The organism is Paenarthrobacter sp. NPDC090517, assembly GCF_044769165.1.
Taxonomy (GTDB): domain Bacteria; phylum Actinomycetota; class Actinomycetes; order Actinomycetales; family Micrococcaceae; genus Arthrobacter.
In genome coordinates this window covers 110,436-153,661 of the sequence record NZ_JBIVXN010000008.1, presented here as the reverse complement: position 1 = coordinate 153,661, position 43,226 = coordinate 110,436, and the positions used below count along the sequence as shown (strand labels likewise).

Genomic DNA, 43,226 nt, shown 5'->3' with positions numbered 1-43,226 from the left:
TCGGGGCAGTTGAATGAGTGGCGGGCCACGCTGCTGGTCAAGGAGACCGCGTGTTTGTCTGTTGAGGACCGGGGCGCGGTGGATGAGGAGCTCGCCGCCGATACCGGGACCTTTGATGGTGCCGGGGATAAGGCGATCATCGCGGCGGTGAAGGCTGCCGCGTATCGACGTGACCCGCGGTCCGTGACGGGGCGTGCCAGCCGTGCCGCCGCTGAGAGGATGGTGAGCCTGCGCCCGGCACCGGACACGATGACGTACCTGACCGCGTTGCTTCCCGTGGCCCAAGGGGTGGCTGTTTACGCAGCTCTGTGCCGCGCGGCTGATTCGGCCCGTTCCAGCGGTGACGCGGTGTCTGGTGTTGTCCGGACCCGTGGTCAGGTCATGGCCGACACCCTGGTTGAACGCGTCACCGGCACACCCGGCGGGATTTCAGGGATCAACCTGGACCTCGTCATGACCGACCGCACCCTTTTCCAAGGCGACAGCGAACCAGCACGGCTAAAGGGCTACGGAATCGTCCCGGCCGAATGGGCAAGGGAACTTCTCCGTTCGGGACAAGCCAAACCGTCGACGCACGGCAGCACACCCTCCGGCTCCAGACACACGGACGCCGCGCGCGTACCCCAAGACGAAGACCCTGCCCAGGCCCAAGCCCAAGCCCAACACCAACCGGCGCCAGGCCACGAGCAATCAGCCCAGGACCAAGAGTTCACCGTCTGGCTCCGCCGGCTCTACACCGCGCCGGCCAGTGGAGAACTCCTGACCACGGACTCCAAAGCCCGCCTCTTCCCACCACAACTGAGACGTTTTATAGAAACCCGCGACGACATCTGCCGCACCCCCTACTGCGACGCGCCCATAAGACACATCGATCACATCGTCCCCTGGCACTCACACGGAACCACCACGCTCACTAACGCAGCAGGACTATGCGAAGCCTGCAACCACACCAAAGAAAACCCGGGATGGAAGAGTAAGCCGCTAGTCGAAGACGTGCACACTCTGGAACTCCGCACGCCCACAGGGCACACCTACCGCTCCAGACCCCCGCCCCTTCCGGGACATCGGGCCGGGGCAACAAAACAGCCGGCCGCAAGCGTGACCCTGCCCCGGTCAGCCTTCACTTAGCACCTGTGAGCGTTGCACCTGCACACGCAAACGGGCGGACCACCCAGCTGTCCGCCCGTTTGGTGTCATTGGGCCCCTAGGAGCGCATCGGATTACCTTCCGGTCACCGACCCCGTGCGTGTGTTGGTGGTCCGTCGGCCGAGCGCCAGGCCGAGTGCCAGCATGCCCACTCCCAAGATGAGGTGAAGCCAGTTGTCGGCGTTGTTGACCGGCACGAAATTCGCACTGGACTCTTGGTCGATGACCAGGCCATAGATCCAAAGGACGAGGTACACAGCGCCACCACCAATGAGGTAGTTGCGTGCCTGTCCTGGCGTACGGGCCATCAGTATGCCTGCCACACCAAAGAGCAGGTGCACGATGTTATGCAGGATCGAAACTTGGAAAATTCCCAACAACAGTGCGTCGGAATCGTGTCCCGCGAACGACAATGACTCGTAATTCGAAGTGATTCCAGGGATGAATCCCAGCACTCCAACGAGGAGGAATACCGCTCCGACGATTTGTGCTGCTCGTTGAATGGTTGATCGGGTTCCGGTTGGGCTATGGGTGGATGTCATGAGTTCTCCTCTATTGGCAAACGGCTCAAGATCCTGGTTGTCGCGACCGGAACCGCCTGCTCAATCCCAGTCAATCCGAAAATATCATAAGGCTACTTATTATCAGAAGAGTTTCAAACTAATACACTCGTGATATTTTGGAATGATGGTGAGGACAATCGACGGCGTGGAACGACGCCGAGTGCTTTCGAAGGCAGTGTGGAGCATCATCCGACGCGAGGGTTTCGAGGCAGCCTCCGTCAGGGCCGTAGCAGCAGAGACCGGACTTTCAACCGGCTCAGTACGCCACTTTTTCGCCACGCAGGATGAACTGCATGTTTTCGCGATGGAGCAACTCATTGAGGAGATGACCACGCGGGTGCGGGTCGCCTTGGAAACGTCACGGTCAAAGGCAGGAAATGCTCAAGCCTGGGATGCCCGCAGCACCCGCAAAGGTGCCCTTGCTGTCATGCTCGAGCTGCTTCCGCTGACCAAAGACCGCGAAGAACTATTTCTCGCCTATCTGCAATTCATCGTCAAGGCAACGGTCCATCCCGTGCTCCGACCTATGACCGTTCGGCTTGCGGATGAAACACAGCAGCTGGTGGAGCACTTGGTGCAGTCGTTGGTAGATACGGGCGCCGCCCGCCACGAACTCGATGTCCGGGCATCCGCTGCGGCAATGAACATGCTGCTGGACGGGATCACCCTCAGGCTTCTCACTGCCCCGGGGATGCTATCCGCCGAAGAAGCGATTGAGCTTGTCGAAAGCCTCCTGGATTCGTGGGAGATGCCGTCATGATTCTGGCTATCGTCGCAGCCGAAGTGCTCTTCTGGGTTTTCTTGCTCGGAGGGCTGGCCCTCCGCTACATTGTCCGGGCTCAGCGCGCGAGCACTATCGCTTTAACCGCCGTACCGCTCGTGGATGCGGCCTTGTTGACCTTCGTCATGATCGATGTTGCCAGCGGAGCCCCGCCGACGCAGGCCCATGCGTTGGCTGCAATCTATCTGGGGTTTACCATCGCCTTTGGCCACTCGATGGTCGCTTGGGCTGACGCGCGTTTTCGTCACCGTTTCGCGGATGGTCCGAAACCGAAGAAACCGCGGAAAGGGTCACGAGCAGAAGTTAAGGCCCTTTGGCTGGAATGGTTCCGCGCGATGCTTGCTTCGGGTATCGCTGTAGCCATGCTCGGACTGATGTTGGCCATCGAAGGGAGCGGAATACCTCAAAGTATTGATGCCGCGGCGGAGCACCCCTATTGGGCGACCATGGTCCTGCTGGGCACGGTTGTGGGTATCTGGTTCCTCGCAGGTCCGGCTTTTGCCGGCCGCGGCAAAGACCATAGCCAGGACGCCCGGCAACCCGAACGTCAGCTGTAGCCGGACGCCTGGCCTATGCTACGGTGCGCAGGCGTCCTTGAGGGCCTGAACCGACTCGGCCGGCACCTCGTCTCCGGCTTCCGCAATCTGGTTCAACGGCGTCGTAATTTCAGCGGGAACGCCGGCAGCACCAGCGGCCGAGACCAACCCGGCAAGCAACTGCTTGTCCTGAACGCTGACCAAGCCGTCCTGGACCACGGCGCAGACCTGTTTGGTCACTTCATCAGCGGCGGCCGTAGCCACCTTCGATGCGGCGTCGCTGGCTGCGCTTGTAGCTGCTTCCTCCACGGCTCCGCAGCCGACGAGCAGCAACATCAGGGGGACGGCGGTCAGGGCAGCAAGGCGACGGGTCATGAGTCAAGCCTAGCAACCGGGCCCCAGTCATCAGGTCGCCCTGGACCGCTGATCACTTCGCGATGAGCTCCTTGACGGGACCTTCGTGCAAAGCCAGATAGACGTCGTCACGGATCTGGTTAGCTTCAGGATCAGTCATTGTGCGGCCAAGAGGGCGCAGCACCAACCGAATCAGGGCGTTGGCCTGACCGGCAAGAATCTGAAGCCTTTTTCGAGCCGCTGGCGGCAGCTGGTTGTAGGGAGTTAGGGCCAGCAACTCAACACTTTCCAAATCCTCGACTCGACCAGCCAAGGCTGACCGGACCTTGTCGCCAAGCAGTTCAGCGTCTGCATCCTCCCCGATCACAATGGAGAGATCCCTTCTGATAGGAGGCATTTGGGACACAGGTTTCCACGGGGAAAGGTCAAGCATTTGCTGTGCAACGCGCGGGTCGGCGGACCTGAGCAACCTGATGTCCGGGATGCCCTTGCGAAGCATCAGGGCACGATCCAGTCCCATCCCTAGAGCCAGACCGGACCAGGTTCCGGGATCCAAACCTGCATCAAGGAAAAGTTGAGGCGCCATGAGCCCGCATTCGGCGAGCTCAAGCCAGTCACCGTTCATGAGGACGTCTATCTGCAAGCCCTTTTGCGTGTAAGGATGGACGGCCGGAACAGCGCGCCACTCTGCGCCCGGAAGCACGGCATCCACCAGCGAGCTGATCGTCTCCTGCAGATGGTCGGAATCCAGCGACTTGATGGAGGACAGGCGCCACAAGTCCACCTGATGGGGCGTCCCCACGTGGGTGCGGTCGATGGCGTCGCGCCGATAGACCAGACCCGGGATGGCCCAAAGCTCGTCCAACAACGCCTCCGGATCAAGCGAGCGCAATAGCGACGGGATGGACGCAGACGTGTGGCTGCGCAGCATGACGGTGGGGCTGACATACCGGGAATACCTTTTGTCACGTGTGACGCCTGCGGGACTGAAACCCAATCGATCGTAATTGTCGGCAACGCTGACCAATGGACTATTGCGAACTATTCGTTCGGACACATCCCATCGCTTGCGCAGAGCGTAAATCACGTCATGGAGTAAGGATTGCATGGCGTGTGGGCCATTGTCGGGATTCGAGAGGTCCCTGATGCGGAGGGCATCGTGAAGCTCTAAGGGGCTGAGATATGTGGTCATTGCTGGTCCTTGGATTGGATTGGGTGGAGGTTTCCTCCCCCGACTCACTCCGATGCCAGGACCTAGGCGCGCGCCAAGCAGCCCTCGCGACCGGAGGCCGGTCGGGGGCAAGTAAATCGACGCAATGAGAGCATGGGCCCGACTATACCGCCGCTCAGGGCACCGGCACAGAGACGACTACCTGTTGATTGGCTTGTCCAGGGCAAGACTGATGGTTTGCCCGGCTGCCAACTCTCCGGAGGGGGCATCCGTCAAGTCGTACCAGGATCCCTTGCCGGCGGTCAGCGGCCGGTTCGCTGCACGAATGTCAACCACGCTGAAACGGAAGGCAACCCGGCTCTCCCTGTCTCCCGCCGCCGTCGTGTACGTCAGGGGAATTCCGTCCGTGTCCGCCGTGAAGGTTCCACGGGCGCCGTCGATCGGCAGTTCGCCGGGGAACAAGCGCATCTTGGTGCCGGCGGGAATGGACTCTCCGGCGGAAAGGGCAGGGTTATACCTCAACAGCTGCTCGGTGGTGGATCTGAATTTGTAGCCGAGACTGTCGAAGGAATCGCCGTCGACAGTGGTGTAAAAGATCGGCTGGCCGAAGGAGTTACTGACTGTGGCGCCTGTACCGGACCTGCTGTCCACAGGGTTCTTCTGCAACTGGATAAGGTGCCCGGAGCGGATGAAGTAGGTGTTTCCTTGCTCGTGCACGTAAGGGACTTTGTTCGCTTCCGCCAACTGTTTTCCAGTGATTCCAAAGCGGTAGGTGATTCCGTCCAGCGTGTCGTCCGGTTCGATCATGTAGGTCAAGGGGATGCCCTGCGCATCTTCAGTCGCCGTCCCCATGGCACCGGGGGTTGGAGCCGCTGCGGGAATCAGTCGAAGCTTGGTCCCGGCCGGGACCGCCGCGCCGGCCGTTAGTCCATTGAATTCCGCAAGTTTTGCACTGGACAAGTCAAAGGACTCAGCCACTTTTGCAAGCGTGTCACCGTCGGCTGTGGTGTAAAAGTCCACATTTCCGAACGAATCGGTGACTGTTGCCCCTTTAAGGGCCGCGTCTTCGACGGCGGCAGGTGCCGCTGGCGCACTGGTCACCGGAGACTCCGGTTCGGGCGATTCTTTCGTGGGCATGCAGGCGACCAGTCCTGCGGACAGCACCACTGCGAAAAGGACGGATCCAACAGCAAATTTCATGACTTCCCCCAAAAGCACCCGCTTCACAACGGGTGAACTGCCAAATAAACGTTCATGACGACCCTAGCGCTCGGCCAGCCGATACACACCGCACCTATGCTTGACGGATGGGAAAAAAGCCAGTGGACCATGTGGCGTTGGCCGTCTGCATGATCGATATCTCGTCCGACATCCGGCGTAAGTCCCTCAACGAAACAGGCCTCCGCCCCATCTCCAACGGCGTACTGGAGATCCTTAGGGTCATAGAAAGCCACCCTGGAGTCACCGTTGCTGAGGTGGCCGCTCGCCTGGGCAGGCAACTGAGCAATGTAAGTGTCCAGTTGCGCGAGTTGGTGGCTGCCGGCCTGGTCACGCGGGTTAAGGATGAGGCGGACAAGCGGTACGTCTCCCTCCACCCCACGGACGAGTCCAAGCGCATCAAGTCACTCCTCGAGGGCGCATGGGCTGATGCACTGACGAAAGCCAGCGAACGGTTGCTCCCGGAAGAGCGTGAAAAGATCGCGGCCAGCCTGCCCGCCTTGGAGAAGTTGGCTTTGTTCCTTGCGGAACCCGAACAGGCACGAGAACAGGCACCGGAACCCGCATCGAAACCGGCCCGGACGCCACAACCAGAACGCCACTAGGACATAAGTCACGCCCTCGCGGCTTACACGAACCCCCAAAAGTACTTATACTTTCATAAGTATTACTACTTTCAAGAATGGGTGACGCGTGGCATCACAACTACTCGAGACGCCGGGCTCTTTGGGTCAAGGCAGCAAACAAGGCGAGCACAACAAGAAGGGGATCGGCTGGCGCGCCCTCCCCTTCCTGGCCTTGGCGCAGTTCATGGTTGTCCTGGACGGCACCATCGTGAACCTGGCACTCCCCCGACTCCAGATGGAGATGGGCATCAGCGACTCGACCCGGGCATGGGTGGTCACCGCCTACGCCCTGGTCTTCGGCGCTTTCCTGCTCCTCGGCGGGCGCATCGCGGACTTCTGGGGAAGGAAGCGGACCTTCATCACAGCCTCGGCAGGCTTCGCCATCGCGTCCCTGATCGGTGGACTTGCGCAGCAGCCGTGGGAACTGATTGGAGCCCGAGCGCTGCAGGGTATCTTCGCAGCACTACTCGCACCGGCGGCGCTGGCGCTCCTGACGGTTGCATTCCCGGGAGGCAAGGACCGCGGAACCGCGTTTGCCATCTTTGGCTCCATTAGCGGGGTAGGCGCGGCGGCCGGAGTCCTACTCGGCGGTTTCCTCACCGAGTTCGTCTCTTGGCGCTGGTGCTTCTTCGTCAACGTCCCCATCGCCGTCATCGCCCTCATAGGCGTCTGGACCTTGGTGAGTGAAAGCAAGGCCGGCGGCTCCACCAAATACGACTGGCCCGGCGTCGTTCTTGCCGCACTGGGGCTGGGCTCCCTGGTCTACGGCTTCGCCAACGCCGAGCATGGCTGGGGTGCTATCGAGTCTTGGGGCTTCATCGCCGCAGGTGCGGTGTTGCTGGGACTGTTCGTCGCCGTCGAAAGCAAAGTCAAGAATCCGCTGTTGCCATTGCGCGTAGCTACGGAACGCAACCGTGCAGCAGCATTCCTGGCATCATTCCTGGCAGGAGCGGTGCTGATTGGCGGCATCCTGTTCATCAATTTCTATCTGCAGATCGTTTTAGGCTTCGCGCCGTTTGCCGCAGGAATCGCGTCGCTGCCCATGACCGTGGTGCTGATCATCACCGCGGGCCTCGTTGCGAAGAACCTACCCAAGCTGGGCGCCAGGGTCCCCAGTGCACTTGGACCCGTCTTCATGGCGGCAGCCATGCTGTGGCTCACCCAGGTCACGCCCGAGGGCAGTTACACGGTGAACATGCTGCCCGCGCTGGTGCTGATGGGCATCGGTCTTGGAATGGTCTTCGTCCCCATGCAGAACCTTGCCCTGTTCGGAGTGAGCAAGGACGATGCAGGCGTCGCGAGCGCACTGGTTAATGCGTCACAGCAGATCGGCGGCTCGCTGGGCATCGCCCTGTTCAGTGCGATCGCGGCCGCAGCCACAGCCGCAGTCGGCGGCGGGACACTGGCCGCCCTAACCTCGGGCTACTCATTGGTGTTCCTATGGGCGGCAGGCGTGGCGATACTGATCGCCCCGGTTGCCTTGCTCCTCATCAGGATCGACCGCAAGACCTTCAGCGGCGCCGAGGACACTCCCCACATCCATCTTTGATGGACGCAGAGGCGCCGCCACCCCGTACGGGGCGGCGGCGCTTTTGCCATGGGTGGCGGTACTTTAAATTACGACGGCGGCTAACTCGCGTAATGATTGACATGACATAACTCACATTCTGTAAGCTAATTTCATAGTCACGCAGCCGGCTTCCTTCGCACTCATCAGGGAGGTCCGCTTTGGCCCCCAATTCCCTCAAGTCAGAGATTCTCCTGGCCCATGGGGTCGCACCTTCTGCGGCCAGCGTTGCTCGACGAAGAGCAGCCGCACACCATGGAAGCCATGGTGTGTCCAACAAACCCGACGCCCTTCTCGGAGCCATCGCCGTCAGGCAGCTGTTTCACCGCTGGCCGTTGGTGCCATCACGGGAACTGGAACGGATCCGCCATGTGCTCCTGCACTGCGACCAGCTAGGTTCCCCCGACACCCACCACCTGTCCGAGCCGGCCCAAGCGCTGCTGGATCTGATCAACAGCGAGTTGGAACGGCGTCGAAACGCCGCGGCTCCGCCGGGGACGCCAGGGGCAAAGGCGCCCGCAGACGTTCCGGAGCGGGGTGCCGCTTAGATGGCCGGACATTTTGAACTGTTCGAAGAATCCGGAGGTGATTGCCGCGTCCGGCTCGTCGATGGCGACGGGACGGAACTCGCTCTCTCCATCTGTTTCCACGACAAGGATTCGGCAGCCAAAGCCATCTACTCGTTACGGGAGATCGCGGCGAGTGGCCTGATCGAGGACCACACGTCGCGGGCATCCTGAAGAGCGCCGCGGCACCGGCGATTTACCGGATAATCGGCAGGCCTGCCGTCGGGAAGACGCTGGGAAAGATCGACGGCGGCGGGACGGGTACGGTGTCCAACGGCACCGTGACCGTTTCCGCGCTAACCGTGACGTCGTAACCCCGCACGTCAATCCGTAGCGGCTCGTCACTGTAATCCCCACCGGGTACGAGCGTCAGGGCGATGGAACCTTGGGAAAGGTCCACGGCCAGCAGGCGTCCCTGCACCTTGAGCCGGAAGGACAAGCCTTCCCACTCGGAGGGCAGGCGAGGATCAAAGCGCAGCACCTCGCCCTGGTCCCGCATGCCTGCGAAACCGCACACCAAGGAGCTCCAGATACCGCCGGTGGAGGCAATGTGGACGCCGTCGATGGTGTTGCCGTGGGAGTTGTCGAGGTCGATGAACAGTGCCTCGGTAAAGTGCTTCAGCGCGACGTCGCCGTATCCAACCTCGGCAGCCATGATGCCCTGAACGCAGGCAGACAGGGTGGAGTCGCCGGTGGTGATGGGATCGTAGAAGTCGAAAGCGCGCTGCTTTTCCTCGGCCGTGAAGTCCTGCCACTGCAGGAACATGGCCAGCACGGTGTCAGCCTGCTTGAGTACCTGGTGCCGGTAAATCACCAAGGGGTGGAAGTTCAGCAGCAACGGGTACTTGGACTTGGGTGTGTTCCAGTCCCACGGCTCCAGAGTCATGAAGTCGTTGTCCTGGCTGAAGACTTCCAGGTGGGGGTCGTACGGGAGCGACATCCGCTCGGCCGCCTGCCGCCACACCATGCGCTCGGTTTCGGCTATCCCCTCGTGTTCCAGCGCGGCGGCGGCTCGCAGATTGAAGCGCGCCATGACGTTGGTGTAGAGGTTGTCGTTGACCACGGCCGTGTACTCATCCGGGCCGGTGACGCCGTGGATGTGGAACATTCCGTCTTTGCCGAAGAAGCCCAGCGACGCCCACATGCGTGCTGTTTCAATCAGCAGGTCTGCGCCGAGTTCGCCGCGGAAGGTGTCATCGCCACTGGCCCACTGGTATCGGTTGGCTGCGAAGGCGATGGCCGCCGCAATGTGGAACTGGGCTGTGCCGGCGGCGTAGTAGGCACTCGCTTCGAGGCCGTTGATGGTCCGCCACGGGAACAGTGCGCCGTCCACGCTGAGCTCCTTGGCCCGGACGCGCGCATCAGGCAGCATCGCGTGGCGCGATTCCAGCACCTTCCGCGCACCGCAGGGGTTGGTGTAAGTCAGGTACGGCAGGAGGTAGACCTCTTGGTCCCAGAAGTAGTGGCCCTCGTAACCGGAACCGCTCACACCCTTGGCCGGGATACCCGCAACACCCGCCCGGGCAGTGGCCTGTGCCAACTGGAACAAACCCCAGCGCACCGCCTGCTGCATCTCCGGCTGGCCGCCGATTGAGATGTCCGCGGTGGTCCAGTATTCGGCGTAATGCGCCTTGCTCTGGGCCAGGATGTCGGAGAACGACACCAGGTTCGCTTCGGCCTCGGCCGCAAGGCTTTCCCCACGGTCTTCGGCGTCAGAGGAGCCGGCAACCACGTAACTGACCGACTTCTCCAAACGGAAAGTGTCGCCGTCGTGAATGGCCAAAACGTAGCGGACGGACGATTCGTCCTCCGCCACCAACGTCTCGAAGGGCTGGCCTTCGGCCGAAATCCAGTGATCAACGGCCATGGCGACGCGCTGGCGGGACTCGGACGTTTCCCATGCCAGGCGAAGCGAGCCGTCGGTGCCCTGGAGGTGCAGCGGAAGCAGGACCCGGCCAGCGTGCCGGCCCGAGCGGCGGGGGTCGTGGACCGAGTGGTCCTCCACAGGCTGATCCTGGCGATTCACGACACCTGAGGTGATGTCCGCGGACACGTCGCGGTCAGCTGTCAGCGACAACTCCAGGCCAAGACATCCGCGGGAATCGAAGCCTACGGCGCGACGCTCCACTGTGGTGACGGTAGCGCCCGAGCGGCAGGCCCAGGTGATGCTTTCCTCGTACACGCCTGTGGAAAAGTCGACGCTGCGGTGGTAGTCCGTCACCGTGGATTCGGCAAGGCTCAGGGCTTCGCCATCAATGGAGACGGTGAAGTTGTTGGCGTCAGGCACGTAGACGATCCGCTGGCCGGTCCGGGCAAAACCATAAGCATTTTCGGCGTGCTTGATGTCCCAAATCTCATGGAAGCCGTTGATGAACGTGCCGGGAAGTTCGCCGTCCCCGGCGGTCGAGTGCGAGCCTCGAATACCAAGGTGACCGTTGCCAAGCGCGAATAGCGTTTCCAGCGTTCCCTCTTCACCGGGGACGTGGATATTCTCCACGAGCTTCCAGGGCTCGCAGGGGAAGCGAAGCCGATCGGAGCTGATGAGTGCCATGGGCTGTTGAAATCCTTCGAAAAAAGTAGGGTCAGAGAAGATCGTTGAGGTCGTCTACTACCAGGGTGGCGCCGGCGTCGAGCAGCGTTTTCCGGCCTGCCCCGCGGTCCACGCCGATCACGGCGTAAAAGGCAGCGCCCGCGCCGGCCTGCACGCCGGACACTGCGTCCTCAACCACGATGCATTCCTCCACAGGCACGCCCAGCAGGCTTGCTCCATAGACGTAGGTGGCCGGGTCCGGCTTACCGGGAAGTCCGACGCCGGCAGCAACCTGGCCGTCGACGACCACCTCAAAGTGGTGGTCGAGCCCGGCAGCCTTCAGTACCGCAGGCGCGTTGCGCGAGGAAGACACCACAGCCACCTTGAGACCCAGCTCCACTGCAGCGTTGATGAACTTCACCGAGCCCTCATACGGCTCAACGCCGCGGGAGTTCACGATCTCGTTGAAAATCGCGTTCTTGCGGTTGCCCAATCCCTGCACGGTTTCGTTGTCCGGGTGGTCATGAACCGGCCCTTCGGGCAGCGTAATGCCGCGGGACGTCAGGAAGTCACGGACGCCGTCGAAGCGAGGCTTGCCATCGATGTGATCGAAGTAGTCGCTCTCCCGGTATCCCTGAGGGTGGCCTGTAGCGGCCAGGTAACCGTCGAAAAGTTCCTGCCACGCCTGCTCATGCACCACGGCAGTGGGCGTCAGCACGCCGTCGAGGTCGAACAACAACGCCGAAGCGCCAGTCCAGGCATTACGAAGATCAGTCATGTGCATTGTTCCGTTCAGCGCTTGTGGCGCGTGGTCTTGCGTTCGATGAGCTTGGTATCGAGCAGGTGGTTGGAGGGTTGATGGGGGGATTCAGTATTCAGCAGGCGTTCACACAGCAGGTTCGCTGCGAAGGCACCTTGGTCGGCAACGGGTTGCGCCACGGTGCTCAGGCCCAGGAACCAGCTCATGGGGTGATCGTCTATGCCGATCACGGAGACGTTCTTGGGCACGGAAAGGCCGTGTTCACGCAGCGCCATCAGGGCACCGAACCCGGCCTCGTCACAATGGGCGAACACCGCTGTGGGCCTCCCGCCGCGGGTCATGAGTTCAGTCATTGCCCGCCTGCCGTCGTCGATGCTTGGCCCGGTTCCCACCACAAGGTCCGGGTGGACGGTGAGGTGGTGATCATCCAGCGCACGTTTGAAGCCACGGAACCGTGGAGTCTCAGTCACAACGGGGTGTTCATTGCTCGAGAGAACGGCCAAGTCCCAATGGCCCAGCCCCAGCAGGTGTTGGGTAGCCTGCCAGGCTGCGTGTTCGTCATCGATACCTACATTGTCCCACGGAACATTTCGCATGCCCACGCTGGCTACTGCCAGGCCGCAGGCTTTCAACGCTTCCACCTCTTCGGGGGCGAGGTCAATATTGAGCAGCAGCACCCCGTCCACTCTTTGCGTCAGGTTTCCGAGGTCCGCAAAGAACTGCTGCCGTACGCTGGCCTTGTTGCGCAGGCTGATCAGGACTGTGTCGTAGCCGCTGTCGCCGAAGACTTCCTCTGCTGCCTCTACCGCCTGGGCGAAGAACCAGGCAGTGGCTGTCGGAGCCACGATTGCCACCGAACCCGTGCTCCCACCGGCCAGCCTTGATGCTGCGGCGGAGGCTTTGTAGCCAAGTTTGCTGGCGGCTTCGGCCACCTTTCGCTGGGCTTTTTCAGAAACGTTGGGGAGGTTCCTGAGGGCCCGTGACACCGTGCAAATAGACAACCCGGAAAGAACGGCTACGTCCTGGATTGTCACTCTGTGAGTCCTAACCATGCAACACGGCCTCAACCCTTTCCATCCTCGCCTGACGCCTTGGCGTGAGTCCCTAACCGGGACACCAGCCAAAAGTGTAAGCGCTTACAATTTTGTCATTCAATAGAGTGTGGCCGAATGCGATATTGTGACGCGAATCTCGCCGAAAGCTTGATTCCGAGGCCTTGATGCCTTCTAATCCTTAGGGCTTAACCCAAGACGTAGTACTTGAGGAACGCGCTCACATCCACCAGTTCCGGCGGCTCGATCCTGTGTCCCATCCCCGGATAGGTGCGCGCCGTAAGTGCGACGTTGGCGTTCAACCACTCCTCGGTGTGGGCAATGGCGTCCTCGTTGATGACCGGATCGGCCTTATCCCGTCCCCAGAAGAATGGTGGCGGGGCGTCAAATGACTCACTCAGGGCCAGGAGATCGTTGTCCAGGACGAACCCGGACAGGCCGACAGTTGCCTTGAACGCGTTGGGCCGCAGACGGAGGAGCGTGCTTGCCATAGCCATGCCCTGCGAGTAGCCCAGCAGGCTGATGCTGCTGTGGTTGTCCTTGACGGAGTTGATCCAGTTGAACACCGAGTTGGTGGACGCGATGACATCCGCGAAGTCGTTGGTCAGGAAGTAGTCCAGCAGGAACCAGCCGTAGTGGTCACCAATGATCTTGGGGCCGCGAAGTGCCGCGCAGGTGAACTCGCCCGGAAGGTGCGGGAAGAGGTCCACCATGCGCTGCTCGCTGGTGCCATACCCGTGCATCATCACCAGCAACGGCGTGCCCTTGCGCTGGTTTTCGGGCTTCGACCACACCACTGATTCCATGGGCACGAGCCTAGTAGACTGTGCCCATGACTCCGCAGGAACTGGCCAACCTGGCCCATCTGCGGCGCGCCCGCGACTTCATCGATCGCGCATACGCGCGTCCCTTGGACGTGCCCACAATGGCCGCCGGCGCTTTGATGTCCCCCGCGCATTTCTCCCGCCAGTTCAAGGCCGCCTACGGCGAATCGCCATACAACTACCTCATGACCAGGCGCATCGAGCGCGCCATGGCCCTGCTCCGAGCAGGAACAAGCGTGACAGATGCCTGCATGGAAGTCGGCTGTACCTCATTGGGCTCGTTCAGCACCCGTTTCACGGAGATTGTAGGAATCAACCCCAGCGAATACCGGGCCCGGGAGCACCACGCAGTGAAGGCGATGCCCAACTGCATCGCGAAACAGCACACTCGCCCTGAAAGAACCGGGAATAAGAACCTGAGCAGGATTGAAGAAGCGCCCGCGTCCTAGCTGCAATAGCGTGTGATTCATGAACATTTCATTGAAGTACGCACACGTCACTGTCAACGATGTCGATGAGTCGCTCGCCTTCTACCGGGACGCCCTGGGTTTTGACGTTCGGAACGATGTCGGCTCCGACGGCCAGCGCTGGGTCACCATCGGCAGCGATGCCCAGCCTGATCTTGAGCTGGTCCTTTCCCCGCCGCATGCAGGCCGCTCACAGGCCGACGGCGACGCCATCCAGGAACTCCTCACCAAGGGCGTCATGCCCATGCTCGTATTCACCACGGATGACCTCGACGCCACCTTCGAAAAGCTGCGCGCATCCGGCGCCGAGGTACTCCAGGAGCCCATCGACCAGCCGTGGGGCCCGCGCGACTGCGCCTTCCGCGACCCCTCGGGCAACATGATCCGCATCAACCAGGGCTAACCATCCTCGCCGGGTTCGCAGCCCGAAAGCACGACGGCGGGACGTCACCATGGGCACCCACGGCGACGTCCCGCCGTCGTCGTTCTTCTGTTGTCAGATACTAATCAGGCTGGCATCCGATCGCTCGCCGCCCTGATGCGTGGATGTGATTGCCGCAGTCACGACGTCGGACAGCCGCAGCCGCCGGCCATAAGCTTGACGCTGCAGCCGCTCGCCGGTTCCTCGCCGGAGGATGTTCGCCACCCCTGTCCGCGCGAGTGCCAAATCTCCGGATTCCGTCAGCGCCCGCCGGATGTGCCGGAGCAGCGCACCGGCCACATCAGCGGCAGCATATGGAGCCTGCTCCAGGGGGTGCAGCAGCTGGTTGTTGACGCCGAAACGGCTGGCCTTCCAGTTGGCCATGCGGATCACGGGCGTCAAAGTGCTCGACGGCGGTTCCCCCTTGCGCCACTCGCTTGCCGACGTTTCCACAAGGGCACGTGCGAGGACCGCAATGGTGAGGGCGTCTTCGGCGTAGAGGCAGACGTCCGCAATCCGAAGCTCCACCGTCGGGTGTCCCCTGGACAGGCGGGCGTCGAAGTAGATCATGCCTTCATCCAGTGGAACTCCAGTCCCCAGCAACTCTGAAAGCACCGCCCGGTATCCGTCCGCCGAGCCGAAAACATCCATTGGACCTGCCGTGGGCCATCTGTTCCAGATTTGCGTGCGGTAACTGGCGAACCCCGTGTCAGCGCCCATCCAGAACGGGGAATTCGCGCTCAGCGCCAAGAGGACCGGTAGCCAATGGCGCATCCGATCCAGCACTGCAACGCCCTCGTCCTGCGACTCGATGGATACATGCACATGGAACCCGCAGGTGAGTTGCTCACGGGAAATCAGGCCAAATTCCGTGCCCATGGCGGCATACCGCTGGTTGCCCGCAGTGGGCGTGGCATGGAAGACGGGCGGGGTGGCCAACGCGGCAACCCGTGCCCCGACTATCCGGGCAGCAGAGTCGGCCAACGCCCGCCCGGCGCGGATCTCGGCCTTCAGTTCCTTGGCGGTCCGGCAGGGCAGGGAGTTGACCTCAATCTGTTCCTGTTTGAACTCCGACTTCAGCGAAGGCCCGTCAGGGTTGGAGTCCTCACCTTCGGGGGAGGCCACATCCAGGATGTCGGCGGCCAATGCCAAGGGCATGCCGTCCACTGGATCGGCAATAAGCAGTTCCTCTTCGACGCCAAACGTACGCATAGCCGCCCCTCCCCGCGACGAGTTATTTAGAGACGGCGGTTATCCAACGTGGCGCGGAACCTCCATTTGGAAACCGCAACGGCAGTGGAGCACCTGCGTTTGCAAGTACACCTCAAGGAGGCTCGGACTGTCCGGATCGTCAGTGGTCCGGGGCGCCTCGATAACGCGTTCCGTGGGGCGTCCCAAGGTCATGGGATCACCGCAGTGCGTGCAGCTGAACCAGAGGCCCGCTGCGGACGTGGAAAGAAATTCACTCTGGATGGCGGGTATCAAGGCATCCAGGCGGACTGCATGGGCGTAAAACGTATCGCATTCGCTACAGGTGTAGCTGACTTCGACGATCTCCGACTGATTCGGCGTTGCTTCCACAACCGTCTCTACAAAAACGTAGGAATCAGTATTGCAAACGGTGCACCAAGGGCGTGCTCCGGTATCGGCAGTTGCAGGTGCCCGTCCACTTGCAGGCTTCGGGGCGGGAATCGGGGATCCAAGCGTCATTGCCATTCTCCTTTTACTCCTTCAAGGAGCCTGCATGGAGGCACACTGTGAGCCGGCCGAAAGGGGCCACGGCTAAAAAGGTGCAGTTCTTGGACCATCCGGGATGGTACAACTCATGAGGCTCCAAGGGCTATCTGCTTAACCCATGTATGAATGTAGTTCACTAGTGGCGCCCGTCACAAGTGATGGGGTTGCTGCCTACCCCTTATGCGCGCGCTTTTACGCTTCGAAGTGCGCCACGGGAGATTCGTTGGCCACGCTCTTGACGATAGTCTCTGCCACGTCCCGTAGCTTCTGGTTCCGGGTGCTCGATGCCTTCTTGAGGATTTGGAACGCTTCCTCCTGCGTACAGCGGTTTTGGCCCATGATGATTCCACTGGCGAGGTCGATCACCGTGCGGGTCTGCATGGCTTCCTGCAGATCGTCAGCGTGCTGCTGCTTCACGCCAATCCGTACAGCCAAGCGCAGTGAGCGCTCGGCTTGGCTTGCGTAAAGTTCACAATTACGGATGGTGGCGTCATCGAATGCGTGGGCTTGCGGGGCGAAGAAGTTGAGGGCGGCCGTGGCTCCTTCGTCCAGTTCCAGAGGCACGCACAGTGCCGAAAGATGCCCCCGCTCGGCAATGACGGTGCAGTACTCCGACCACCTTTCTTCGGTTGAGGTGTCGGGAACATGCTGCGTGCTGTGGCTTCGCATGGCTTCGAGGCAAGGACCGTCCCCGTAAGCCTGCTGAACTTCATCGATCAGTCGGGCTTCATGGGTGCTTCCAGCTACCGTGGCAGTACGGCGGCGCCGGCTGAGAGTGATGCCGCAGAGCACGTCCATGCCAACGGCCTGCGACACGGCAGAAGCCGAAAATACCGCGAGCTCATGTAGAAAACCGCCCACATCTTCGCTGTCTATCACCAGGTCCTGCAACTGCTCAGGCACCGAAACATCGTCGGGCGCGGAGACAGCATCAGGCGCCGCAAAATCAACGTTCATTTCGTCCATGCCTCATTTTACGGTCGCGCAGGCCCAACTCGTCACCCGATCGGCGATGGAATCAGAATCCTTGCATCTGGCGTGCACCTATGTGCACAATCGACCTATAGTCCACATCACAGGACTCAGGTTTTCCAGCTCATGCAGACGGGCACCCCGCATTTTTGATGCAGAGGTACAGACCCATGTCGGCTCAGCCAGCGTCCAGAGTCCCGGACGAAGCACATCAACCACCCGATGAACCGCTTTGGTGCTCTCGCTGCAATACGGACCAGCACCTTCTGGTGAACTCCATTCAGTCGCACTACCCACCCGCGCCCAACATGGTGGAAGTGGCGTACGAATGCCATGTTTGCAGGTACTCCTACGAGCACGTTGCTTCCGTGAGGCGCGTGGCTGCGGTACTGAACCGCCCTGGCACCCCTCAAGGCGTGCTGCAGTTCGGCGGTCAGTATCTCCACTGCGGCGAACCGATGAAAACCAAAAGTTGCGAGCTTCGCAGGGTCCAGGCGCCCCTGGTCCTGACTCCGGGAGCGCAGCTGCGGATGTACGAGGTACTTATCAACACACGCATCCTCGGGTGCCATTGCGGCTTCCGCATGGAAATCCCGGACTGAGATTGGGGCGACATGGGGAGCAGAGCCATGACGAGCAGTGCCAACAATTCTGAAGCTACCGGGAGGGATAGCATGCACGCAGAATCGCAACAAAAAGAGCCGTCGACCACAGGTGGAAAGCTGGGGAAGGTGGGCAAGCGCCGCCTCCCCGATCCGCCGGATCCGGACAACCTTCCCATCGATTACCCAGGCTCGGGGTGGGACTCCAGCGGGTATCCCTCAACCGTTCCCGGAAGCCTTCGGCCCCAACACTCCACCCACCGGCGGAGCGCCTGATCATGAGCGAATTCCCCCCGGACCCCTCGCATCCCGATCCCACCCGTGAGCCGGGTCCCACTCCTGAACCCGTTCCCTTGCCGGAACCAGGGCCGCCGCCCGTCCCGGACCCCACGCCGGGACCCACAGTGCCCTCGCCACCGACCCCGGGGCCATCAACACCGGGAGAACCCCCTGGCCTTTTGACCTAGCCCACGCCGGCAAGGAAACCAGACAGGTTCACTCCATAGACCGGATCCCGTATTTATCCCCCAGTCGGGGTCCGAACGAGGGCGTGCCGCGCTACAGGGAGCGCGGCACGCCCTTTTCGTGCGCCTGGAGTCTTGTGTCGACCAAACTTATCCACATCAGCATCTGTGTTTATGTTGGTTTCTATTGACTTCCCAACATAAACAAAGATAGAGTCAAGCAATTCCACATCGTTGTGACAGCAGTCACTGATGTGGCTGCACTGATAAGCAGATTGACCGCTATGGAGGGTAAGTGTTCGCCGAAGAACGCCAGCAACTGATCTCCGCACTCGTCGCAGAGCGCGGACGGGTGAGCGTCACTGACCTTGCCGACCGTTTCAGCATCACCACTGAGACAATCCGCCGCGACCTCGCGGCCCTTGAGGTTTCCGGGAACCTGAGGCGCGTTCATGGTGGCGCCGTCCCCTCTGACCTCCTAAGCACCCGAGAGGAGAGCATCCTCGAGCGCGCCGTTCAGCGTCAGGTGGAAAAACTTCGCATTGCTAACGCGGCACTCGCCCTGATCCCGCAACTCACCACGGGCAGTGTCCTCCTGGACGCGGGTTCCACCACCGAAACCCTCGCCGACCTGCTGGCCCAGCGCACGCCGCCGGCCAACGGAAATGATGAGCTCGTGGTCATCACGCACGCCATTCCCATCGCCGGCAAGCTCTCCTCCACGCAGGGCATAGCACTCCAGATCCTTGGCGGGCGTGTCCGCGGACTGACGCAGGCCGCCGTCGGGCAGTCAACTGTGGAGGCAGCTCACAAACTCCGCCCGGACATCGCCTTTGTTGGTGCCAACGGCATCCATGCAATCTTCGGGCTCAGCACCCCGGATCCCGAAGAAGCCGCGGTGAAAGCCGCTTTCGTCACGTCAGCCCGCCGTGTGGTGGCCCTGGCCGACTCCTCCAAACTGGACGCCGAAACCCTGGTCCAGTTCGCCACCCTGAAGGATGTTGACACTTTGATCACAGACAGCGAACCGTCCGCGGAACTCGCAGCAGCCTTGGCCGATGCCGGCGTCGACGTGGTGATCGCATGATCATCACTTTGACCGCCAACCCCAGCCTGGACCGCACCGTTGAGCTTCCCGGCGCCTTGGCCCGCGGCGAGGTTCAGCGCGCGGTGGCAGTCCACCAGGAATCCGGCGGAAAGGGTGTCAACGTTTCACGGGCGCTGGTTGCCTCCGGTCTGGACACTCTGGCAGTCCTTCCGGGCGCTGATTCGGATCCTGTACTTTCAGGGCTGCACGACGGCGGCGTACCGTTCGCGGCGCTGCCCATCGGTCAGGCGTTGCGCAGCAACGTCACGCTCACCGAACCGGACGGTGTCACCACCAAGATCAACGAACCCGGCCCGGAGTTGAGCGGAGAACAGCAGGAAGCCCTGATCGGGCTACTGCTGGAACGCTCCCGTGGCGCCAGCTGGGTGGTTCTCGCGGGTTCGCTCCCACCAGGAGTGCCCGCGGATTTCTACGCCACCATCGCTCGTCGACTCCGGTCGAACGCGGACGGAACGGCCGCCCCAAGCATCGCCATTGACTCCTCCGGGGCGCCGCTCGCGGCCGCCTTGGTAGGCGATGCCGCGGGAAAGCCCGACCTCCTCAAACCAAACGCGGAGGAGCTCGCAGAGCTTGCCGCCGCCGCCGGTTTTACCAACGTCTCCACTGCTGACGAACTGGAAGCGGATCCGGCCAAAGCCGCTGAAGCCGCAGCCGCCGTCGTCGCCAGCGGTGTAGGTGCCGTTCTCGCAACACTCGGGTCCAAAGGAGCAGTCCTGGTGACGGCGGACGGAGCATGGTTCGCCACGCATCCGCCCATCAAAGCCGTCAGCACGGTAGGCGCCGGGGACTCTTCATTGGCCGGCTATTTGCTGGCTGCAACCCAAGGCGGCTCTGCGCAGGACTGCCTTCGTCAAGCCGTGGCACATGGTGCCGCTGCTGCTTCGCTGCCGGGCTCCACTGTCCCGGCAGTCCACCAGACAACCCCCAATGCCGTAACCATCACGGCCCTCCAGAAGGACTCACAGTGACCCAGCTGATCACACCCCAATTGGTCACCCTCGACCAAAACCTGGGCGACTCCCCTGCCGACGTCATCCGCGTCCTGGCTGGCAAAGTTGCCGCCTCCGGCCGTGCTTCCGAGGTTGAAGGCCTCTTCGCCGACGCCTTCGCCCGCGAGCAAAAGACCGCAACCGGTGTCCCCGGCGGAATCGCTATTCCGCACTGCCGCTCCGCTGCCGTCCAGGAGCCTGCCTTGGCCATGGCGCGCCTGTCCCACAAAGTGGACTTTGGTGCCAAGGACGGCCCCGCTGACCTCATCTTCTTCATCGCAGCCCCGGACGGTGCGGACCAGGAGCACTTGAAGCTGCTCTCCAAGCTGGCCCGTTCGCTGATCAAAAAGGACTTCACTGCGGCTCTGCGTGCGGCAGCCACGGAGCAGGACATTGTGGACCTTGTTAACGGTGCACTGGCCGACAAGCCGGCCGCAGCACCTGCGGAGGCTGCGCCCGCGGCCGCTGCCACAAGCACGACGACGACTGCCGCGCCCAAGCGCATTGTGGCCGTGACCGCTTGCCCCACAGGTATTGCACACACGTACATGGCTGCCGACTCGTTGGTTGCCGCTGCAAAGGAAATGGGTGTTGACCTTCAGGTCGAGACCCAGGGATCCTCCGGCGCCAAGCCGCTTGACCCGGCCGTGATCGCAGCAGCCGACGCCGTGATCTTTGCCGTCGACGTGGATGTTCGCGGCAAGGAACGTTTCGCAGGCAAGCCCGTCATCAATGCACCGGTCAAGCGTGGCATCGATGAGCCCACCAAGATGGTCCAGGAAGCACTTGCAGCTGCTGACGACCCCCGGGCCCGCCGCGTTCCCCATGCCGGCCCTGAAGAGCAGGCTGAGCGCGATGCGGAGGAGAAGGGCGAGCACATCGGCCAGAAGCTGAAGCGAGCACTCCTCACCGGCGTGAGCTACATGATTCCGTTCGTAGCCGGCGGTGGCCTGCTGATTGCCCTGGGCTTCCTGCTGGGTGGTTACGACATCACCGAGGTGGCCGACAAGGTGGTGGTGGAGAACAACTTCGGCAACCTGCCCGAAGGTGGTTTGGCGATCTACCTGGGTGCCGTTGCCTTCAAGATCGGTAACCTGTCCATGGGCTTCCTTATCCCGGCCTTGGCTGGCTACATCGCCTACGCAATCGCTGATCGACCGGGTATTGCGCCCGGCTTCGTTGCGGGCGCCGTAGCCAGCTTTATGGACGCAGGATTCCTCGGCGGCATCATTGGCGGTCTTCTGGCGGGTTACATCGCTTACCTGATCGGGACGTGGCAGGTACCGCGCTGGCTCCGTGGCCTGATGCCCGTTGTCATCATTCCGCTGCTTGCCTCAATTGTTGCTTCCGGTGCGATGTTCCTTGTCCTGGGCGGCCCCATTGCGGGCCTCACCGCAGCTTTGAACGGCTGGCTCACGGGCATGAGCGGAGCCTCCGCCGTGGTTCTCGGCATCATCCTTGGCCTCATGATGTGTTTCGACCTTGGCGGTCCCGTCAACAAAGTTGCCTACGCCTTCGCGGTGGCCGGACTTACCGCCGGCAGCTCCGACAACCAGGCACCCTGGCTGATCATGGGTACCGTGATGGCTGCGGGCATGGTTCCGCCGCTCGCCATGGCTCTCGCCACGGTCCTGAACAAGAAGCTCTTTACCCTCAACGAACGCGAAAACGGCAAGGCAGCCTGGCTGCTGGGTGCCTCCTTCATCTCGGAAGGTGCCATCCCCTTCGCCGCAGCTGACCCGTTGCGCGTCATCCCGGCCAGCATGGTGGGCGGCGCCCTCACCGGTGCACTTTGCATGGCTACAGGAGTAACCTCCCAGGCACCACACGGCGGCTTCTTCGTCTTCTTCGCCATCGGTAACCTGCCGATGTTCATCATCGCCATCGTCGCCGGAATGGTGGTCAGCGCCCTGGCCGTCATCGCCCTCAAGCGCTTTGCAGTCAAGAAGGCGGTGGAAGCGGAACCCGTTCCTGCTACTGCCAGCGTCTAGGGCCACCACGGTCTAGACTTCCCACAAGCAACCCCCACCACAGCCACCCTTCACAAAGAGGAGCACCAATGCCAGAACGTACAGCCACCATCGCAAGCCGCGTCGGCCTCCACGCCCGCCCGGCAGCCATTTTTGCCGAAGCAGCCGGGGACCTGGAACTTGACGTCACCATCGCACGCCAGGGCGAGCCCGCGGATGACGCCATGGACGCCGCGAGCATCCTGTCACTGATGAGCCTGGGCGCTTCCCACGGCGACGTAGTAGTCCTGCGCGCCGAAGGTGAAGGTGCGGATGCGGCCTTGGACAGCTTGGTCAAGATCCTCGAAACGGACCACGACGCCTAAACAAGGGATACACAAACCCCTCGGCAACACTGAAAGAGCCTGTCAGCACCCGGATATGGGTAATGGCAGGCTCTTTCAGTGTCTGTTGCCGTCTCTCACCACCGGCTAGGCCTACTCTCCGTTCAGGAAGGCCGCAACAGACGCCTCAGTGGGCTTCACTTCCTTGAGCTTGCCCGAGAGGTAGGCCTCGATGATCCTTGGGTCGACGTACGATGAGCGGGCCACCGACGGGGTGTTGCCCAGCAACTCCGAAGCTTCCTTGATGGCCCGCACTATCGCTTGGCGTGGTGTGCCCTTATGTCCGGACTTGATCAGGCATAGGGCCGCAGCCGCAGTGCCCTTCCACGTCCGGAAATCCTTGGATGTGTAGGCTTCGCCGGCGATGCCACGCAAGTATTCATTGATCATGGACGCGTCAACGGAAACCCAGGACCCGTTGGCTTGGTAGGCCAACAACCGCTCTTTGCGGGGCCGTTGTGCGAGCGGTTCCAGGAAGGCTGCCAGCCCGGGGTCGTGGATGGATGTGTCCCACAACTGGCCGCTCTTACCGGGGAACTTCAGGAAAACATCCTGCCCTTCCACCCGGGCGTGGCGGCATCGGAGTGTGGTGAGCCCATAGGAGCCATTCTGTTTCATATAGATCTCGGAGCCGACGCGGAGCGCACCGAGATCCATGAGCCGTACCGCAGCGGCGAGGGTTTGTTGCCTGGGATCTTCGGTGTTCTGCAGCTGCACCGTGACGTTGCGCCGAATTGCGGGAAGGACAAGGCCCAACTTGGCTGCCCGAAGGAACTTCTCGGTGTCCTTCCGTTCCCGCCACCGGGGATGGTAGATGTACTGGCTGCGTCCTGCACCATCAACCCCGGTGGCCAGAATGTGGCCGTGCTCGTAGGGGCTGATCCAAACATCCGTCCACGCAGGCGGGATCGCCAGCGCATTAATGCGCTGGCGATCCTCTTTGCTGACCAGGCTTCCATCCGGATGCCTGTAACTGAAACCTTTTCCTACCTTGCGGCGGACGATGCCGGGCTTGGACAGGTCACTGCGCTTAAGCCTGGGCACGGTTCTTCCGCCCTACTCGTGATCGAACCGGTCCGGTAGGTCTAGGCCTCGTCCGGATCAGTCACGGCCGCGCCGGCGTTCATGATTTCGGCGTTAATCATCCACACCAGCTGCTCAAGGCGGGAGATGAACGCGTGAAGCAGGTCCGCCGTCGTGGGGTCTTCCTCGTCCACCTCGTCATGGACGTCGCGCATGGTCTGGACTGCACGCTCCACGCGGTCAGTCACCAGCTTGACGGCGTTCTTGGTGTTGACCAGGCCGGCCGGGAATTCCTCCAAACGAGTGCCCTTGGCGATGGTTGCACTGCGTCCGTCCGGCAGGGCGTGGAGCGCACGCATACGCTCAGCAGTGTCATCAGCGAACTGGCGGGTGGCGAGGACCAACTCGTCCAACTGGAGGTGGAGATCGCGGAAGTTCGGTCCCACAATGTTCCAGTGGGCCTGCTTCCCCTGGAGCTGCAACTCGATGAGGTCGGTCAGGACGATCTGAAGGTTGTCTGCAAGCTGCTGTGACGCTTTCATGTGTTCCTCTCATGGACGTTCATGTGAGCCAAAAACCCGCCGCATAATGTCTGCGACTACTGCCCAATCATCAGGTGACGACTGCAATAAGCCTTTCATAAGGTTGCTTAGTAGTACAATGAGGAGTGTTAGTGTTCACGACTGGCGAACTTCACCACATGGCGAAGACCGGTATGTGATACACGAAAAGGCACTTTGAGGCCGTGGAACGCCTCCAAGTACCGGCATAACTCAATCGAAGTAAATCGGAATGCATAGTTTGGAATCGGCGATTCATCAAAGATTCCCCCAGAAAGGAATGTGCTGACCATGAATACGCTTCTGATCATTGCTGGTGTAGTAGCAATTGTTCTTCTCTTGGTAGGCGGCTTCACCGAAGCCCTGAGCTGGTTGCTGTGGGTAGGCGTCATCCTCCTCGTCATTGCGGCCATCGGCTGGTTGCTGAGCTTCATGTCGGGTCGCAGGGGACACACGGTATAAACCAAACCCGGACATACCCCTCCCGGATCCAGACGGCCAGGCCCTAAGCACCTACAGACCGTGAGGGCTGTTCCCACCACTGCAAGTGCGCTGGGAGCAGCCCTCCGGCATCACCCGTCGCCGTCGGCGCCTTTGCCGGTCGCTGAAGGTGGCGGGGCCGCATCAGGGTCCTGAGGTGTCGGGAACTCGTCACCGAGGGTGTCGGGTACTCCCTGGGCCGGCCGTTCCGGCGTCTCGCGTTCATCACCCTGACCCGGCATTTCCTGTTCCGGGGTAGGGGTGCCGTAGCCGCCGGGTTCGCTCTCCGGGTCTACGCGGTGTTCGTCCTGGCTCATTGCTTCCTCCTTGGAAATCCGATGAGGCCCCGATAGAAAAGATCGAGGAATGCTGACAGTTCGACCGTAGTCCCGTGCATGGTCGTCGTCCACCAAAACCACAATGGAGGTGCACAGATGGTAGAGCCCGAGCAGGCTCCCAGAACCGGTCGCAATGAATCGCTCGAGGAGCGAATGGACCGAAACTGGATGGAACTGATCCAGGAATTGCGGGTGCTCCAGACCGGGGTCCAGATTCTGGGAGGCTTTTTGCTGACGCTGCCCTTTCAAGAACGCTTCGAAGAGCTGGACGACTGGCAACGGAGTCTCTACCTCTTCAACGTGATGGTGGCAGCGCTGACCACAATCCTCATCGTGCTCCCCGTCAGTGTTCATCGCCGCTTGTTCCGCAGGGGGTTGAAGGCCACCCTGGTCTCCAGTGCCGACGTTGTCACCAAGTGGGCGTTGGGCGGGGTAGCACTCCTGATCGTGGGCTCGGCCACCTTGGTATTCGACTTCACCGCAGGACGAACGGCGGGAATTGTGGCCGCCAGTTTCCTCATTCTGGTCCTGTTGCTCCTCGTCGTCGGCACGCCGCTATGGCTGCACCGCCGGGCCGTCCGGAACGGCAACGGTAACGGCAACGGCAACGGCAACGGTGGAAACTCAAGAGAGGTGTGAGCATGCTGAAACCTGCGAAGCACCAGGACACGTCCGGTAAGGACAACAAGCCGGCCCGCCAGTGGGTCAAGGACCATGGTTTGCTGCTGGTCAACGCGGGCTTGTTCGTCGTTTTCCTCGGCGGAATGATCATTTCAGGGGCAGCCCATTACAGCGAAGAACAACAAACACACGGACAACCGGCAACCGGCATTTCCGATTTCCTGGCTTCTGGAGCTTTCTGGGAAGCCGTCTTCGAGAACTGGGAGTCGGAGTTCCTCCAGATGTCCATGTACGTGGTCCTGACGGTTTTCCTGTTCCAAAGAGGCTCCTCTGAATCAAAGCCCGTGGACAAGGACGCCCCTCAGGACGAGGACCCACGAGACGCCAAAATGACAGCCAAGACCCCTTGGCCTGTACGCCGGGGTGGGTGGGTCCTGAAGGTCTACGAGCATTCTCTTTCCGGCCTGCTCGGCCTGCTTTTCCTGCTCTCGTTCACCTTGCACGCTTTCGGCGGCACAGCCGCCTACAACGACGAACAGCGCAGCCACGGCCTCCCCGAGGTCTCCACATGGGAGTACATCGGTTCCAGCCAGTTCTGGTTTGAGTCCTTCCAGAACTGGCAAAGCGAGTTCCTTGCCGTGGCCGTGCTGGTAGGAGCTTCCGTCTACCTCCGAGAAAGGGGCTCACCGGAGTCGAAGCCGGTAGCAGAGCCACACTACGAGACGGGCGCCTAGCCAATTCAGAGAAAGGAACGCATCATGCCAGGAAAGAAAAACTCCAGTTTGAAGGACCCCAAACTTTATGAGGAGCTCCGTGAGGATGGCGCGTCCAAGGAGAAGGCTGCCCGCGTATCGAACGCTGCCGCGGCCAAGGGCCGCAAGGAAGTAGGACGCAAGGGCGGAAAGTCCGGTGATTACGATGACTGGACTGTGGACAAATTGAAGTCACGCGCCAAAGAACTTGGGCTAAAGGGCTACTCGGATAAGAAGAAATCCGAGCTCATCTCCATGCTGCGAAATCACTAGCCATCCAGAACAAACATAAAAGCAGCGGCCGCTTGAACGGCGGCCACTGCTTTCACGAAATTCGGACGGGTAAATTACGACGTCGGTTCACGCCTTTTTCTTGGCCCGCGCCTTTGGTTTGCTGGCAGTTTTGCTGGCGGCAGCGGCGTCGTCGTCCGCTTTTTCCTTGCCGCGTTTCTTGTCCAGGCTGCGCTTGAGTGCTTCCATGAGGTCGATGACGTCCCCGCCCTCGCCTTCGCCTTCCGTCGCACCGAAAGTGGCCTCGGTATCCAAGGCCTCGCCCTTTTCCAGCTTTGCCTCAATCAGCGTTCGGAGCTGCGCTTGATAGTCGTCGGTGTATTCATCGGGGTCAAAGTCGTGCGCCATGGATTCCACCAAGGCGGAGGACATTTCCAGTTCCTTGTCGGAGATCTTAATGTCGGTCTCCAACGACGGGAACTTGGCCTCGCGGACCTCATCTCCCCACAAGAGTGCCTGCAACAACAGCACGTCCCCACGTACCCGCAGCGCCCCCAAGCGGGTCTTCTGCCGCAACGCGTATTGGACGATCGCGATCCTGTCCGTGTCCTCCAGTGTCTGCCGGAGAAGCATATACGCCTTGGGCGATTTGGAGTCCGGCTCCAGGAAATAACTGCGTTCGTACATGATGGGGTCCAGTTGCTCGGCGGGGATGAACTCCACCACCTCAATTTCGCGGCTGTTCTCTTCCGGCAACGACTTCAATTCGGCCGACGTCAGGACCACTGTGCGGCCTTCTTCTTCATAGGCCTTATCAATATCCTCGTACGCCACAACTTCGCCGCAAATTTCGCATTTCCGCTGGTACCGAATGCGCCCGCCGTCCTTATTGTGGACTTGGTGCAGGCCAATATCGTGATCCTCCGTGGCACTGTAGAGCTTCACTGGTACGTTGACCAGACCGAACGCGATAGATCCCTTCCATATGGCCCTCATGCACCCAGTCAACAGCACAACACAGCAGAGGAGAAGAGGTGGCAGGCAAGCAACAGGAGCGGGTGAACGTGGAAGGCCACGAGCTCACCCTCACCAACCTGGGGAAAATCATCTACCCCGAAACCGGCACCACCAAGGCAGAAGTGCTGGAGTACTACGCTGCCGTCGCGCCTTTCCTGATCCCGGCTGCCGCCAATCGGCCCGTAACCCGCAAGCGCTGGGTCAACGGGGTGGGCACCGCCGAACATCCCGGGGAAGTGTTCTTCCAGAAAAATCTCGAGGACTCCGCTCCCAAGTGGATTCCCCGTGCCGCCATCCAGCATTCGGACCACACCAACGTGTATCCCATGGTGAACAACCTGGCGACGCTCACGTGGATGGCGCAAATCGCCTCCTTGGAAATCCACGTACCGCAGTGGCAGGTGGACCCTTCAGGTAAGCCACTCCGCCCCGACCGCTTCGTCCTGGACCTCGATCCAGGCCCCGGGGCTGGACTGCCCGAGTGCGTTGAAGTGGCCAAGCTGGCCCGCTCCATCCTGCAGGACATGGGCATGGATCCTGTACCGGTCACCAGCGGCAGCAAAGGCATTCACCTCTACACAGGCCTCGACGGCACCTTGAAGTCCGAGCAAGTGTCTGCCTTCGCCAAAGAGCTCGCCCGCGTTTTGGAGTCGGACCACCCGGAGCTGGTGGTCAGCGACATGAAGAAGTCCCTCCGCCACGGCAAAGTGTTGGTGGACTGGAGCCAGAACAGCGGGAACAAGACCACCATCGTCCCTTACTCCCTCAGGGGGAAAGCCCACCCTACGGTCGCCGCGCCCCGCACCTGGCGGGAGCTCGCCTCCCCTTCGCTGGACCACCTCGACTACATGGCCGTAATGAAGCGCGTTGCTACCGGGAAGGACCACTTTGCGTCCATCTCCGACCGGCACCTGCCGCCTCACGGTGAGGATGAGAATGACGACGACGGTGCTGCTTCGGGTGACTCCGGTGCCCGTGAGCGGGTGGTGACGGTCGAGAACCGTCTCGCCAAGTACGTCGGGATGCGCGATCCGGGGAAAACCCCGGAGCCGTTTCCGTCGTCGTCGGCCGTTTCTGCCTCCCCACACTCCGGAGGCTCCTCTTCCGATCAACCCAAGCCCGGCGATCCTCCACCCCCCGGCGGAATCTTCGTCATCCAGGAGCACCACGCCCGCCGCTATCACTTGGACCTCCGTTTGGAGCACAACGGTGTCCTGGCGTCGTGGGCGCTGCCGCGTGGCATCCCGGAAACCCCCGACCGCAACAACCTCGCCGTCCATACCGAGGACCACCCCATGGAGTACGCCACCTTCGCGGGCGTCATCCCGAAGGGCGAGTACGGGGCAGGGACCATGACCATTTGGGACCACGGTGAGTACACGTGCGAGAAGTGGCGCGACGGCAAGGAAGTGATCGCGACCCTCACAGGTGAGCCGGGTGGTGGCCTGGGTGGGACCAAACGTTTCGCACTCATCAATACGGGTCAGAACTGGCTCATCCACCTCATGAAGGAGCAGCCGGGAGGGCGGCGAGTCGGGAAAACTGCGGCTAAATCCGTCGCACCCGCTCCCGCCAAGCCTGCTGCTCCCCTGCCCATGCCGAACTACGCCCCCATGCTCGCCACTTCCGGAACCACAGCCGATCTCCGCGGCGATGATTGGCTTTATGAACTGAAGTGGGACGGAATCCGGGCGATCATCACCGGCACCGAGGGCAAGATCCGACTCATGAGCCGCAACGGAAACGACCTCACCGCCGCCTATCCCGAATTGACGGACCGCGCATGCTGGCCCGATGGCGACTTCGTGGCTGATGGCGAAATTGTGGCGCTGGGCAAAGGCTCGCGTCCGGATTTCGGGCGGCTGCAACTCCGGATGAACCTTGTCAAGGCTGCGGACATCGAACGCGCCCGTACAACGGTTCCGGTGCAGCTCATGCTGTTCGACCTTCTTTACGACGACGGCACGGACCTAAGCGGGCTGCCTTTCCGCGAGCGCCGTGAGAGGCTCTCCGGTTTTGCGGAGCGCCTGCCGAAAGGCTGCCCGCTGCATCTTTCGGCAGTTTTGGACCACGATGTTGAGGACCTCATGACCAGCGCCGCCGAGCTGGGCCTGGAAGGTGTCATGGCCAAGAAGGCCGACAGTCGCTACGTGATCGGCCGCCGCAGCAGGTCCTGGATCAAGCTGAAGCTGGAGCAGAGCCAGGAAGTGGTGGTGGGCGGTTGGCGTCCCGGCGCGGGCGCCAGGAGCGGGACGTTCGGTGCGCTTCTGCTAGGCATCCCCGACGGCGACAACTTGCACTACGTGGGCCGGGTGGGCACCGGGTTCAAGGACTGGCAGCTCCGGGACGTCATGGCGAAACTGGAGCCCCTGGCAGTGGGCAACTCCCCCTTCGCGGACATTCCCCGGGAGGATGCTGCGGGGGCCAAGTGGGTGAGCCCTGAGCTGGTGGCCGAGGTAACGTTCGGTGAATGGACAGGCCCCGGCCGGCTACGGCACCCGGTGTGGCGTGGCTGGCGTCCGGACAAGTCCCCTGAGGACGTAAGCCAGCCCAACTAAGTGACAGATAACGCTCTATTGAAGGCTCAGTAGGACGTTTGCTGTTACTCAGTTGGGCTGGCTACGCGGGTGGTGCGGTCGATGCGGGTGCCGTTAGGAGGAATGTGGCATCTGCGGGCGGCTGGTCCTATGGATCGCCGTCACAGCTGCTCCTTGCCCCATACGGCCGTGGGCTTGGTCGCGGTCTTTCGGGTGGCGACGTTTGCCGTTACCGTCCGGCCATTGCTTGCTCTGGTCAGCGCCCAGTGCGACGGCGACGGTAGTCGGTTCCGGCATCGGGGCCATGCCCATGGACTCCACCAAGTGGTTAGCAACCTCAGGATTGATGCGTTGAGAATCGTGATTCGCAGTCATGGTTCTTCCTTTCCAGTGTGCCTGTATTTCAGTTCCTGTTTGCTGGTTTACCAGCGGACCTTCTTCTCGGTTTTAGCCTGCTTGCCGCTGGCGGAGGTGGGTTTGTGCCCCTTGCCGGTGCTTTGCCAACCGGCCGGAGCACCGCCCCCGGATTTGCTGGCCAACATGGCCTTCTGGGCGTCGGTCAGTTTGGACTTGATGCCGCCGGAAGCCGGGGTCTTCTTGTTTTCGGAAGGGTTGGCAGTCATACGTGGACTCCTAAAAGTGTGAGTCCTGAAGAGACACGTATCCCATGTCGTTGCGGTTCGGGTAAAAGGCGTCGAGAACGGGAACGGCATGGAGGCAGGGCCTCAACAGGCGTGGATTTTTGTCAGGTGAAACTCGGCTATGCCGCTAAGGCAGAGACCGGTCTACTCAAAAATCAGTGTTCCCATGTCTCATACCCTAACCAAATCCCGGCAGATTTGTGAACCCCTCACCTGCCGCTTCTTCGTGCTCCCCCGGAATTCGTCCTCGGCTAGCATGGCAAACGTGACCCGGAGAGCATCCATCGCCACAACCCTGCGTGCCGCCGGCTGCGTTTTCGCGGAAGATGAAGCACAACTGCTCATCGATGCCGCCCACCATCCGGACCAGCTCACCCACATGGTGGACCAACGCCTTCGAGGACTGCCCTGGAACACATTGTGGGGTGGGCGGATTTCTGCGGGACGCGCATCGCCGTGGAACCGGGCGTCTTCGTGCCGCGCCGTCGCACGGAGTTCGTGGTGCGGGTGGCGGCGATGGTCACCAAACCCGGAGCCGTCGTCGTCGACCTTTGCTGTGGTTCCGGGGCGATAGGCGCTGCGCTCAACGATCTCCTGGGGAGCTGCGAGCTGCACGCGACAGACGTGGACCCCGCGGCGGTTCGGTGCGCGCGCCGTAACATTGAGCCTCGTGGCGGCCGCGTCCATCACGGGGACCTCTACGCTGCACTCCCCCGGGAATTGCGCGGGAAAGTGGAAGTGCTGCTCGCGAACGCGCCTTATGTTCCTACGAGGTCCATCGCGATGATGCCGCAGGAGGCACGCCTCCATGAGCCGCGGGTAGCGCTCGACGGCGGCGCTGACGGTTTGGATATCCAGCGTCGCGTAGCGCTGGACGCGGCTCGGTGGCTGGCGCCGGGTGGTTCCCTGGCAATGGAAACCTCAAGCCAGCAGGCGCCGCGCACCGCCCAACTACTGGAAGAAGCGGGGTTGCTCCCGAAAGTGGTCTCGAACGAAGCGTTGGATGCAACAGTGGTGCTCGCGGCTAACCGGTAACCCGTTCAAACCATCAGCTTTTAGGCCCGAATCCGGCCTGTTAAGTGGGCTCCGCTAAACAATTTGGTAACAACGTGCTCCCGAGGGCAAAAACGAGCTCGGATCCGCATGATTACAGGGCAAGAGCGGGTAATGAGATGCAACACACCTAGGCAATTTGCATCCTCATATGACCCAAAAATCGGATCTCAACTCGGGTTTTCGGTCCAAAACGCGTAAAATTGAAACCCTGCCCAGAGCGGGGCAGCAGAAGTCGCAAGCAAATGACCTCCCTAGGAGAAGCCCAAATGCCCACAGACCAAAGCAACACCGTCTCTCCGGATGGCGCAAGGAACGCCACCGGGAACCAGGTATTGGCAGGCCCCACCCCGGCCGCCACAAACGCACCAAACTCAGTTAGTACAGTAAAGAAAACGAAGCTTCGCCCGAAGCGCCGGCTGAAAGAATCCGACGTCAACGTGGTGAACAAGCCGATGCTGCGCAAAGCACTCGGCGGCACGATCGTCGGCAACACCATGGAATGGTACGACGTCGGCGTGTTCGGCTACCTCATCACCACCATGGGCCCTGTCTTCCTCCCGGAAGCGGACAAGTCCGTCCAGACACTCTTCCTTCTGGGCACCTTCGCCGCAACCTTCATCGCGCGCCCGCTTGGCGGCGTCGTGTTCGGTTGGCTTGGCGACAAGGTTGGCCGTCAGAAGGTCCTCGCAGCAACACTGATGCTCATGGCGGCAAGTACGTTCGCCGTCGGCCTCCTTCCCGGCTACGCGCAGATCGGCATCTGGGCCGCCGCGTTGCTGGTGATCCTGAAGCTCATCCAGGGCTTCTCCACCGGTGGCGAGTACGCCGGTGCCACAACCTTTGTGAGCGAGTACGCCCCGGACAAGCGCCGAGGCTACTTTGCCAGCTTCCTCGACATGGGCAGCTACATCGGCTTCGCCCTCGGTGCCGCCCTGGTTTCTGTCCTGCAGCTCACGCTCGGACAGGCAGCCATGGAGGAATGGGGTTGGAGGATCCCATTCCTGATCGCAGGTCCCCTGGGCCTCATTGCCGTGTACTTCCGTAGCAAGATCGAGGAATCACCCCAGTTCCAGGCAACCCTGGACGCCCAGGAAGCCTCAGCGAAAGACGCGGCATCGCAGGATGCTGCCGTCGCCAAGGGACCCATCGGCATCATCAAGGCCTACTGGCGCCAGATCGTGCTGGCCATGATCCTCGCAGCCGCAGCCAACACTGTTGGTTACGCCCTGACGTCCTACATGCCCACGTACCTTACGGACTCCAAGGGTTACGACCCCGTCCACGGCACGCTGCTGACCATCCCGGTCCTGGTCATCATGGCTGTTTGCATTCCACTGACCGGTAAGCTCTCCGACCGCATCGGCCGCCGTCCCGTGCTGTGGATCGGCGCAGGCAGCACCATCGTCTTCGCCATTCCGGCCTTCATGCTGATCGGCATCGGAGACATCTGGTCCACGCTGGCCGGCCTCGCCCTGATCGCCTTCCCGGTGACGTTCTACATCGCCAACCTGGCTTCGGCCCTGCCTGCACTGTTCCCGACGTCCAGCCGTTACGGCGGAATGGGCATCGCTTACAACTTCTCGGTTGCGATCTTCGGCGGAACCACGCCGTTCATTGTCCAGGGTCTGATCGAAGGCACGGGCGACGATATGATGCCGGCGTATTACCTGATGGCCACGTCCATCATTGGTGCGATCGCCATCTACTTCCTGCGTGAATCCGCCCAACGTCCCCTGCCCGGCTCCATGCCCAGCGTGGACACCCAGGCCGAGGCACGTGAGCTCGTAGCAACGCAAGACACCAACCCGCTCATCAACCTGGATGAGATGCCCTTCGACGGCCAGCCCATCGATGATGCCGTGTTCGGTAAAGGCAACAAGGACCTGACCCCCGCTTAGGAACTCTTTGCCTGCAACTTCTGCGCAGCGATTCAGCTAGTTCGCGGCAGCTAGCCGCCCACCGTAGCCACCAGCCCCAAGGCGCTCTCCTTGAGGTTGGTGGCTACGGCTGTTAAAGCCCCAACTGGGCCCGAACTGCCTCGCCAATGATCCGCGCACCTTCCGGGAAGCCGCCCGGATTGGGGCCCGCATAGTTGAGCCGGATGTACGGCCCTTCAGGTTCCGCAGGGAACCACTCCGTTCCGGCCGCAATAAGAACACCGGCCGATTCGCAATCTTTGGTGAGCTGATCGACGTCGAACCCGTCCGGCATCCGCAACCACAAGTTCAAACCGCCTTTGGGAAGGTGGCTGAGATGTGCCTGCGGAACATGCTCACGGAGGCTGGTGACCAGCAAATCGCGCCGCGACTGCAGCTGATGGCTGAGGCCACGAAGGTGCGTTTGCCACCCTGGTTGCGTGACGACGTCGAGCGCTGCCGCCTGAAGCAGGCCGCTGACGTACATCGACTCAGCGGCCTGCGCCCCTATGATGCGTCCGCGTGCCGGGCCTCGCGCGATGACGGCTGCGATACGGATGGACGGCGAGACGCTCTTGGTCAGCGAGCGAATGTACACCACATGCCCGGAGTCGTCTTTGGCGGCGAGCGGGACCGACGGCGCGGTGATGCCGAAGTCGTGCGCCCAGTCGTCCTCCACAAGGAAGGCTCCGTGCCGCTGGACGATCCGGAGCACCTCTTCCCCACGATCGGCCGACCACTGCGCTCCTGTGGGGTTGGCGAAGTTCGGCTGCGCGTAGAACACCCGCGCGCCCGACTCCTCGAAGGCCCTGTCCAGTTCTTCAGGGTCGGGACCGTCCGGGCCGCTGGGGACAGGAATGACGTTGACGCCCGCTTGGCCCGCCGCCATCAGTGCACCCCAGTAGCTGGGCGACTCCACCAAGAGTGGCTGGCTATGCCCCACCAGACCCCGGAAAATCGAGCTGAGTCCGCTCTGGCTACCGGGAAGAATGACGACGTCGCTCGGCTGGGGCGGCGTGACGCCCACCGGCGTTGAGGTACTGAGTTCCTGCGCGAACCAGGTCTGGAGTTCGGGAAGTCCTTGCGCCGGCGGCCGGGACAGGGCGGCGTCTCCTCTTGCGGCCCGAGTCAGAGCAGCACGAACGAGTCTTTCGGGGAGGAGTTCGCGGTCCGGGTATCCGGAATGGAATGCGATGACATCGTTGGTAGCGCTCCGCATGGCGCCAGAGGTCAGTGGTCGCGCGACTTGGGCTGCCCGCAAGGCTGCTGTTTGCCAGCCGTAGTCGGAGGGCCTGGCCGTGCGGTAAGCCCGGACGAAAGTTCCAACGCCGGGCCGGCTCTCAATCAGGCCCTGTGCCGTTAGTGTCCTGAGGGCCTTCTGAACCGTGACGGGGCTGGCCTGGTACTCAGCAACGAGTTGGCGCGTAGATGGTAGCTTGGCTCCCGGCGCAGCCCCTGCGACCCATTCTTTTACTCGCGAGACGATTCGGGAACTGCTATCGTTATTCATGAGTCCTAATAGTAGCGCTACTACACTTTTGCAGCCAGTGGTATGCACACGGACATCAACAGGTGTCTGGTGGGGCCTCCTTGGCGTCGTCGCCTTTTCCTTTACTGTGCCGCTGACACGGGTGGCCGTGGAGGGGATGTCTCCCCTGTTTATCGGCGCCGGCCGTGCAGTTGTCGCCGCCACCCTCGCGGCGCTTGCCTTGGCGCTGACTCGGCAACGGTTTCCACAGGGCTTCCAATGGTTGCGGCTGGCTGTAGTTGCCGGGGGCATCGTGGCCGGATTCCCGCTGCTGACCACGTTCGCGTTGACCAGTACTTCCGCCAGTCACGGAGCTGTGGTCATCGCGCTACTCCCCGCAGCCACGGCGACCGTAGCGGTGATCAGGGGGCGGGAACATCCTCGCCCATTGTTCTGGGTACTGACCGCGGTGGGCGTGATCGCAGCCGTAGTGTTCGCTTTGGTTCAGTCCGGTGGATTTGGCGCTCTGCACTGGGCGGATCTTCTACTGCTGGGTGCCGTGGTGGCGGCCGCTATCGGCTATGCAGAGGGTGGGTTGCTCGCCCGGGAACTGGGTGCCTGGCAGACCATCTCTTGGGCTTTGGTGGTGGCTGCGCCAGTGATGATTCTGCTGACGGTGGTATCGCTTGGCTCCGGCATACCTTCTGCCACTCCCGTCCAGTGGTTGTCCTTCGCTTACCTGGGCGTGGTGAGTATGTTCCTCGGCTTCTTCGCCTGGTACCGGGGCCTGGCCATCGGACCCATGGCCCAGGTCAGCCAGATCCAGCTCGTCCAGCCGGTCATGAGCATCGCCTGGGCCGGGCTCCTGTTAGCTGAGTCCATGACGTGGACCACCGTGGTGGGCGGCCTCGCGGTGATCCTGTGCGCCGGCGCCGCTGTTCGCGTCAGGCTCAGGAAGTAGGAACCCGTGCGCCCGTGGCGACTCGGCGAGCGCAGCCCTGTGAAACGGGCACAGACCTCGTAGAATCGGCGCATGCGTGAGGTTCCGGTGGGATCGATCCACCATCTTGAGATCTGGGTGCCGTTCCTTGACAGGGCAAGGGAAGAGTGGGGCTGGCTGCTGGGTGAGCTGGGTTATGAGCCATTCCAGGAGTGGCCCACGGGGTGCAGTTGGAAGCTGGACGGCACGTATGTGGTGGTGGAGCAGACTGATGCAACCACCGCCACAACCCACCGACGCACGGATCCCGGGGTCAACCACATAGCCTTCCACGCCGGGACCCGGGAGAACGTGGACAGGATCCGGGCACTCGGGGCGGATGCCGGTTGGTACGAGATGTTCGAGTCGAAGTACCCGCACGCCGGCGGCCCGGACCACTACGCGGCATACCTGCTCAACACGGACAGCTACGAGGTTGAGTTGGTGGCAGGCTAACCCGACTGGCTGGGTTACTTGGGCGGGACCGCCGGGCGCCACATGGCTACGCGGGGCCACCGGGTCAGGCCCAACTCAGCCTCGTGCTCCATGAGGCGGGTCAGCCCCGGACCCCAACTGCCGGCGTCGAGCACTTCGAAGCCGAGGCGGCGATAGTACGGGGCGTTCCAGGGCACGTCCCGGAAGGTGCTTAAGGTTTGGCGCTGCATTCCGTGTCCGCGCGTCCAGACGCGCGCTGCATGCAGGAGCTCCCGGCCCAGTCCTTGGTGTGCTTGATCGGGGTGAACGCTGACCTGCTCCACGTGACCGTTGCCGTCAACGATGTCCGTCAGCAGGTATGCCACCGGGTAGTCGAGCCCGTCGACGGAAACCCAAGCGCGCCCGGCCGTGGCATAACTGTTCAGCTCATCGATGGAAAGGGGCTCGTCGTCCGCGATGGAATCCATTCCCAAAGCCCGGAAAGCCTGGCCCGCGGCACGCTCGATGTCCTGCAGAATCAGCAGGTCGTCCGCGTGCGCGAGCCTGATCATTGCCGGGCGTCCCGGGTTGGCGGTTCCTGGATTGAAATGGCGGGTGCCACCAGGAACGCGTTGCGCTTCTCAATCAGGTTCTGCAGGTATCGGGCCAGAATCAGCTTTTCCACCAGCCTGCCCAGCGGACCAAATGGTGCAGCGAATTCCACGGTATCCACCATGAGGGTCCCGCTGCCGTCCGGCCGGAACTCGTGCGTGTGGCGAAGGTACTTGAAAGGGCCCTTCACCTGTTCATCAGAGAACGACGACGGCGTCTCCATCCGCGTAATGCGGCTGGTCATGCGGAACCGGACGCCGAGGTGCCATGCCTGCCAGGTGACAGTCTCACCTTCCGAGATGAGCCCAGTGGTTACGCCGCCGATTGCCTTCTCTCGGCTCTGCGTCATGGACCCTACGTGGGCATCGATGTTGCGGGAAAGATCAAATAGCTCCTGCGGTGGCATGCTGGAGCGGGTGCGGCAGACGAAAGCGACGGGCATACCTTGATCTTCCCAGAACTTCCCCCGTCCGCGCGCCCAAGTCCGCTACGGGTTGTGACCGGGCTAATGGCGGCCTGGGCCGCGATGATGCTAATTTCCAAAGACAAGCCCTGACCGATTGGTGGTGTTCCCGCATGCCCGCACTCATCTCGCATGCCCGTGAACTCCACCGGATGGGTCCTGCCAACAACGACCACCTCTCGGCTGTACGGGTGGCCCTGAGTGTCGCAGTGCCAGGGTTGTTCCTCATCCTCATCGGCCGTCCGGATCTTATGATGTACGCCGTATTCGGTGCACTAACCGGCATGTACGGCCGCAACGAAACGCATCAGCTCAGACTCAAGCACCAAGCCCAGGCTGCCCTGTTCCTGGTTGGCGGACTCACTATCGGGGTGTTCCTCTCGGTCAACCACATCCAGTCCTGGTGGTTGGTACTCGTGGCAACCTTCTTTGCCGGCACCGGATCCCTGTATGCGGACGCCGTACGACTCAAGCCCGTAGGCCCGTTCTTCGGTATCCTCGCCTTGGGCGCCTGCGCCTCCGTCCCAACCAACGTGCCCTTCACGACGGCGGTACTCATCGGCGTCGGGTCCGCTGGCTTTTCGCTGGTGGTCGGTTTCAGCGGCTGGTTCCGGCGGCGCACATGGGTCGCCGGTGCCGGCCGCGACCTTCCCGTCTTTCGCGGCCCGCAGCGTCAGGCCGCGTTGGTCCATGCTGCACGCTATTCGCTCGCGGTCGGCGTGGCCGGGGCCATCGGGGTGCTGAGCGGCAGCGGCCACCCACATTGGGCCATGGCCGCCGCGGCCGTGCCCCTCGCAGGAGCCGACCTCCCAAGCCGCGTCCACCGAGGTATCCACCGCATCGTGGGGACATTCCTCGGGTTGGGGATCGTCGCCGTCGTGCTTTTCCCCAGTCCGCTATCGCCGCTTCAGTACTTCCCGGGTCAAACCGCAGTGGTACTCGCCGTGCTGGTGGTTCTGTGCCAGTTCCCCACCGAGCTGTTCATGGCACGGCACTACGGGTGGGCCATGGTGTTCTTCACGCCGGTGATACTGCTGATTGCCCAACTCGCTGCCCCCATGGATCCAGGGGTGCTGGTCATGGAGCGCGCCATCGAGACATTTGTGGGGGCCGTGGTTGGGATCGCGGTGGCGGTGCTGGTGCGGGCCCCGAGGGGCCGGGTCAGTTCGTAGCCGGGTCAGTTCGTAGCCGGTTCAGTTCGTAGCTGTTTCAGTTCGCAACTGTTTCAGTTCGTAACGACGAGGATGTTCGGGTGGATTTTCGTCAAGCCACTCGACTCAAGCTCCTGGGTGTCATAGTCGTCGGCAACCAAAACAGCAGATTTCTGGTCGGGACCACTGATCCTCAGCATCTCCCCCTGAATAGAGTCAGTGCAGCCGCTATGAGAGAGCGTTGGGTCCGCATTTTCTACGACGAGGCATGACGGACGGCCCTGTTTGCCCTGTCCCAAGTAGTACTTCTTCCCGTTCGCTTCAGCGACCAACAGCACCTTTTCCAGTTCGAATTGCTCGAGTTTCAGGCCCGTCGGCGGAGTGTCGGTCTCCGTCGCCTCTCGCTCCAGCGCTTTGAAGCCCGTGTTGCTCGTTCCGGTGCAGCCGCTCAGCAGCACTCCGCTGACAACCATGGCCACAATGAATGCCCAGGATTTGTTCCTCACAGCACTGCCCCCTCAGGCTCGAATGAACTGTCATAGTAACCCGGACCTCAGATTTACGGTTCGAGCGGCCGCCGGGGTGGGCCGGAAGTCAGCTTCGCCGGCAGGATACGTGCAAAGAAACTGACCACTTTGTACCGCCGCGTAGGGATGGAGACACCCTTGCCCTTGGCGTTGTCCTCCAACCCTTCGCGCACTACACGCTCGGCTGTGAGCCACAAGAACCGGGGAGCAACGGTTTTGTCCATGCCCATACGGTCGTGGAATTCGGTGTGGGTGAAACCTGGGCAAACCGCGGTGACCTGTACGCCGGATTTCGCGTAGGTGATGTTGGCCCACCGACTGAATGTCACTTGCCATGCTTTGGCGGCGGAGTAGGTACCCCTGTTGGCGAACGCTGCCACGCTGGCGACGTTGATGATCCGCCCCTTGCCGCGTGCCAGCATGACTTCAAGTGCAGCGTGGCTCAATTCCATGGGTGTCTGGACGTGGAGCCTCAGGTGGCGACGTTCCTCGTCCAAGTCATTCCGTTCGAACGACTTCAACAGCCCGATGCCCGCGTTGTTGACCAGGACATCCACAGGCCGTGCAGCGTCACTCAAGCGGTCAGCCACTGCCGAGACGCCGACGTCGGTGGTTAAGTCTGCGGAAAGAACCTCCGCCGAGATACTGAAGTCGCGTTCGAGTTCCTCGGCCTTTTCTTTAAGGCGCTCTTCATCGCGGGCCACCAGAACCAGGTGGTGCCCGGCTTCGGCGAGCTGGCGGGCGAATTCTGCACCGAGCCCGGCGGTAGCGCCGGTAACCAAGGCGGTGAGATCGTTGGCTCGAGTGGTCATGCGCCTAGACTAGCCCCTCCCCTTTGCCCGCGCCGAGGTGACAGTTAATACCCATGTCTGCGAGCAGGATTGGTGTTAACTGCCACCTCGGCGCAAAGGGTGTGTGGTCTACGCGTACTGCGTGATGTGCAGGGTGTTTATCGCAGCTGAGCCACCCACTGCGTAGACGGAAACGTCGTTGCTGCTCGGTGACGGGAAAATTAGTTCGGTCATAGTGACTTGACCGCCCTGGGCGAATACTTCCACGGAGCAGTGGTCCACGAAGATGGTGAGGCGGTAGTGCCCGTCCGCCGCGCGGATGGGTGCGGTGTCGATGGATGCGAAGGCTTCATGGAAGTCTGTATGCCCTGATTCGCGACGATCGACTACGAGGGTCCCTTCTGCAGGCCGGACGCCTATGCGGGTTCCTAGCGCACCTTCGCCGCGGACTACGAGCCCGAATTCTTCGGCAGTTCCCGGCGTGAGGGTGACGTCGATGCGTTGAACGGCGCCTGCTGCGCCCCTCAGGATGTGCTGCCCCTCAGCGATCTCGACTTCGGCGAGGGTGAACGAGGGGTTCAGTTCCGGGTGCAAGGCAAGGTCTCCTGCCACCTGCTGCACCAGCCGCCAGCTTCCATCGAGGCGTTGGAGGGATACTTCGCGGACCAGTGACATGGGGCTTCGCCATGACGCTGTGGGGAGTTCGTGGACGTACTGCCAGTTGTTCATCCACGCGATCATCAGGCGTCGGCCTTGCGGTGCGTCGCTGAAGGACACGGCGGCGTAGTAGTCGCGGCCCCAATCCAGCCACTGGTAGTCACCCAACCGCTCAGGGTCCTGAAGGCCTTCAGTCACTGTCGTGGCTGAAGTGAAGGTGGCGCCGTCAAAATCACCTACGAAGTACTGCCCGGCCGAGCCGCCATTTGGACCGCCCGGGTTCAGGTTGACCGTGAGCACCCATTTGACGTCTTCGGGGTCACCGCCGACCGCCATGGGAAACAGGTCCGGGCATTCCCAGATACCCCCTGTCGCGTTCGCGGGACCGAAGGTGCTCAGGTACTCCCAGTTCTTGAGATCCAGTGACTTATATAGGAGGACTTGGAAGTCCTGCGCTTCGACGGCTACTAACACCCAATAGTCACCGGCCGGGCCGGAATAGCGGAACACTTTAGGGTCGCGGAAATCAGCTGAACGACGATTCAGGACGGGATTCTCCGCGTATTTGGTCCAGGTGTATCCACCGTCGAGGCTGTAGGCCAGTGACTGAGCTTGGACGCCTTCGAGCGCGGAGGCGGGTTTGTAGGCGCTGGTGTAGATGGCTACCAGGGGTGCTGTTCCGTCCTTGCCGAAGCCGCTGGTGTTCTGCGGGTCGAAGACGATGCTGCCGGAGAAGATGTCTTCCTGCTCGTCACAGGCGATGGCGACGGGATGGTTAGTCCAGCTCACGAGGTCGGTGGACGTAGCGTGGCCCCAGGACAGGTTGGCGTGCTCGCTGCCGAACGGGTTGTTCTGGTAGTAGAGGTGGTAGACGCCGTCATGGAAGATGAGGCCGTTGGGGTCGTTAATCCAGGTGTTCCTTGTTGCAAAGTGCAGGGCCGGGCGGAAGGTATCGGTGGTCGTGGCTGCGGCAGTCATGAAGGACGAGTCTCGTTTCTGAGTGGAGGGGGTTCAGGCCCCGGGACGAGGCAGGCCGGTGGGTCAGCTCCGGCCTGCCCCGGTGTTAGCAGTTAGGAGTTCTTCTTGAAGCGGTCGTAGGCGGCTTGGTAGACCTCGATCATCTTGTCGACGCCAACGTTCTTGAGCTGGGTGACGTAGCCGTCCCATTCTTGGTCGATGCCGCCGGACACGATCCACTTGGCAGTGTTCTGCTTGACCAGTGAAGTGACGTCTGCCTGGATGGTGCCGATCTGCTGGAGCTCTTCGTTGGAAAGTGCAACGGGCGGGTAGCCGTCGTTGCCCGCAAAGGGCTTGTAGTTTTCAGTGACCGTCTTTTGGCGGGCCGCGGCGCGTGGTTCGGGGGCGACGACGGACGTGAAGTTCTCGGCGGTGTTTGCCTTCGGTCCGCCCGGGGCAACCTTTTGGCGGCGTTCGCCTTCGCTGGTTCCGGCCGGTGCCGGGATTTGGGTCAGGATGCCGCTGGCGTCCTTCTGGAGGGTTTCACCGATGGGTCCCCAGTTGGCTTGGGCGGACTGGATGGGATCGTAGAGGTTGTCTGCCCAGCGCATGGTCGCTGCCGGGTATTTGTTGGCCCGGGTGATGGCGAACGCTCCGCGGGCGATTTCCTGGTTGTTGGATTGGCTGGCGATTCGTTTGCCGTCGACGCCTTCAAGGACGGGCACCAGGGCGTAGTCGCCGGCGCGGTCCGCGCCTACCATTTCGGGAATTTCCCACCAGACAAATGAGCCGAGGTTTTCCGTGGCGGCCTTGCCCTTGGCCAGATAGGCTTTGTCGTCCTGGGAGAAGGACTCAGGATCGATCAGGCCCTCCTTGTACCACTCGTGGAGGGTTTGGATGGCCTTCTTGTAGCCATCCTGGGTGGCCGTGAAGATGACTTTGTCGTCCTGGACGATGCGGTGGTCCATGTTGTCCGGGGTTCCGCCGAGGGCAGCGATCAGGTCCACGATGTCGCCGCACCATGAGCCGGGCATGAAGCTCAGGGGGATGGTTTTGCCTGTGCCGGAGGCATCCTGGGCTTTGAAAGCCACCAAGGCGTCGTGGAACTCATCGATGGTCTTGGGCATGGGGATGTTGAGCTTCTTGAGCCAGGAGGTGTTGATGGCCAGTTCATTGGGGAACTGCACCAGGCCGAGCTCTTCCACGGACGGCAGGGAGTAGATGTGTC

General features: G+C 61.8%; 47 protein-coding genes and 1 pseudogene (1 of these 48 only partly in view). 24 read left to right on the top strand and 24 right to left on the bottom strand.

Features of this window, described 5'->3' with window-relative positions:
* Positions 1 to 1,128 (top strand): HNH endonuclease (locus ACIQTW_RS20215; protein ID WP_402940811.1); only part of this gene is annotated, 1,128 nt, incomplete at its 5' end.
* A gap of 92 nt (positions 1,129 to 1,220) precedes the next feature.
* Here the strand turns inward: ACIQTW_RS20215 and ACIQTW_RS20210 are convergent.
* On the bottom strand, positions 1,221 to 1,688 hold the full coding sequence (locus ACIQTW_RS20210; protein ID WP_402940808.1) for a DUF4383 domain-containing protein: 468 nt from the start codon (positions 1,686 to 1,688) through the stop codon (positions 1,221 to 1,223).
* Between the two features lie 148 nt (positions 1,689 to 1,836).
* Between ACIQTW_RS20210 and ACIQTW_RS20205 the strand changes: the two genes are divergently transcribed.
* Together ACIQTW_RS20205 and ACIQTW_RS20200 are read left to right on the top strand one after the other, a co-directional pair.
* Complete coding sequence (locus tag ACIQTW_RS20205; RefSeq protein ID WP_402940805.1) at positions 1,837 to 2,469, top strand: TetR/AcrR family transcriptional regulator; 633 nt, start codon at positions 1,837 to 1,839, stop codon at positions 2,467 to 2,469.
* Positions 2,466 to 3,047: a hypothetical protein gene (locus ACIQTW_RS20200; protein WP_402940802.1), complete on the top strand. Its 582-nt coding sequence runs from the start codon at positions 2,466 to 2,468 to the stop codon at positions 3,045 to 3,047. The genes ACIQTW_RS20205 and ACIQTW_RS20200 overlap by 4 nt, the downstream gene beginning before the upstream one ends.
* Before the next feature lie 18 nt (positions 3,048 to 3,065).
* Here ACIQTW_RS20200 and ACIQTW_RS20195 read toward each other — a convergent pair whose 3' ends face one another.
* From ACIQTW_RS20195 to ACIQTW_RS20185, 3 genes are all read right to left on the bottom strand, one after another.
* A complete protein-coding gene (locus tag ACIQTW_RS20195; RefSeq protein WP_402940800.1) occupies positions 3,066 to 3,401 on the bottom strand; it encodes a hypothetical protein in 336 nt (111 codons plus the stop codon).
* Between the two features lie 52 nt (positions 3,402 to 3,453).
* On the bottom strand, positions 3,454 to 4,572 hold the full coding sequence (locus ACIQTW_RS20190; RefSeq protein WP_402940797.1) for a hypothetical protein: 1,119 nt from the start codon (positions 4,570 to 4,572) through the stop codon (positions 3,454 to 3,456).
* 177 nt (positions 4,573 to 4,749) lie between these two features.
* Positions 4,750 to 5,751 (bottom strand): LysM peptidoglycan-binding domain-containing protein, encoded by a 1,002-nt coding sequence (locus ACIQTW_RS20185; RefSeq protein ID WP_402940794.1) that lies wholly within the window; start codon positions 5,749 to 5,751, stop codon positions 4,750 to 4,752.
* Positions 5,752 to 5,858: 107 nt separating this feature from the next.
* Here ACIQTW_RS20185 and ACIQTW_RS20180 point away from each other — a divergent pair, with 107 nt between their 5' ends.
* The 4 genes from ACIQTW_RS20180 to ACIQTW_RS20165 all read left to right on the top strand — a co-directional run bounded on the left by ACIQTW_RS20180 (position 5,859) and on the right by ACIQTW_RS20165 (position 8,702).
* Complete coding sequence (locus ACIQTW_RS20180; protein ID WP_402940791.1) at positions 5,859 to 6,374, top strand: MarR family winged helix-turn-helix transcriptional regulator; 516 nt, start codon at positions 5,859 to 5,861, stop codon at positions 6,372 to 6,374.
* Positions 6,375 to 6,462: 88 nt separating this feature from the next.
* Positions 6,463 to 7,944 carry an MFS transporter gene (locus tag ACIQTW_RS20175; protein WP_402940788.1) on the top strand — a complete coding sequence of 494 codons (1,482 nt, stop codon included), beginning with the start codon at positions 6,463 to 6,465 and terminating at the stop codon, positions 7,942 to 7,944.
* 287 nt (positions 7,945 to 8,231) lie between these two features.
* On the top strand, positions 8,232 to 8,510 hold the full coding sequence (locus ACIQTW_RS20170; RefSeq protein WP_402940785.1) for a hypothetical protein: 279 nt from the start codon (positions 8,232 to 8,234) through the stop codon (positions 8,508 to 8,510).
* Positions 8,511 to 8,702 carry a YegP family protein gene (locus ACIQTW_RS20165; protein ID WP_402940782.1) on the top strand — a complete coding sequence of 64 codons (192 nt, stop codon included), beginning with the start codon at positions 8,511 to 8,513 and terminating at the stop codon, positions 8,700 to 8,702.
* A gap of 22 nt (positions 8,703 to 8,724) precedes the next feature.
* Here the strand turns inward: ACIQTW_RS20165 and ACIQTW_RS20160 are convergent, their stop codons facing one another.
* The 4 genes from ACIQTW_RS20160 to ACIQTW_RS20145 form a co-directional block, all read right to left on the bottom strand.
* Positions 8,725 to 11,079 (bottom strand): glycoside hydrolase family 65 protein, encoded by a 2,355-nt coding sequence (locus tag ACIQTW_RS20160; RefSeq protein WP_402940779.1) that lies wholly within the window; start codon positions 11,077 to 11,079, stop codon positions 8,725 to 8,727.
* A 31-nt stretch (positions 11,080 to 11,110) separates the two neighbouring features.
* Positions 11,111 to 11,842 carry an HAD family hydrolase gene (locus tag ACIQTW_RS20155; protein ID WP_402940776.1) on the bottom strand — a complete coding sequence of 244 codons (732 nt, stop codon included), beginning with the start codon at positions 11,840 to 11,842 and terminating at the stop codon, positions 11,111 to 11,113.
* Positions 11,843 to 11,850: 8 nt separating this feature from the next.
* On the bottom strand, positions 11,851 to 12,852 hold the full coding sequence (locus ACIQTW_RS20150) for a LacI family DNA-binding transcriptional regulator (protein WP_402940773.1): 1,002 nt from the start codon (positions 12,850 to 12,852) through the stop codon (positions 11,851 to 11,853).
* Between the two features lie 206 nt (positions 12,853 to 13,058).
* The gene (locus ACIQTW_RS20145) at positions 13,059 to 13,676 is read right to left on the bottom strand and encodes an alpha/beta hydrolase (RefSeq protein ID WP_402940770.1); all 618 of its coding nucleotides are present in this window, start codon (positions 13,674 to 13,676) and stop codon (positions 13,059 to 13,061) included.
* A 26-nt stretch (positions 13,677 to 13,702) separates the two neighbouring features.
* Here ACIQTW_RS20145 and ACIQTW_RS20140 point away from each other — a divergent pair, with 26 nt between their 5' ends.
* Positions 13,703 to 14,143, top strand: coding sequence for a helix-turn-helix transcriptional regulator (locus tag ACIQTW_RS20140; protein WP_402940767.1), 441 nt, complete (start codon positions 13,703 to 13,705; stop codon positions 14,141 to 14,143).
* A 19-nt stretch (positions 14,144 to 14,162) separates the two neighbouring features.
* Positions 14,163 to 14,564, top strand: coding sequence for a VOC family protein (locus ACIQTW_RS20135; RefSeq protein ID WP_011773069.1), 402 nt, complete (start codon positions 14,163 to 14,165; stop codon positions 14,562 to 14,564).
* A gap of 93 nt (positions 14,565 to 14,657) precedes the next feature.
* Here ACIQTW_RS20135 and ACIQTW_RS20130 read toward each other — a convergent pair whose 3' ends face one another.
* The 3 genes from ACIQTW_RS20130 to ACIQTW_RS20120 form a co-directional block, all read right to left on the bottom strand.
* Complete coding sequence (locus ACIQTW_RS20130; protein WP_402940764.1) at positions 14,658 to 15,794, bottom strand: glutamate--cysteine ligase; 1,137 nt, start codon at positions 15,792 to 15,794, stop codon at positions 14,658 to 14,660.
* A 39-nt stretch (positions 15,795 to 15,833) separates the two neighbouring features.
* Positions 15,834 to 16,292 (bottom strand): hypothetical protein, encoded by a 459-nt coding sequence (locus ACIQTW_RS20125; protein WP_402940761.1) that lies wholly within the window; start codon positions 16,290 to 16,292, stop codon positions 15,834 to 15,836.
* Positions 16,293 to 16,511: 219 nt separating this feature from the next.
* Entirely contained in the window at positions 16,512 to 17,285 is a 774-nt protein-coding gene (locus ACIQTW_RS20120; protein WP_402940759.1) for a GAF and ANTAR domain-containing protein, read from the bottom strand.
* Between the two features lie 275 nt (positions 17,286 to 17,560).
* Between ACIQTW_RS20120 and ACIQTW_RS20115 the strand changes: the two genes are divergently transcribed.
* The 5 genes from ACIQTW_RS20115 to ACIQTW_RS20095 all read left to right on the top strand — a co-directional run bounded on the left by ACIQTW_RS20115 (position 17,561) and on the right by ACIQTW_RS20095 (position 22,789).
* Positions 17,561 to 17,893 carry a hypothetical protein gene (locus tag ACIQTW_RS20115; RefSeq protein ID WP_402940756.1) on the top strand — a complete coding sequence of 111 codons (333 nt, stop codon included), beginning with the start codon at positions 17,561 to 17,563 and terminating at the stop codon, positions 17,891 to 17,893.
* 759 nt (positions 17,894 to 18,652) lie between these two features.
* Positions 18,653 to 19,444 (top strand): DeoR/GlpR family DNA-binding transcription regulator, encoded by a 792-nt coding sequence (locus tag ACIQTW_RS20110; RefSeq protein ID WP_402940753.1) that lies wholly within the window; start codon positions 18,653 to 18,655, stop codon positions 19,442 to 19,444.
* Positions 19,441 to 20,433 (top strand): 1-phosphofructokinase family hexose kinase, encoded by a 993-nt coding sequence (locus ACIQTW_RS20105; RefSeq protein ID WP_402940751.1) that lies wholly within the window; start codon positions 19,441 to 19,443, stop codon positions 20,431 to 20,433. Before ACIQTW_RS20110 ends, ACIQTW_RS20105 begins: the two co-directional genes overlap by 4 nt.
* Entirely contained in the window at positions 20,430 to 22,445 is a 2,016-nt protein-coding gene (locus tag ACIQTW_RS20100; RefSeq protein WP_402940748.1) for a fructose-specific PTS transporter subunit EIIC, read from the top strand. Before ACIQTW_RS20105 ends, ACIQTW_RS20100 begins: the two co-directional genes overlap by 4 nt.
* Positions 22,446 to 22,513: 68 nt before the next feature.
* Entirely contained in the window at positions 22,514 to 22,789 is a 276-nt protein-coding gene (locus tag ACIQTW_RS20095; RefSeq protein WP_402940746.1) for an HPr family phosphocarrier protein, read from the top strand.
* Between the two features lie 111 nt (positions 22,790 to 22,900).
* Here the strand turns inward: ACIQTW_RS20095 and ACIQTW_RS20090 are convergent, their stop codons facing one another.
* Together ACIQTW_RS20090 and ACIQTW_RS20085 are read right to left on the bottom strand one after the other, a co-directional pair.
* Positions 22,901 to 23,851 carry a DNA topoisomerase IB gene (locus ACIQTW_RS20090; RefSeq protein WP_402940743.1) on the bottom strand — a complete coding sequence of 317 codons (951 nt, stop codon included), beginning with the start codon at positions 23,849 to 23,851 and terminating at the stop codon, positions 22,901 to 22,903.
* 41 nt (positions 23,852 to 23,892) lie between these two features.
* The gene (locus ACIQTW_RS20085; protein WP_141283449.1) at positions 23,893 to 24,372 is read right to left on the bottom strand and encodes a Dps family protein; all 480 of its coding nucleotides are present in this window, start codon (positions 24,370 to 24,372) and stop codon (positions 23,893 to 23,895) included.
* 309 nt (positions 24,373 to 24,681) lie between these two features.
* On the opposite strand from ACIQTW_RS20085, the gene ACIQTW_RS20080 reads away from it, so the two are divergent.
* Positions 24,682 to 24,852, top strand: a complete 171-nt coding sequence (locus ACIQTW_RS20080; protein ID WP_017197102.1) for a hypothetical protein — start codon at positions 24,682 to 24,684, stop codon at positions 24,850 to 24,852.
* Between the two features lie 110 nt (positions 24,853 to 24,962).
* Here the strand turns inward: ACIQTW_RS20080 and ACIQTW_RS20075 are convergent, their stop codons facing one another.
* Positions 24,963 to 25,187: a hypothetical protein gene (locus ACIQTW_RS20075; protein ID WP_402940739.1), complete on the bottom strand. Its 225-nt coding sequence runs from the start codon at positions 25,185 to 25,187 to the stop codon at positions 24,963 to 24,965.
* Between the two features lie 117 nt (positions 25,188 to 25,304).
* Here ACIQTW_RS20075 and ACIQTW_RS20070 point away from each other — a divergent pair, with 117 nt between their 5' ends.
* Genes ACIQTW_RS20070 through ACIQTW_RS20060 form a run of 3 tightly spaced genes read left to right on the top strand, consistent with a single transcriptional unit; the run spans position 25,305 to position 26,854 of the window.
* Positions 25,305 to 25,847, top strand: coding sequence for a DUF6328 family protein (locus ACIQTW_RS20070; RefSeq protein ID WP_402940736.1), 543 nt, complete (start codon positions 25,305 to 25,307; stop codon positions 25,845 to 25,847).
* Positions 25,848 to 25,849: 2 nt separating this feature from the next.
* Positions 25,850 to 26,563: a DUF6766 family protein gene (locus ACIQTW_RS20065; protein ID WP_402940733.1), complete on the top strand. Its 714-nt coding sequence runs from the start codon at positions 25,850 to 25,852 to the stop codon at positions 26,561 to 26,563.
* A gap of 24 nt (positions 26,564 to 26,587) precedes the next feature.
* Positions 26,588 to 26,854 carry a Rho termination factor N-terminal domain-containing protein gene (locus tag ACIQTW_RS20060; protein ID WP_017197099.1) on the top strand — a complete coding sequence of 89 codons (267 nt, stop codon included), beginning with the start codon at positions 26,588 to 26,590 and terminating at the stop codon, positions 26,852 to 26,854.
* Positions 26,855 to 26,941: 87 nt separating this feature from the next.
* Here the strand turns inward: ACIQTW_RS20060 and ACIQTW_RS20055 are convergent, their stop codons facing one another.
* Positions 26,942 to 27,808 carry a Ku protein gene (locus ACIQTW_RS20055; RefSeq protein WP_402940728.1) on the bottom strand — a complete coding sequence of 289 codons (867 nt, stop codon included), beginning with the start codon at positions 27,806 to 27,808 and terminating at the stop codon, positions 26,942 to 26,944.
* A gap of 38 nt (positions 27,809 to 27,846) precedes the next feature.
* Here ACIQTW_RS20055 and ACIQTW_RS20050 point away from each other — a divergent pair, with 38 nt between their 5' ends.
* Complete coding sequence (locus tag ACIQTW_RS20050; protein ID WP_402940725.1) at positions 27,847 to 30,387, top strand: ATP-dependent DNA ligase; 2,541 nt, start codon at positions 27,847 to 27,849, stop codon at positions 30,385 to 30,387.
* Between the two features lie 93 nt (positions 30,388 to 30,480).
* Here ACIQTW_RS20050 and ACIQTW_RS20045 read toward each other — a convergent pair whose 3' ends face one another.
* Both ACIQTW_RS20045 and ACIQTW_RS20040 read right to left on the bottom strand, forming a co-directional pair.
* Positions 30,481 to 30,741, bottom strand: a complete 261-nt coding sequence (locus tag ACIQTW_RS20045; protein ID WP_402940722.1) for a hypothetical protein — start codon at positions 30,739 to 30,741, stop codon at positions 30,481 to 30,483.
* Between the two features lie 47 nt (positions 30,742 to 30,788).
* Complete coding sequence (locus ACIQTW_RS20040) at positions 30,789 to 30,989, bottom strand: hypothetical protein (RefSeq protein ID WP_043469623.1); 201 nt, start codon at positions 30,987 to 30,989, stop codon at positions 30,789 to 30,791.
* A 184-nt stretch (positions 30,990 to 31,173) separates the two neighbouring features.
* Here ACIQTW_RS20040 and ACIQTW_RS20035 point away from each other — a divergent pair.
* Positions 31,174 to 32,042 (top strand): annotated as a pseudogene (locus ACIQTW_RS20035) (putative protein N(5)-glutamine methyltransferase).
* A 287-nt stretch (positions 32,043 to 32,329) separates the two neighbouring features.
* Positions 32,330 to 33,961: an MFS transporter gene (locus ACIQTW_RS20030; RefSeq protein ID WP_402940719.1), complete on the top strand. Its 1,632-nt coding sequence runs from the start codon at positions 32,330 to 32,332 to the stop codon at positions 33,959 to 33,961.
* 112 nt (positions 33,962 to 34,073) lie between these two features.
* On the opposite strand, the gene ACIQTW_RS20025 is transcribed toward ACIQTW_RS20030, so the two are convergent.
* Entirely contained in the window at positions 34,074 to 35,489 is a 1,416-nt protein-coding gene (locus ACIQTW_RS20025) for a PLP-dependent aminotransferase family protein (RefSeq protein WP_402940717.1), read from the bottom strand.
* Here ACIQTW_RS20025 and ACIQTW_RS20020 point away from each other — a divergent pair.
* Positions 35,488 to 36,408: a DMT family transporter gene (locus ACIQTW_RS20020; protein ID WP_402940715.1), complete on the top strand. Its 921-nt coding sequence runs from the start codon at positions 35,488 to 35,490 to the stop codon at positions 36,406 to 36,408. The genes ACIQTW_RS20025 and ACIQTW_RS20020 overlap by 2 nt on opposite strands.
* Positions 36,409 to 36,480: 72 nt before the next feature.
* Positions 36,481 to 36,882 carry a VOC family protein gene (locus ACIQTW_RS20015; RefSeq protein WP_178992925.1) on the top strand — a complete coding sequence of 134 codons (402 nt, stop codon included), beginning with the start codon at positions 36,481 to 36,483 and terminating at the stop codon, positions 36,880 to 36,882.
* A gap of 14 nt (positions 36,883 to 36,896) precedes the next feature.
* On the opposite strand, the gene ACIQTW_RS20010 is transcribed toward ACIQTW_RS20015, so the two are convergent.
* Both ACIQTW_RS20010 and ACIQTW_RS20005 read right to left on the bottom strand, forming a co-directional pair.
* Positions 36,897 to 37,412 carry a GNAT family N-acetyltransferase gene (locus ACIQTW_RS20010; RefSeq protein WP_402940710.1) on the bottom strand — a complete coding sequence of 172 codons (516 nt, stop codon included), beginning with the start codon at positions 37,410 to 37,412 and terminating at the stop codon, positions 36,897 to 36,899.
* Positions 37,409 to 37,894 carry an SRPBCC family protein gene (locus ACIQTW_RS20005; RefSeq protein ID WP_402940707.1) on the bottom strand — a complete coding sequence of 162 codons (486 nt, stop codon included), beginning with the start codon at positions 37,892 to 37,894 and terminating at the stop codon, positions 37,409 to 37,411. The genes ACIQTW_RS20010 and ACIQTW_RS20005 overlap by 4 nt, the downstream gene beginning before the upstream one ends.
* A gap of 134 nt (positions 37,895 to 38,028) precedes the next feature.
* Here ACIQTW_RS20005 and ACIQTW_RS20000 point away from each other — a divergent pair, with 134 nt between their 5' ends.
* Positions 38,029 to 39,087, top strand: a complete 1,059-nt coding sequence (locus ACIQTW_RS20000; protein ID WP_402940705.1) for an FUSC family protein — start codon at positions 38,029 to 38,031, stop codon at positions 39,085 to 39,087.
* A gap of 53 nt (positions 39,088 to 39,140) precedes the next feature.
* Here ACIQTW_RS20000 and ACIQTW_RS19995 read toward each other — a convergent pair whose 3' ends face one another.
* From ACIQTW_RS19995 to ACIQTW_RS19980, 4 genes are all read right to left on the bottom strand, one after another.
* Positions 39,141 to 39,572 (bottom strand): hypothetical protein, encoded by a 432-nt coding sequence (locus ACIQTW_RS19995; RefSeq protein ID WP_402940702.1) that lies wholly within the window; start codon positions 39,570 to 39,572, stop codon positions 39,141 to 39,143.
* A gap of 53 nt (positions 39,573 to 39,625) precedes the next feature.
* Positions 39,626 to 40,405, bottom strand: coding sequence for an SDR family NAD(P)-dependent oxidoreductase (locus ACIQTW_RS19990; protein WP_402940699.1), 780 nt, complete (start codon positions 40,403 to 40,405; stop codon positions 39,626 to 39,628).
* A 108-nt stretch (positions 40,406 to 40,513) separates the two neighbouring features.
* Positions 40,514 to 42,019 (bottom strand): glycoside hydrolase family 32 protein, encoded by a 1,506-nt coding sequence (locus ACIQTW_RS19985; RefSeq protein WP_402940697.1) that lies wholly within the window; start codon positions 42,017 to 42,019, stop codon positions 40,514 to 40,516.
* A 92-nt stretch (positions 42,020 to 42,111) separates the two neighbouring features.
* A protein-coding gene (locus tag ACIQTW_RS19980; protein WP_402940694.1) for an ABC transporter substrate-binding protein crosses the window boundary here: on the bottom strand, positions 42,112 to 43,226 show its 3' portion. 493 nt of this gene lie beyond the right edge of the window; 1,115 of the gene's 1,608 nt are visible here — the last part of the coding sequence; its start codon lies off the right edge, out of view; the stop codon is at positions 42,112 to 42,114.

Excerpts from the sequence above, each read along its gene's own strand:
- ACIQTW_RS20210 (WP_402940808.1), bottom strand. The coding sequence starts at position 1,688 with ATGACATCCACCCATAGCCCAACCGGAACCCGATCAACCATTCAACGA.
- ACIQTW_RS20200 (WP_402940802.1), top strand. The coding sequence starts at position 2,466 with ATGATTCTGGCTATCGTCGCAGCCGAAGTGCTCTTCTGGGTTTTCTTG.
- ACIQTW_RS20195 (WP_402940800.1), bottom strand. The coding sequence starts at position 3,401 with ATGACCCGTCGCCTTGCTGCCCTGACCGCCGTCCCCCTGATGTTGCTG.
- ACIQTW_RS20190 (WP_402940797.1), bottom strand. The coding sequence starts at position 4,572 with ATGACCACATATCTCAGCCCCTTAGAGCTTCACGATGCCCTCCGCATC.
- ACIQTW_RS20185 (WP_402940794.1), bottom strand. The coding sequence starts at position 5,751 with ATGAAATTTGCTGTTGGATCCGTCCTTTTCGCAGTGGTGCTGTCCGCA.
- ACIQTW_RS20180 (WP_402940791.1), top strand. The coding sequence starts at position 5,859 with ATGGGAAAAAAGCCAGTGGACCATGTGGCGTTGGCCGTCTGCATGATC.
- ACIQTW_RS20165 (WP_402940782.1), top strand. The coding sequence starts at position 8,511 with ATGGCCGGACATTTTGAACTGTTCGAAGAATCCGGAGGTGATTGCCGC.
- ACIQTW_RS20160 (WP_402940779.1), bottom strand. The coding sequence starts at position 11,079 with ATGGCACTCATCAGCTCCGATCGGCTTCGCTTCCCCTGCGAGCCCTGG.
- ACIQTW_RS20155 (WP_402940776.1), bottom strand. The coding sequence starts at position 11,842 with ATGCACATGACTGATCTTCGTAATGCCTGGACTGGCGCTTCGGCGTTG.
- ACIQTW_RS20145 (WP_402940770.1), bottom strand. The coding sequence starts at position 13,676 with ATGGAATCAGTGGTGTGGTCGAAGCCCGAAAACCAGCGCAAGGGCACG.
- ACIQTW_RS20140 (WP_402940767.1), top strand. The coding sequence starts at position 13,703 with ATGACTCCGCAGGAACTGGCCAACCTGGCCCATCTGCGGCGCGCCCGC.
- ACIQTW_RS20135 (WP_011773069.1), top strand. The coding sequence starts at position 14,163 with ATGAACATTTCATTGAAGTACGCACACGTCACTGTCAACGATGTCGAT.
- ACIQTW_RS20130 (WP_402940764.1), bottom strand. The coding sequence starts at position 15,794 with ATGCGTACGTTTGGCGTCGAAGAGGAACTGCTTATTGCCGATCCAGTG.
- ACIQTW_RS20125 (WP_402940761.1), bottom strand. The coding sequence starts at position 16,292 with ATGACGCTTGGATCCCCGATTCCCGCCCCGAAGCCTGCAAGTGGACGG.
- ACIQTW_RS20120 (WP_402940759.1), bottom strand. The coding sequence starts at position 17,285 with ATGGACGAAATGAACGTTGATTTTGCGGCGCCTGATGCTGTCTCCGCG.
- ACIQTW_RS20105 (WP_402940751.1), top strand. The coding sequence starts at position 19,441 with ATGATCATCACTTTGACCGCCAACCCCAGCCTGGACCGCACCGTTGAG.
- ACIQTW_RS20095 (WP_402940746.1), top strand. The coding sequence starts at position 22,514 with ATGCCAGAACGTACAGCCACCATCGCAAGCCGCGTCGGCCTCCACGCC.
- ACIQTW_RS20085 (WP_141283449.1), bottom strand. The coding sequence starts at position 24,372 with ATGAAAGCGTCACAGCAGCTTGCAGACAACCTTCAGATCGTCCTGACC.
- ACIQTW_RS20080 (WP_017197102.1), top strand. The coding sequence starts at position 24,682 with ATGAATACGCTTCTGATCATTGCTGGTGTAGTAGCAATTGTTCTTCTC.
- ACIQTW_RS20075 (WP_402940739.1), bottom strand. The coding sequence starts at position 25,187 with ATGAGCCAGGACGAACACCGCGTAGACCCGGAGAGCGAACCCGGCGGC.
- ACIQTW_RS20070 (WP_402940736.1), top strand. The coding sequence starts at position 25,305 with ATGGTAGAGCCCGAGCAGGCTCCCAGAACCGGTCGCAATGAATCGCTC.
- ACIQTW_RS20065 (WP_402940733.1), top strand. The coding sequence starts at position 25,850 with ATGCTGAAACCTGCGAAGCACCAGGACACGTCCGGTAAGGACAACAAG.
- ACIQTW_RS20060 (WP_017197099.1), top strand. The coding sequence starts at position 26,588 with ATGCCAGGAAAGAAAAACTCCAGTTTGAAGGACCCCAAACTTTATGAG.
- ACIQTW_RS20055 (WP_402940728.1), bottom strand. The coding sequence starts at position 27,808 with ATGAGGGCCATATGGAAGGGATCTATCGCGTTCGGTCTGGTCAACGTA.
- ACIQTW_RS20045 (WP_402940722.1), bottom strand. The coding sequence starts at position 30,741 with ATGACTGCGAATCACGATTCTCAACGCATCAATCCTGAGGTTGCTAAC.
- ACIQTW_RS20040 (WP_043469623.1), bottom strand. The coding sequence starts at position 30,989 with ATGACTGCCAACCCTTCCGAAAACAAGAAGACCCCGGCTTCCGGCGGC.
- ACIQTW_RS20030 (WP_402940719.1), top strand. The coding sequence starts at position 32,330 with ATGCCCACAGACCAAAGCAACACCGTCTCTCCGGATGGCGCAAGGAAC.
- ACIQTW_RS20020 (WP_402940715.1), top strand. The coding sequence starts at position 35,488 with ATGAGTCCTAATAGTAGCGCTACTACACTTTTGCAGCCAGTGGTATGC.
- ACIQTW_RS20025 (WP_402940717.1), bottom strand. The coding sequence starts at position 35,489 with ATGAATAACGATAGCAGTTCCCGAATCGTCTCGCGAGTAAAAGAATGG.
- ACIQTW_RS20015 (WP_178992925.1), top strand. The coding sequence starts at position 36,481 with ATGCGTGAGGTTCCGGTGGGATCGATCCACCATCTTGAGATCTGGGTG.
- ACIQTW_RS20010 (WP_402940710.1), bottom strand. The coding sequence starts at position 37,412 with ATGATCAGGCTCGCGCACGCGGACGACCTGCTGATTCTGCAGGACATC.
- ACIQTW_RS20005 (WP_402940707.1), bottom strand. The coding sequence starts at position 37,894 with ATGCCCGTCGCTTTCGTCTGCCGCACCCGCTCCAGCATGCCACCGCAG.
- ACIQTW_RS20000 (WP_402940705.1), top strand. The coding sequence starts at position 38,029 with ATGCCCGCACTCATCTCGCATGCCCGTGAACTCCACCGGATGGGTCCT.
- ACIQTW_RS19990 (WP_402940699.1), bottom strand. The coding sequence starts at position 40,405 with ATGACCACTCGAGCCAACGATCTCACCGCCTTGGTTACCGGCGCTACC.
- ACIQTW_RS19985 (WP_402940697.1), bottom strand. The coding sequence starts at position 42,019 with ATGACTGCCGCAGCCACGACCACCGATACCTTCCGCCCGGCCCTGCAC.